The sequence below is a fragment of the Vibrio sp. 10N.247.311.51 genome (assembly GCF_041467855.1).
In the GTDB taxonomy this organism is placed as follows: Bacteria; Pseudomonadota; Gammaproteobacteria; order Enterobacterales; family Vibrionaceae; genus Vibrio; species Vibrio coralliirubri.
This window is the reverse complement of the sequence record NZ_JBFSVK010000002.1, coordinates 334,305-391,975: the sequence shown is the minus strand read 5'-3', so window position 1 is coordinate 391,975 and position 57,671 is coordinate 334,305. Positions and strand designations below refer to the sequence as shown.

At 45.2% G+C, this 57,671-nt stretch carries 57 protein-coding genes (2 of these 57 cut by a window edge); 33 read left to right on the top strand and 24 right to left on the bottom strand.

Features of this window, described 5'->3' with window-relative positions; translation table 11 throughout:
* A protein-coding gene (locus AB6E85_RS03910) for a copper-translocating P-type ATPase (RefSeq protein WP_372141531.1) crosses the window boundary here: on the bottom strand, positions 1-2,043 show its 5' portion. It extends 765 nt beyond the left edge of the window; 2,043 of the gene's 2,808 nt are visible here — the first part of the coding sequence; its start codon is at positions 2,041-2,043; the stop codon falls past the left edge of the window.
* 288 nt (positions 2,044-2,331) lie between these two features.
* Between AB6E85_RS03910 and gltX the strand changes: the two genes are divergently transcribed.
* Positions 2,332-3,759 carry a glutamate--tRNA ligase gene (gltX, locus tag AB6E85_RS03905; protein WP_017069020.1) on the top strand — a complete coding sequence of 476 codons (1,428 nt, stop codon included), beginning with the start codon at positions 2,332-2,334 and terminating at the stop codon, positions 3,757-3,759.
* 89 nt (positions 3,760-3,848) lie between these two features.
* Here gltX and AB6E85_RS03900 read toward each other — a convergent pair whose 3' ends face one another.
* From AB6E85_RS03900 to AB6E85_RS03815, 18 genes are all read right to left on the bottom strand, one after another.
* Complete coding sequence (locus AB6E85_RS03900; RefSeq protein WP_372141530.1) at positions 3,849-4,313, bottom strand: Sbal_3080 family lipoprotein; 465 nt, start codon at positions 4,311-4,313, stop codon at positions 3,849-3,851.
* An 8-nt stretch (positions 4,314-4,321) separates the two neighbouring features.
* The gene (locus AB6E85_RS03895) at positions 4,322-5,545 is read right to left on the bottom strand and encodes a beta-ketoacyl-ACP synthase (RefSeq protein WP_372141529.1); all 1,224 of its coding nucleotides are present in this window, start codon (positions 5,543-5,545) and stop codon (positions 4,322-4,324) included.
* Positions 5,542-6,267 carry a 3-ketoacyl-ACP reductase FabG2 gene (locus AB6E85_RS03890; protein WP_372141527.1) on the bottom strand — a complete coding sequence of 242 codons (726 nt, stop codon included), beginning with the start codon at positions 6,265-6,267 and terminating at the stop codon, positions 5,542-5,544. The genes AB6E85_RS03895 and AB6E85_RS03890 overlap by 4 nt, the downstream gene beginning before the upstream one ends.
* Positions 6,264-6,728 (bottom strand): hotdog family protein, encoded by a 465-nt coding sequence (locus tag AB6E85_RS03885; protein ID WP_050651806.1) that lies wholly within the window; start codon positions 6,726-6,728, stop codon positions 6,264-6,266. Before AB6E85_RS03885 ends, AB6E85_RS03890 begins: the two co-directional genes overlap by 4 nt.
* On the bottom strand, positions 6,721-7,920 hold the full coding sequence (locus AB6E85_RS03880) for a beta-ketoacyl-[acyl-carrier-protein] synthase family protein (protein WP_372141525.1): 1,200 nt from the start codon (positions 7,918-7,920) through the stop codon (positions 6,721-6,723). The genes AB6E85_RS03885 and AB6E85_RS03880 overlap by 8 nt, the downstream gene beginning before the upstream one ends.
* Positions 7,921-7,925: 5 nt before the next feature.
* Entirely contained in the window at positions 7,926-8,549 is a 624-nt protein-coding gene (locus tag AB6E85_RS03875) for a DUF3261 domain-containing protein (protein WP_372141523.1), read from the bottom strand.
* Complete coding sequence (locus AB6E85_RS03870; protein ID WP_372141522.1) at positions 8,546-10,918, bottom strand: MMPL family transporter; 2,373 nt, start codon at positions 10,916-10,918, stop codon at positions 8,546-8,548. Before AB6E85_RS03870 ends, AB6E85_RS03875 begins: the two co-directional genes overlap by 4 nt.
* The gene (locus AB6E85_RS03865) at positions 10,890-11,576 is read right to left on the bottom strand and encodes an outer membrane lipoprotein carrier protein LolA (RefSeq protein WP_372141520.1); all 687 of its coding nucleotides are present in this window, start codon (positions 11,574-11,576) and stop codon (positions 10,890-10,892) included. Before AB6E85_RS03865 ends, AB6E85_RS03870 begins: the two co-directional genes overlap by 29 nt.
* Positions 11,563-12,093 carry an acyl-CoA thioesterase gene (locus tag AB6E85_RS03860; RefSeq protein ID WP_372141518.1) on the bottom strand — a complete coding sequence of 177 codons (531 nt, stop codon included), beginning with the start codon at positions 12,091-12,093 and terminating at the stop codon, positions 11,563-11,565. The genes AB6E85_RS03865 and AB6E85_RS03860 overlap by 14 nt, the downstream gene beginning before the upstream one ends.
* 38 nt (positions 12,094-12,131) lie before the next feature.
* Positions 12,132-13,679: a histidine ammonia-lyase gene (hutH, locus tag AB6E85_RS03855; RefSeq protein WP_248401914.1), complete on the bottom strand. Its 1,548-nt coding sequence runs from the start codon at positions 13,677-13,679 to the stop codon at positions 12,132-12,134.
* Positions 13,657-15,462, bottom strand: coding sequence for a glycosyltransferase (locus AB6E85_RS03850; RefSeq protein ID WP_372141517.1), 1,806 nt, complete (start codon positions 15,460-15,462; stop codon positions 13,657-13,659). The genes hutH and AB6E85_RS03850 overlap by 23 nt, the downstream gene beginning before the upstream one ends.
* Positions 15,455-15,817, bottom strand: a complete 363-nt coding sequence (locus AB6E85_RS03845) for a 3-hydroxyacyl-ACP dehydratase (protein WP_086774096.1) — start codon at positions 15,815-15,817, stop codon at positions 15,455-15,457. The genes AB6E85_RS03850 and AB6E85_RS03845 overlap by 8 nt, the downstream gene beginning before the upstream one ends.
* 89 nt (positions 15,818-15,906) lie before the next feature.
* Positions 15,907-17,295, bottom strand: coding sequence for an AMP-binding protein (locus AB6E85_RS03840; protein WP_372141515.1), 1,389 nt, complete (start codon positions 17,293-17,295; stop codon positions 15,907-15,909).
* A 6-nt stretch (positions 17,296-17,301) separates the two neighbouring features.
* Positions 17,302-17,859: a septation protein IspZ gene (locus AB6E85_RS03835; protein WP_086774094.1), complete on the bottom strand. Its 558-nt coding sequence runs from the start codon at positions 17,857-17,859 to the stop codon at positions 17,302-17,304.
* Positions 17,859-18,116, bottom strand: a complete 258-nt coding sequence (locus AB6E85_RS03830) for an acyl carrier protein (RefSeq protein ID WP_004739745.1) — start codon at positions 18,114-18,116, stop codon at positions 17,859-17,861. Before AB6E85_RS03830 ends, AB6E85_RS03835 begins: the two co-directional genes overlap by 1 nt.
* 10 nt (positions 18,117-18,126) lie before the next feature.
* Positions 18,127-18,387, bottom strand: coding sequence for a phosphopantetheine-binding protein (locus AB6E85_RS03825; RefSeq protein WP_004736154.1), 261 nt, complete (start codon positions 18,385-18,387; stop codon positions 18,127-18,129).
* 104 nt (positions 18,388-18,491) lie between these two features.
* On the bottom strand, positions 18,492-19,262 hold the full coding sequence (locus tag AB6E85_RS03820; RefSeq protein ID WP_372141514.1) for a lysophospholipid acyltransferase family protein: 771 nt from the start codon (positions 19,260-19,262) through the stop codon (positions 18,492-18,494).
* Positions 19,259-20,008, bottom strand: a complete 750-nt coding sequence (locus AB6E85_RS03815) for a beta-ketoacyl synthase chain length factor (protein ID WP_372141513.1) — start codon at positions 20,006-20,008, stop codon at positions 19,259-19,261. Before AB6E85_RS03815 ends, AB6E85_RS03820 begins: the two co-directional genes overlap by 4 nt.
* A gap of 72 nt (positions 20,009-20,080) precedes the next feature.
* Between AB6E85_RS03815 and AB6E85_RS03810 the strand changes: the two genes are divergently transcribed.
* From AB6E85_RS03810 to AB6E85_RS03800, 3 genes are read left to right on the top strand one after another with little or no spacing between them, the layout of a single operon-like run.
* The gene (locus tag AB6E85_RS03810; protein WP_372141512.1) at positions 20,081-20,470 is read left to right on the top strand and encodes a hypothetical protein; all 390 of its coding nucleotides are present in this window, start codon (positions 20,081-20,083) and stop codon (positions 20,468-20,470) included.
* 28 nt (positions 20,471-20,498) lie between these two features.
* Positions 20,499-21,572 carry a methyltransferase gene (locus AB6E85_RS03805; protein WP_372141510.1) on the top strand — a complete coding sequence of 358 codons (1,074 nt, stop codon included), beginning with the start codon at positions 20,499-20,501 and terminating at the stop codon, positions 21,570-21,572.
* A gap of 23 nt (positions 21,573-21,595) precedes the next feature.
* The gene (locus AB6E85_RS03800) at positions 21,596-22,837 is read left to right on the top strand and encodes an NAD(P)/FAD-dependent oxidoreductase (protein ID WP_372141508.1); all 1,242 of its coding nucleotides are present in this window, start codon (positions 21,596-21,598) and stop codon (positions 22,835-22,837) included.
* A 126-nt stretch (positions 22,838-22,963) separates the two neighbouring features.
* Here the strand turns inward: AB6E85_RS03800 and AB6E85_RS03795 are convergent, their stop codons facing one another.
* Positions 22,964-23,470, bottom strand: coding sequence for a hypothetical protein (locus AB6E85_RS03795; RefSeq protein WP_048611319.1), 507 nt, complete (start codon positions 23,468-23,470; stop codon positions 22,964-22,966).
* A gap of 139 nt (positions 23,471-23,609) precedes the next feature.
* Positions 23,610-24,743 (bottom strand): flagellar assembly protein FlgT, encoded by a 1,134-nt coding sequence (locus tag AB6E85_RS03790; protein WP_372141506.1) that lies wholly within the window; start codon positions 24,741-24,743, stop codon positions 23,610-23,612.
* Between the two features lie 192 nt (positions 24,744-24,935).
* Here AB6E85_RS03790 and AB6E85_RS03785 point away from each other — a divergent pair, with 192 nt between their 5' ends.
* Both AB6E85_RS03785 and flgP read left to right on the top strand, forming a co-directional pair.
* Positions 24,936-25,571: a FlgO family outer membrane protein gene (locus tag AB6E85_RS03785; protein ID WP_048611320.1), complete on the top strand. Its 636-nt coding sequence runs from the start codon at positions 24,936-24,938 to the stop codon at positions 25,569-25,571.
* Positions 25,572-25,580: 9 nt separating this feature from the next.
* Positions 25,581-26,012, top strand: a complete 432-nt coding sequence (gene flgP, locus AB6E85_RS03780; RefSeq protein ID WP_086713993.1) for a flagellar assembly lipoprotein FlgP — start codon at positions 25,581-25,583, stop codon at positions 26,010-26,012.
* Positions 26,013-26,270: 258 nt separating this feature from the next.
* Here the strand turns inward: flgP and AB6E85_RS03775 are convergent, their stop codons facing one another.
* The 3 genes from AB6E85_RS03775 to flgA form a co-directional block, all read right to left on the bottom strand.
* Positions 26,271-26,696, bottom strand: a complete 426-nt coding sequence (locus AB6E85_RS03775) for a flagella synthesis protein FlgN (RefSeq protein WP_017064136.1) — start codon at positions 26,694-26,696, stop codon at positions 26,271-26,273.
* Between the two features lie 66 nt (positions 26,697-26,762).
* Complete coding sequence (gene flgM / locus AB6E85_RS03770) at positions 26,763-27,080, bottom strand: flagellar biosynthesis anti-sigma factor FlgM (RefSeq protein ID WP_372141503.1); 318 nt, start codon at positions 27,078-27,080, stop codon at positions 26,763-26,765.
* A gap of 178 nt (positions 27,081-27,258) precedes the next feature.
* Positions 27,259-28,005, bottom strand: coding sequence for a flagellar basal body P-ring formation chaperone FlgA (gene flgA / locus AB6E85_RS03765; RefSeq protein ID WP_048611324.1), 747 nt, complete (start codon positions 28,003-28,005; stop codon positions 27,259-27,261).
* 77 nt (positions 28,006-28,082) lie between these two features.
* Here flgA and AB6E85_RS03760 point away from each other — a divergent pair, with 77 nt between their 5' ends.
* From AB6E85_RS03760 to fliH, 27 genes are all read left to right on the top strand, one after another.
* Positions 28,083-29,009, top strand: a complete 927-nt coding sequence (locus AB6E85_RS03760; RefSeq protein ID WP_019825285.1) for a chemotaxis protein CheV — start codon at positions 28,083-28,085, stop codon at positions 29,007-29,009.
* A gap of 11 nt (positions 29,010-29,020) precedes the next feature.
* Complete coding sequence (locus AB6E85_RS03755; RefSeq protein WP_004736174.1) at positions 29,021-29,848, top strand: protein-glutamate O-methyltransferase; 828 nt, start codon at positions 29,021-29,023, stop codon at positions 29,846-29,848.
* 255 nt (positions 29,849-30,103) lie between these two features.
* Positions 30,104-30,499, top strand: coding sequence for a flagellar basal body rod protein FlgB (gene flgB, locus AB6E85_RS03750; RefSeq protein WP_004736175.1), 396 nt, complete (start codon positions 30,104-30,106; stop codon positions 30,497-30,499).
* 4 nt (positions 30,500-30,503) lie between these two features.
* Positions 30,504-30,917, top strand: a complete 414-nt coding sequence (gene flgC, locus AB6E85_RS03745; protein WP_017631739.1) for a flagellar basal body rod protein FlgC — start codon at positions 30,504-30,506, stop codon at positions 30,915-30,917.
* 17 nt (positions 30,918-30,934) lie between these two features.
* A complete protein-coding gene (gene flgD / locus AB6E85_RS03740) occupies positions 30,935-31,648 on the top strand; it encodes a flagellar hook assembly protein FlgD (RefSeq protein ID WP_372056799.1) in 714 nt (237 codons plus the stop codon).
* Between the two features lie 49 nt (positions 31,649-31,697).
* Positions 31,698-33,002, top strand: a complete 1,305-nt coding sequence (flgE, locus tag AB6E85_RS03735) for a flagellar hook protein FlgE (protein ID WP_248640911.1) — start codon at positions 31,698-31,700, stop codon at positions 33,000-33,002.
* 253 nt (positions 33,003-33,255) lie between these two features.
* Positions 33,256-34,005 (top strand): flagellar basal body rod protein FlgF, encoded by a 750-nt coding sequence (locus AB6E85_RS03730; RefSeq protein ID WP_132743474.1) that lies wholly within the window; start codon positions 33,256-33,258, stop codon positions 34,003-34,005.
* Positions 34,006-34,026: 21 nt separating this feature from the next.
* Positions 34,027-34,815, top strand: a complete 789-nt coding sequence (gene flgG / locus AB6E85_RS03725) for a flagellar basal-body rod protein FlgG (protein ID WP_017062259.1) — start codon at positions 34,027-34,029, stop codon at positions 34,813-34,815.
* A gap of 87 nt (positions 34,816-34,902) precedes the next feature.
* The gene (gene flgH, locus AB6E85_RS03720; protein ID WP_248640909.1) at positions 34,903-35,679 is read left to right on the top strand and encodes a flagellar basal body L-ring protein FlgH; all 777 of its coding nucleotides are present in this window, start codon (positions 34,903-34,905) and stop codon (positions 35,677-35,679) included.
* A gap of 94 nt (positions 35,680-35,773) precedes the next feature.
* Complete coding sequence (locus AB6E85_RS03715; RefSeq protein ID WP_017076828.1) at positions 35,774-36,865, top strand: flagellar basal body P-ring protein FlgI; 1,092 nt, start codon at positions 35,774-35,776, stop codon at positions 36,863-36,865.
* A gap of 10 nt (positions 36,866-36,875) precedes the next feature.
* Positions 36,876-37,817, top strand: coding sequence for a flagellar assembly peptidoglycan hydrolase FlgJ (gene flgJ / locus AB6E85_RS03710; RefSeq protein WP_248640907.1), 942 nt, complete (start codon positions 36,876-36,878; stop codon positions 37,815-37,817).
* A gap of 208 nt (positions 37,818-38,025) precedes the next feature.
* Positions 38,026-39,906, top strand: coding sequence for a flagellar hook-associated protein FlgK (flgK, locus tag AB6E85_RS03705; protein WP_248640905.1), 1,881 nt, complete (start codon positions 38,026-38,028; stop codon positions 39,904-39,906).
* Between the two features lie 10 nt (positions 39,907-39,916).
* Positions 39,917-41,110, top strand: coding sequence for a flagellar hook-associated protein FlgL (gene flgL, locus AB6E85_RS03700; protein WP_372141498.1), 1,194 nt, complete (start codon positions 39,917-39,919; stop codon positions 41,108-41,110).
* A gap of 421 nt (positions 41,111-41,531) precedes the next feature.
* Entirely contained in the window at positions 41,532-42,668 is a 1,137-nt protein-coding gene (locus AB6E85_RS03695) for a flagellin (protein ID WP_017062253.1), read from the top strand.
* A gap of 648 nt (positions 42,669-43,316) precedes the next feature.
* Positions 43,317-44,450 carry a flagellin gene (locus tag AB6E85_RS03690; protein WP_120459687.1) on the top strand — a complete coding sequence of 378 codons (1,134 nt, stop codon included), beginning with the start codon at positions 43,317-43,319 and terminating at the stop codon, positions 44,448-44,450.
* Between the two features lie 756 nt (positions 44,451-45,206).
* On the top strand, positions 45,207-46,337 hold the full coding sequence (locus tag AB6E85_RS03685; RefSeq protein WP_017060691.1) for a flagellin: 1,131 nt from the start codon (positions 45,207-45,209) through the stop codon (positions 46,335-46,337).
* An 81-nt stretch (positions 46,338-46,418) separates the two neighbouring features.
* On the top strand, positions 46,419-46,844 hold the full coding sequence (flaG, locus tag AB6E85_RS03680) for a flagellar protein FlaG (RefSeq protein ID WP_017060690.1): 426 nt from the start codon (positions 46,419-46,421) through the stop codon (positions 46,842-46,844).
* Positions 46,845-46,866: 22 nt separating this feature from the next.
* Positions 46,867-48,894, top strand: a complete 2,028-nt coding sequence (gene fliD / locus AB6E85_RS03675) for a flagellar filament capping protein FliD (protein WP_372141496.1) — start codon at positions 46,867-46,869, stop codon at positions 48,892-48,894.
* A 3-nt stretch (positions 48,895-48,897) separates the two neighbouring features.
* Positions 48,898-49,203 carry a flagellar protein FliT gene (locus AB6E85_RS03670; RefSeq protein WP_372141494.1) on the top strand — a complete coding sequence of 102 codons (306 nt, stop codon included), beginning with the start codon at positions 48,898-48,900 and terminating at the stop codon, positions 49,201-49,203.
* A gap of 12 nt (positions 49,204-49,215) precedes the next feature.
* Entirely contained in the window at positions 49,216-49,626 is a 411-nt protein-coding gene (gene fliS / locus AB6E85_RS03665) for a flagellar export chaperone FliS (protein ID WP_004736194.1), read from the top strand.
* A 228-nt stretch (positions 49,627-49,854) separates the two neighbouring features.
* Positions 49,855-51,321, top strand: a complete 1,467-nt coding sequence (locus AB6E85_RS03660) for a sigma-54 dependent transcriptional regulator (protein ID WP_372141492.1) — start codon at positions 49,855-49,857, stop codon at positions 51,319-51,321.
* A 184-nt stretch (positions 51,322-51,505) separates the two neighbouring features.
* Positions 51,506-52,546 carry a PAS domain-containing sensor histidine kinase gene (locus AB6E85_RS03655; protein ID WP_019820743.1) on the top strand — a complete coding sequence of 347 codons (1,041 nt, stop codon included), beginning with the start codon at positions 51,506-51,508 and terminating at the stop codon, positions 52,544-52,546.
* 33 nt (positions 52,547-52,579) lie between these two features.
* Positions 52,580-53,989, top strand: a complete 1,410-nt coding sequence (locus AB6E85_RS03650) for a sigma-54-dependent transcriptional regulator (RefSeq protein ID WP_372141490.1) — start codon at positions 52,580-52,582, stop codon at positions 53,987-53,989.
* Positions 53,990-54,121: 132 nt separating this feature from the next.
* Complete coding sequence (gene fliE / locus AB6E85_RS03645; protein ID WP_017060684.1) at positions 54,122-54,433, top strand: flagellar hook-basal body complex protein FliE; 312 nt, start codon at positions 54,122-54,124, stop codon at positions 54,431-54,433.
* Positions 54,434-54,449: 16 nt separating this feature from the next.
* Positions 54,450-56,192: a flagellar basal-body MS-ring/collar protein FliF gene (fliF, locus tag AB6E85_RS03640; RefSeq protein WP_017060683.1), complete on the top strand. Its 1,743-nt coding sequence runs from the start codon at positions 54,450-54,452 to the stop codon at positions 56,190-56,192.
* Entirely contained in the window at positions 56,185-57,246 is a 1,062-nt protein-coding gene (gene fliG, locus AB6E85_RS03635) for a flagellar motor switch protein FliG (protein ID WP_017060682.1), read from the top strand. The genes fliF and fliG overlap by 8 nt, the downstream gene beginning before the upstream one ends.
* A 125-nt stretch (positions 57,247-57,371) precedes the next feature.
* Positions 57,372-57,671, top strand: partial view of a flagellar assembly protein FliH gene (gene fliH, locus AB6E85_RS03630; protein ID WP_333011941.1) — the beginning only. It continues 501 nt past the right edge of the window; the window shows 300 of its 801 coding nt (coding positions 1-300); the start codon lies at positions 57,372-57,374; its stop codon lies beyond the right edge, outside the window.

The following is a 57,671-nucleotide window of genomic DNA, read 5'->3' as shown; positions in this document are numbered from 1 at the left end:
AATTGTTGCTTGAACCCCAAGCCCGCGTTGGTTTTCAAATTCGCTGTGTGGGAGTACTAAAACTTCCAAGCTCTCTGCATATTGGCAAACGGCTTTGGCAAGTGGGTGCTCAGAACCTACTTCTACTGAATAAGCATAAGCCAGTAACTCTTGCTCCGTTAGATTAGCGTAAAAGGCCTGTTGAACGGTTGGTTTGCCTTGGGTCAATGTCCCTGTTTTGTCAAACACAACAGCATCGATCTTGCTGGCAGACTGCAATACATCCGCATCTTTAATAAGAACGCCAAACTCAGCCGCTTTACCGACGCCAACAGTAATCGAAAGCGGTGTGGCTAGGCCTAATGCACATGGACAAGCGATGATCAGCACTGTGGTTGATACTACTAACATGTAACTGGCGCTTGGTTGTGGACCTACAAAAAACCAAACTAGGGCAGCAACAGCAGCGATCGCGACCACAACCGGAACAAAAACGGCTGAGATAGAATCGGCAAGCTTGGCGATTGCTGGTTTACTGCTTTGCGCTTGGCGAACCATTTGAATGATTCTAGCCAGCATGGTGCTTGATCCAATCCCAGTCGCTTCAATAATTAAACTACCATCACCATTAATGGTGCCCGCAGAAACGCCATCATTAGTTGATTTAACGTTGGGAAGTGGTTCACCGGTCAGCATCGACTCATCGATATAAGATTCACCTGAGACTACGACACCATCAACCGGCACTTTTTCTCCGGGTTTTACTCGTATCTGCATGCCTACCTGAATGGCTTCTACTGCGATGGTTTGTTCTTTGCCATCGACAATAACTACCGCTTTTTGAGGCTGTAAATTAATCAGTGCTTGCAGCGATTTTGTAGTACGTGCTTTGGCTTTGGCTTCGATGTAATGACCCAAAGAAATTAAGCCAACGATCATTGCACTGGCTTCGAAGTAGACATGGCGCGATGGTTCTGGGAACCATGATGGAATCAGCACAACCAGCATTGAATAGAACCATGCCGCGCCAGTACCTAAAGCGACTAGCGTGTCCATGGTCGCACGTTTGTGCATCAGTGATTGCCAAGCATTCGTGAAGAAGCTACGACCTGAGGTAGCAAGCAGTATCAAACAAATGACACCAACCAAGCCCCAAGCCAGTTGATCGTTAAATGTAGCAATGGTCATGCTGCCACCGAACACGCCCCATGCCATCAGCGGAGCACCGATCACCAATGCACTTACTGAATTTCTAAGGAAGGCTTGTTGAGTACGAAGTTGTTGTTCTTGTTGTTTTTGCTGTTGAGTCGCCGCATCGTCGACAAACTCAGCGCCATAACCAGCAGCTTTCACCGATTCTATTAGAGCGTTTTCAATGATGTCTCTTGTTTGAGAGGTGAAAACCAAGGTTGTCTGCTCAGCGAGGTTGATCTGTGCTTGGTCTACAAACTCATTCTTTTTCAGCGCTTTCTCTACCGAAGAGACACAACTCGCACACGTCATACCTTCAAGAACAAGGTGATAGGTATATTGGCTAGCTGTGGTTTTATCTTCAGTATCTTCAATCTTTTTATCTGCTTGTTCGTTTTTTGAATCTGATAAAAGGTTACCTGTTTCAGAGTAGGGAGCTGCGTGATAACCCACACTCTCGATCAGCTCAATAAGCTCGGATTCTGAAAGTAGGGTCACCAACGACAATTCATCTTTGGTGACTTCCAGATTTGAGGCTTGCTCGGTTTGTTGAAGTGCTTGAGTCAGCTTGTTCACGCACTTACCACAGCTGAGCCCTGATAATGAAAAGTGCAGTGAATTACCCATTGAATAACCAAGGGTTGCTAACTGTTCATTGAGCTCAACATAACTAAAAGGCGTCGAAATATCGATGTACGTCGGCGATATGTCATTGATCGTCGTATTGTCGAGATCATCAAACAGTGTGCGAACTTTCTTCGCACACCCCATGCAATTTAGGCCGTTGAGCGCAGTTGTGTAATGGTTCATATCGAAACTCCAATTCTCATCTAGCCCTAACATAAACCTTCCCGTAAGGGTAAGGTCAAACATAAATTCAAGAATTTAATATTTGTTGGAATATTGAGTGGTGGAATGGATGAGATTTATCGCGAGCGTGGCGAGAATTTATCTTTTTAGAGCGTATGACATGGACTTGAGCTATTGGTTTTCTCCTTCTACGATAGCTTTCGTACAAGATCAGCACATTAATCATTCACTACTGATTGTAGATTTAAGCGGTGGTGATAAAATAGCGCCCAAAATTTAGTGATATTTGTCTGTTACAGGCTTTGTAATGGCGAGCACTAAAAGAATCACCTACATAATCAAGGTATTTAAATGACGGTTAAAACTCGTTTTGCTCCTAGCCCAACTGGCTATCTTCACGTTGGTGGTGCACGTACTGCACTTTACTCTTGGCTATTCGCTAAGAACCAAGGTGGTGAATTCGTTCTACGTATCGAAGACACGGACCTTGAGCGTAACTCTCAAGAAGCGGTTGATGCAATTCTAGAAGGCATGCAATGGATGGGTATGGAATGGGATGAAGGTCCTTACTACCAATCTAAGCGTTTTGACCGTTACAACGAAATGGTTGATAAGCTACTTGCTGAAGACAAAGCATTCAAATGCTACGCGTCTAAAGAACTACTTGATGAAATTCGTGCAGAGCAAGAAGAAAACAAAGAGATGGCTCGTTACGATGCTAACCACCCTAAAATTGTTGCAGCAAACGAAGCAGCAAAAGAAGGTGATGCATGCGTTATCCGTTTCCGTAACCCTAAAGAAGGCAGCGTAGTATTTGATGACCAAATCCGTGGTCGCATTGAAATCGCAAACAGCCAACTTGATGACCTGATCATTCGTCGTACAGACGGTGCACCAACATACAACTTCGTAGTGGTAGTGGATGACTGGGATATGGGTATTACACACGTTGTTCGTGGTGAAGACCACATTAACAACACACCTCGTCAAATCAACATCTATGAAGCACTAGGCGCACCAGTTCCAACTTTCGCTCACTGTGCAATGATTCTTGGTGATGACGGTGCGAAACTTTCTAAGCGTCACGGTGCTGTTTCAGTAATGCAATACCGCGACGAAGGTTACCTACCAAATGCACTAAACAACTACCTAGTTCGTTTAGGTTGGTCTCACGGTGACCAAGAGATCTTCTCTCAAGAAGAGATGATTGAATTCTTCAGCCTGAACGCTATCAGCAAGTCTGCTTCTGCATTCAACACTGATAAGCTACTTTGGTTGAACAACCACTACATCAAGACTTCTGAGCCAGAGTACGTTGCTAAATACCTGCAATGGCACCTAGACGCACAGAAGATCGATACAACAAATGGCCCAGCTATCACTGAAGTGATCAAGCTAGTTGGCGAGCGTTGTAACACGCTTATCGAACTTGCTGAGCAATCTCGTTACTTCTACGAAGATTTCTCTGAGTTTGAAGCTGGCGCAGCGAAGAAGCACCTACGTGGTGTTGCTAAAGGCCCACTAGAGCTTGCTCTTGCTAAGGTTGAAGCGCTTGAAGATTTCACTACTGCAAACATCAAAGACGGTGTGATTGCAGCAGTATGTGAAGAGCTAGAGATCGGCATGGGTAAAATCGGTATGCCACTTCGCGTAGCAGTAACAGGTGGCGGTCAGTCTCCTTCTGTTGATGCAGTGATGGAGCTTGTTGGTAAAGAGCGCGTAATCGCTCGCATCAAGATGGCTCTTGAGTTCATCGCTGAGCGCGAAGCTAACGCTTAATTGAGCGATTGCTAGAATCAAAAAAGGGTCAGTAACTTGGTTACTGACCCTTTTTATTTGTCTCGATTTTTACTATCTGAACGATTTCGTTAGAGCTTGTCGTCGGCAATCATTTGAGTTGCTTGCGCGGCTGTTTTCTTATCGAACAAGATATCCATCATCGCTTTGATGCGTTCCATATCGTCACCAAACTTAGAAAAGTTTCCGCTGTTTGGCGCTTTGAAGTCGACATTGCCAACGCGCTGTTGATCTTGATAAGCCGAGATCTTAGCGTCTGCCACAAAGGTTCTGAAATCCCAACTCCAACGAGAGACATAATCCAGCGTGATGTCCTCTGGATTATGTTCTGAACCGTCGGCAACGACTTTACATTTAACCTGATTATTCAGGCACCAGTCGAGTATGGAATCGAGGAAAACCGCACGAGTTTTCTCGTCTTCAACAATCGTAACCTGTTCGATTGTATTTGCTTCTGGTAGTGCGTTTCCTGAATACTTAGGAGCACTACAACCTGCGAGTAAAACGACAACAGCAGCAACTAGCCAGTTTTTCATTATCTATCCTAGATTTTTTTGAAGATGATTGAAGTGTTGATTCCACCAAAAGCGAAGTTGTTGCTCATCAGATATTCAACGTCCAATTCGCGACCAGAGCCTGTGATGTAATCGAGCTTGCCGCACTGTTCGTCGATATTCTCAAGATTCAATGTTGGGCTGAACCAACCGCTATGCATCATCTCTAGGCTTAACCAAGCTTCAATCGCACCACACGCGCCAAGCGTATGACCAAAGTAGCTTTTCAATGAGCTGATTGGCACTTCACCAAAAATGTTCGCGGTCGCATTACTTTCCGCAATATCGCCTTTTTCAGTCGCCGTTCCGTGTGCAGAAACATAGCCAATTTTTTCAGCCGGAAGTTGCGCATCTTTCAAAGCTTTTTCCATACAAATTTGCATGGTTTCCATCTGAGGTTGTGTCACATGAGCGGCATCGCAGTTGCTGGCAAAGCCGATGATCTCAGCGTAGATCTTTGCGCCACGAGCCACAGCATGTTCATACTCTTCAAGAACAAGCGTGCCAGCGCCTTCACCGATAACAAGGCCATCGCGCCCACTGTCGTAAGGGCTAGGAGATTTTTTTGGTGTGTCGTTTTTTAAACTGGTAGCAAAAAGGGTATCGAAAACGGCAGACTCAGTTGGGCATAGCTCTTCACCACCACCGGCAACCATCACGGTTTGGTAGCCGTGCTTAATCGCTTCATAGGCATAACCAATCGCTTGGCTTCCTGAAGTACACGCACTGCTGGTGGGAATCACGCGGCCGCGCAGACCGAAGAACAGACCCACATTGACCGCAGCGGTGTGTGGCATCATTTGAACATAGGTGGTTGCTGTGATTGCTCGTGTCGATTTCTCGTTAAGCATCACGCCAAACGCACCAACGGCATCGGTACTGCCGGTTGAAGAGCCGTAAGCGATACCGGTTTCACCATTGGTTAAAATATCGTGGCCGATCAGCCCTGCTTGCTCTAATGCGTTTTCTGTCGCAACGGTGGCTAGGCGGGATACTCGTCCCATGCCACGCACTTGTTTACGCTTATAGTGTTTTGGCAGTTGGAAGTCATCAATAGGCGCAGCAAGCTTAGTGTTGAGACCATCGTACTGCTCAAAGCTTGGCATATATTGAGTCGCATTTTCACAGGCTTTTAGTTTCGGCTCGATCTGCTGCCAGTCATTACCAAAGGCAGTAATACCAGACATGCCAGTTACAACAACGCGGCGCGTCATACTAAGCCTCCATTAACTGAAATCACTTGGCGAGTCACATAGCCTGCAATATCAGACATTAGGTAACTGACTAGGCCTGCCACTTCTTCTGGCTCACCCATGCGGCGCAGTGGCACTTGAGGAAGCGCATGCTCTTTTACATGCTCGTCAACCATGCCGGTATCGATTAAGCCAGGAGCGACACAGTTTACCGTGATCTTGCGTTTTGCGAGTTCTAGAGCCAGAGACTTAGTCGCGCCAATCACGCCGGCTTTAGCTGCTGCGTAGTTGGTTTGACCGCGGTTGCCCATGATGCCCGATACCGACGCCAGAGTGACGATACGACCGCCTTTGCGTTTCTGAACCATAGGCATCACACACGGGTGGAGCACATTGTAGAAGCTGTCGAGGTTGGTATGAATCACGCCATCCCACTCTTCTTCTGTCATCGCAGGGAATGCGGTGTCACGAGTAATGCCCGCGTTGTTCACCACACCGTAGTAAGCGCCATGTTCTGCAATATCAGACTCTAGCTTTTCACGACACTCGCTGCGGTTGCTGATATCAAATTGGATAAGACGTCCAGCACCACCCAGTTCGGTGATCGACTGCAGCGTCTCTTCAGCACCTTGCTTGTCACCCATGTAATGAACGGCGATTTCAAATCCGTCTTTCGCGAGTTGAATAGCGATCGCTTTACCAATGCCTTTGCTGGCACCAGTGACTAAAACCTGACGGCTCATGATGGGCTCCTAGTTTTCATTTCTTGTAATTTTTGTTCGGTCGGCACGTAGACATTGAGTTGGCATTGAGCCACTAACTCACCTTGGTCTTCGACTCTTGCGGTAAACACGGCCATGCCGCTGTCTTCCATCAGTTGCTCGGCATAGATATCAAGGGTCTGACCTTGAGTAAATTCATCACACAGTGACTTGTAACGGCGAGAACCGAGTAAGAAACCGATCGGGGGAGTGGTGCCGTTTTTCAGTGCGTGGTATCCAGACCAAGCAGCAACAGACTGCGCCATAAACTCGATACCTACATAAGCGGGTACCGTTTGAGATTGGGCGTCAAAGAACAGATTATGGTCACCAATATCGACCTGGCAGTGGATCGACAACGCCTCTACGTTGATAGCACGATCGATTAATATCATCGGATCATCGTGAGGGAGGAGTTGGTCTACAGAAGGGATATCAGTCATTTACTACACCAAAAATCAGGCTAATGTTGTTACCACCAAAAGCAAACGAGTTGCTTAAGATGTTCTTTACTTTAAGTTTCTGGGTACAGTTTACCAAATCAATCTCAATATCTTCAGCTTTATCCTGACATTTTTGTAAGGGAAGCGGTAAGTCATATTTTAAAATATGCCATGCAATTGCCGCCTCAATCGCACTTGCAGCTCCTAGAGTATGCCCGGTAAGCGGCTTGGTTGAGCTAACGGGAACCTTGTTTGCAAAAATACGATGGATGGCTTTGCTTTCCATTGAATCATTGAGTGGTGTTGCAGTACCGTGAGCATTGATGTAACCGATGTCCTCTGCTTGTAACTGTCCAGAATCTAAAGCTTTTCTCATCGCTTGCTCGGCGCCATTTCCTTCAGGGTGGGGCGCTGAAATATGGTGTGCATCAGAGCTATCACCACAGCCTAATAAGGCAATGTTTGACGTGTCTTGTGCTGCATTAACACCGGCTAGTTTTGTTCTGCTGAGCAACATAAATGCCGCCGCTTCGCCGATATTGATACCATCACGAGAGGCGCTAAACGGCTTACAATGTGTCGTTGATAGTGCTTCTAGGCCATGAAAACCGTTGAGTGTCAGTTTACATAAGGTGTCTACACCACCGACTAACACAGCATCAGCCATGCCTGAATCTAGCAAACGTTGCGCAGTGAGAAACACACGACCACTGGATGAGCAAGCCGTCGAGATCGCGTAGCTTGGCCCGGTTAATGAGCAATATTGACTAACAAACTCAGAGGTGTTCCCTAGCTCTTGTTTTGAGTAGTGATAATGCTCGGGAAAAGAACCTTGATCGAGTTTGTGTTTAAAAGCCGCTTCACCGTCCGAAATTCCCGAAGTACTGGTGCCGATAACCACTGCAATTCTATCTGCGCCAAACTGAGATTTGGCTTGCTCGATAGAGTCTTCAATTTGATTTAGAGCCGACAGCGCCAGTTGATTGTTGCGAGTGGTGTATTGCGTAAGATCTGAAGGAATCGGTGGCAGTTCACCCGCGATTTGACCAACGACAGTATGTTTACCATCGTTCAGCATATCGTTCACTTCGACCATATTTGATTCACGCTCGTCTTTCAGGCAGCCATGAATGTCCGCAATCTCTGAACCTAGCGCTGAGTGGAAACCACAGTCTTGGATGTAAATAGGCATAGTGTTCAACTCTTACTTGGGGTGTCGACAATCGTTGAGTTCAACGTTTGTATGGTGATGGTGTAGCCTTGGATTAGATGCTTGAAAACAATCTCTCCAGATGTCTTTGGTTCGCCGACTTTTGCTTGGTATTCAATACTAATGATGGCTTGTTGGTTGTCGTCAAAAATGGTTCTTGTTTTGTCGGTATCGACCAGATGCCAACCTATGCTTTGTAAAGGTTGCGCCCATGCGTCTGCTGGCCATAAGGTCAGCATTAAATTAAAAAGCACCTGTTCGGGTTGCGGTAAAGTTGCGCCAAGGCCGGATAGAACTTGTGTGTCGATCACTTGATTCTGGTATTGCAGCGATAGAATACGCGTACCCCAAGAGGAGAAACCCGCCAAAACCACTTTATCCGCTGTGACTTCAACTTGAACAGGAAGCTGCTGTGTGTCGGTTTCCCACGTAGCGCTGATGAGCTGACTGGCCGTGAGGGAGTACCCTAGTTCAGCTGGCAATGGCAGTGCGAGCTCGGTGTCATTGTCGATAGACACACTGGCCCCACTCGGCTGCTGAGAAACCATCGAGCAGGCAGTGAGTAGAATACCCACTAGTGTGGCGAAGGTTACCTTTAACGTCTTATTCATCTAAAAGCCTCTCGAGAGGTTGGTCGTTCTACGCTTTTACTACTGTTGATCGCGAGCGGAGAAAGTAGCCACGCGACAAAGATGCCTGTCAGAACCGTTACCCCAAAGCTATGAATGGCATGAGTCTGACTCAACGATAATAAGCCAAATGACAGTAGCGTCGTGAGGCCAGACAAGGTAATCGCTAATAAGGTGCTTAGTGATTTCTTCTGCTCAGCAAAGAACAAGGTGTAGTCGATGCCAATCCCTAAAATCAGAATCAAGCCCAGCAGATTAAACAGGTTCAACGTGGAACCTAAAATACCCGTAACCGCTAATCCCGCCACGCCTGCAATCAATGAAGGCAACAGCATTAATAGGCTTTGCTTCACACCGTAACGCCAACCTAACACCATCCCAATAGCGGCCAAAGCTATCAATAATAGCTCTGTGATTTTGACTCTGTATTCCGCAAAAAGAGCTGATATTTCATCGGCTTTATTCAAGTATTTAACACCTTGTTGCTGAGCAAAGCTTGAATCTAGCCATTGAGAGAACAGTTCTGAGTTTGTGACGTCTTTGATCAAAATGACTGACGCCGCTTGTCCGTCGATCGGCTTTAACCAGAGTGGTCGAACAGGTTCTGACACCGGCGACTCCAAAAACCCAAATACCGTGATTGCTTCGAATTTAGGTAATTCTGGGAAACTAGACCAACCTAGCGTGCTTTGTAATATATGGCTTTGTTGGCCATAGAGTAGTTCAACTAGCTGATAGTTATCATGTTGCTCTTGTTCGCTTAGCAACTGTTGATTTATGCTGCGATACCCTGAGATACCTTGGCTATCGACTAGAGAATCTAAGCTTGTGGTGATTTCTGCCAGTTTATTGAGTAGCTTTTGATCGCTGTTGGCAGTCACCAACAGCATATTTTGCCCACTGCCGAATCCTGAGATTTCAGTAATGGCTTGCTCTTGCTGTTTGAGTTGCTCTGGCATCGCCTGAAGTTGGCGAATATCGTCGTCGTAACGAATTTGACTGAGTAATATCAGGCTCAAGACAATCACAGTTAGCGGTAAGCCAATTCTAAATTTTTGGTTGCTCCAGAGGCTTAACCAAGTCTGCCAAAGTTTCGACAGGGGAAGAGGGCGTTCTTGGCTTGGTTTTGCCGCTAAAACCGGATACCAACACACCACACTGGCGTAAGCCGCGATCAGTCCAATCGACGAAAACAGAGCAAGTTGCTGCAATCCCGGGAAAGGCGCGACCAACAACCCTAAGTAGCCAATCAAGCTGGTGATCAGACCCAAGGTGATCGCAATGATAATGTGCTTCAAGCCTTTGTCACTTTGCCATTTACTTCCAGCTGCCAAGCGGTCAGTCAGGTAGTGAAAGGAGTAATCGATCGACACGCCAATCAAGCTGGCACCAAACACCAAACTAAACAGGTGAACCTTGCCGAAGATAGCGACGGTGCTTGCCAGCGCAACCAATAATCCAGTACTGATTGAGAGCAAAGATAAGGCAAGTGGTAGGGCACTACGAAACGTCAGCCACACTAATAAAATAACACCGGCCAATGAGCCCAAGCCAATGGTACTGATTTCTGATTTCGCACTTTCGGTACCGTAATTGGCGTAGAACACCACACCAGTATGCTGCACTTTGACGCCAAACTGCTTTTTGACTTCGCGCTCAATTGAATCAAGATCGGGAAGTTGTTCTTGAATCGCCAAGCTATAAGGCGAGCCAGCCAGTGTAGCGGTCACCAAAATATGAGTTTGGTCATTAGATTGAGCGGTGAGGTAGCCCTCTTTCAGAACAAAGTTACTTGATTGAACGCCAACGGCACTGATGTAGTCGCGAAATAGTAGAAATGGGTCCATCGACAGTTCGGCTGCAGTGACGCCTGAGAACGGATTGTACAGAGACTGAATCACATATTGAGCTCGTGAATCAGGCGAGTGGGTCAGCGTCTCTTTTTGTTGTTGAGTCAGCAGTTGAGCTCGGTGACGAAAGTAGAAATCGCTCCATTGGCTTTGGGTGCTGGCGCTGATTTTGCCTTGAACTTGCTGAAACAGAGTTGGCTGACTTGAAAAGGCTCTTTGGTTGAGAGCTTTTTCAAAAGCGTCGGTCGCAACCATGGCTTGTTCGATGTCGGGGGCGCTGATGATAAACACCACTTGCTCGCTCATCGAGCTGGATATCTGCTGAAAGGCTTGCTCTACCATTGGGTCTTGCTGGTTTTCTGGCAGTAACTTTAGGATGTTGCTTTCAATCGGTACCGACGAAGAAAAAGCGAATTGTTTTATCAACAATCCGCTAAATAGCATGACGACAACAAGCCAAACAAGGGCCAGACTAGAGTTGGAATTGTTGTGCTTCAGCATCTGATAATACTTCCGGTAGATGGCTTAACTGACTAAATTCGATCACCGTGCTGTCTCCACGAATCTCTCTCAGTTCAATGCGTTCAATATCATTTTGACCTTGCAGAGTAATGGCTTCAAACACCGCGTTCATCGGCGCACTTTTTGGCTTTAGAGTGAGCGTCCATGACTTATTCTCTGTATTTTCATCAGAGCTTGTGACAGTTGCTGGCTCAAAATCGAGTGCGAACTGTTCCTGAAGTTTTTGTGTATCCCCATGAAACACCGATAAGAAGATATGGCTGAAATAAAACGCCATTGGGTTTTCTTTATCGGTAATGATTTTAGCGGGTTGATCGGCAAACCTTTGGCTCAGTTTGTTATCGGTTAGCACCAAGCTAACAGGAAAGGGGGTAGTTTGTGTCCAAAGCAAACCATTCGACTTGTCTAACAGGAAAGTACCTTGTGACGTCAAAGGCTGGGCGAACATTTCCATGTTGCGCGTTTGAGTAAACTCACCACGCACTATGTTGTTTGCGCTTAATACGGTTTGCAGATCTGAAATAGAACCAACCGTAGCTGTACTTTCATTAGCAATAACAAAACTACTCGCCATCATTGAGGCAAGCCCTAGTAGTGCGATGCTGATGTGTTTGCGACTGCGTTTAAACAGACTCATGTTTCACCTGCTGCTGTGTGTTAGATACTTGAGGTTGGCCTGATTGTTGGTCGCTTGGTTGCTGCTCAGTTGATTGGGGTAAGCAGCCAAACTGGTGCCAGTGCTCGACTTTATCGGTAAACACTTTCGGTGAAGCGAAGCACATCTCTTGTTCTTCAATGGTCACCGCAACCTGCATTGTGTGGGCGCGTGTCATGCGAGCACCTGTGTTGGCATCGTGAATTTCGTAGTCAACACGCAGGCGGTTTTCCCATTCAGTCAACTTAGCCGTTACCTTAATCTGATGATTGAACGGTATCGCCTTGATGTATTTCACGCGCGTGTCGATGATTGGCCACATGTAGCCTGAATCTTTCATCTCATGGTAGTTGTACTCAATCTTATCCATCATGATGCGCCTAACTTCTTCAAAAAATCGGAAGTAGTTGCCGTGATAGATCACGCCCATCGGATCGGCATCTTGGAATGAGGTGATAAGTGTCACCTCAGATTGTAATGGATGAAAAATTTCAGACATAAATCGCTCTCAACAATATTGCGTAAAGGGTGGCTACTTTATGAGTAAAGTGACCAGTGCTGACTTTGAATACGAGCAATGAAGTGACGTAGATCGCCTTCAAGTGGTCGATCTTCAACGATAAATTCAAACTCTTTAAGCACTTCGTCGCGAATATGCTTTAGGTTCTCACTCATGTGGTGCTCATCAAGCTCATTGTGGCGTTTACGAAGCTCAAGCGCTTGTGTACCAGCAAGTAGTGACGCAGCCGCAACTTGTTCTGTCAGTTCAAGAACACGTAAGCAGTCGCGAGCCGCAATGGTGCCCATGCTGACTTTGTCTTGGTTGTGACACTCTGTTGAACGAGAGAACACGCTTGCTGGCATAGTGTGTTTCAATGCCTCTGCTGTCCAAGCTGAAACGCCAATCTGTACTGCTTTAAAGCCGTGGTTAATCGGTTTACGTTCGCCTTCAGCGCCCGTTAGGTTAAATGGTAAGCCGTTGTTGAACTTGTAATCCATCAACTGCGCCATTTGGCGATCAAGCAGGTCTGCAAGGTTGGCTACCGCTGTTTTTAGTGTATCCATTGCCATTGCGATATGGCCACCGTAGAAGTGTCCACCGTGTAGTACGCGCTCATTGTCGCCATCGATAATTGGGTTATCGTTAGCACTGTTTAGCTCGTTCTCAATCATTTGGCGTAGCCAAGGTAGTGAGTCTTGAACCACACCAATCACATGTGGAGCACAACGCAGAGAGTAGCGATCTTGTAGGCGATCACTGTTGCGTGGCGGGCGATCCGCTTGTAAGTCATCACGTAGCCATGCAGCAACTTGCTGTTGACCCGGATGAGGCTTCACTGCAAACAGCGCTTCATCGAAGTGAAAATCATTGCCGTGCATACCCACAGATACCATTGCGGTGATCTTAGTTGATAGCTGAGCTAGGTATTCCGCACGCTTGTAGGCGATACAAGCCAAAGCCGTCATTACTGACGTGCCATTCATCAATGCCAAGCCTTCTTTTGGCTTAAGCTTGATAGGGCTAATGCCTAATTCTTTGTAGACGTCACTGGTTGGGCGAACTTCGCCTTTATAAATAACATCGCGCTCGCCGATTAGGGCTGCAGCCAAGTAAGAGAGAGGCGTTAAGTCGCCACTGGCACCGACAGAGCCTTCTTGCGGAATACGCGGTGATATGTCTTGGTTAATCAGAGTAACGATTTGGTTGAGCAAATCATGAGTAACACCAGAAACACCTTGTGACAGCGAGCACAGACGTGTTGCAAGGACTGCGCGAGCTTGTTCGTGAGACAGTATTTCACCTAAGCCACAACCGTGGAAGCGTGTTAGATGCAGTGGTAATTCATCAACAAGGTTTGATGGAATCGCAACGGTACATGAATCACCGTAGCCCGTTGTTACACCATAAATTACGCCTTCTTCTTTTAGTAGGCGTTCTAAGAAAGCGACACCACGGTCGATCTTAGATGTGAATGCTTCACTTGAGTTCATCGAGGCTTTTGCGCCTTGTGAGATAGCGACAACATCCTCAATCGTGAGGCGTTCGGCACCAAAGGTGATGCTATTTGGATTCTTTTTCGTCATGGTGCTTGCTCAATGTCCAAAAATTAAAAAAGTTGTACCACTGAAGCGGTGCTTTCAGTGTGTAGTGCTGAAGTCGGTCTGCGTATTTCTGCACGACTTGCTGTAAAGATTGTTCGCGAGTCTTTCTTGGTAGTTCTATCTTGTCGCTAAAATGCTCGAAATAGACATTAAAATGCGGCTTGGATTGTGAATCGTCACGTAACCCAAATAATAGAAATACTGGCGCTTTGAGAACCGAAGCTAACATAAATGGCCCTTGAGGGAAGGGCGCTTCCTTACCCAAGAACTCAGCCCATACCGAGCGACTCTCTTTGCTGGTGGAGGTTCTATCGCCAACAATCACAATCCACTCGCCTTGCTCCAACTTCTGTTGCAACAAGATAGCGGTATCAGGTCCCATTGATGTCACCTGAATCAAATTTAAATCTGACTGCGGGTTAACCGCTTTCATTACGGAATTAAAACGTTCAGCGTGTTCTGTAAAAACCAGCGCGTTGATTTTGATGTTCGAGTGTCTGCGGCCCAAAGCTCGGCACAGCTCAATATTACCAAGGTGAGATCCAAGGATTAGCACGCCTTGCTTATTTGCTACCATGCTCTCGAATTGGTCTTGGCCATGAATAGTCAGGTTATCTGCTGAGAAATCACCTTTCCATGCCGCCAGTTTATCTAACATCGTATGGCCAAACGAAAGCAGATGGTTATAGCTGGTTAGCTCCGTAGGTAACTCAATGTTTTGTTGCTCTGCGTAAGCCTTTAGTTGAAACAGGTACTGTTCTGAGGCGTTTCGTGCGCGTTTGCCCGTTAGGTGGTAGTAACGCATCACACCACGCAAAATTAGGTTGAATACACCGCGACCTAACAGGGTGTAAATGGCTAGTAACAGCTTGATGCCAAGTACGGTGCCGCGTTCTTGAGTACGGGACCAATGGGGCTGTTCTGAATCGTTGTTGTTTGATCCAGCCCGGGAATCTTGGTTTTGACCATCTTCAGCAGACGTTGATTTGAAATGGCGAGCAATCAGCTTTGGTGCTCTTGGCAACATGCCAAAGAACAATCGCGTGTGCATCCAGCTGATTTTTACGTTGTCCCACAGCGCATCGAAATGAGAGATGCCGTTTTCAGGGTAGATAACGCGAGTTTCAACGAAGTCGATGTCGCAGCCTTCCCAATACAGTCGAACCAGAATCTCGATATCGAAGTCCATTCTCGAACCAACATCGTACTTATTCAACACTGTTTGAGTTTGGTTGATCGGATACGCTCTAAAGCCACACATGCTGTCTTTAATTGATAGAGATAGGGTTTCTATCCATACCCAAATGTGTGTCGCGTAGCGCCCGTAGAGCCTTGCCTTGGGCACGCTCTCGTCATAAACAGGCTGACCTGATATCAAGCGCTGAGGTTTATTTTGCGAAGCTTGGATTAATGCGGGTAGTGCTTCAAGGTCGTGTTGGCCATCAGCATCAATCTGGATGGCATGACTAAAGCCGAGCTCTTGTGCTCGCTTGATACCAGCCTTTACTGCGCCACCTTTGCCTTGGTTCTGTTCAAGCGTCACCAAAGTCACGCTTGGACTATCGGCAAGGGGAGTCAGAAACTGTTTGGTCTCGAGTTCACTGCCATCATCAACAATAATGATCGGAAGTTCGAAATTAAGAAGTGATGAGACCACCGCGGGCATGGTTGCGCCATGGTTAAAGCACGGAATCAGGAAGCAGGCGTTGTAGCTGCTTTCTTTGGTTTGGTGTTGAGAATTAGCCTCGACTGGAGTGCTATTCACTTTTCTCTCCCAGCTTCATTTTGCCTGAAGAGTGAGTTTGTTCGCCGTTGTTCGAGGTGTAGCTGAAGTTTAACTTATCTTTGTCGGCGTCCCACTTGAGTGATAGCTGAATGGTCGAGTCGGGCAGGATAGGCTCTTGGAATTTGATGACCTCCATGCCTTTAAAGCAACCAGGGACATTAAGCTCTTGGACTGCATAGTAAAGCGCCCAATCAATCTGTGTAACACCCGGAAGAATAGGGAAGCTCTTGAAGTGCCCCTTAAAATCGGTGATGTCTCCGGTAACATGGAGTGTCAGGGTCGATTCATTCTCTGCAGTGTCAACAGCAATGATGTTTGGCTTTCTCTTATCCATAGCGTGTGCTTAGAATCCTTGGGCTGAAAATGGGTGTTCTGACAAAAATATAAAAAGATAAACTCAGTGTAAAACACGATAAGCGATTTCTATGATTTTACGAGTTGCTCGATTTGAGAAGTTAATCGCTTACCTTGGCTGTTGAGAGGAATCTCATCAACCACACGATACTTTCTCGGGATGGCGATTGGCTCTAACCATTTTCTGAGTTCTGAACGCAGCATCAACCAGAACTTGCCTCTGCTCATGCTAGCGAGTGTCGCTTGGCCTTCGTCTGATAATACCAAAACCGACGCCAAGATTAAGCGTTCAGGCTCTTCAAATGGAATCACCACGCATTCACTTATCCAAGGCAGTTGCTCTAGTCGTTTTTCGACTTCAACCAGTGATACTCGTTTTTCTTCTATCTTGATCACTCGATCGGTTCGGCCTTTCAATATGAATTGATTATCCGAGACCATTTCGCACTCATCGGCGGTTTGATACCAGTTGTTTTTGTCGATGTACGGCGACAATAACTTAATGCAATTCTCACTGTTGAGACTAGCCTCAATACAGTCAAAAAGTTGCCAAGGTGTTTGAGCGCTCTCTTGCTGACGAAATGCGATGCCACCGGTTTCTGTGCTGCCAAAGACTTCGATAGGTAAATGACCAAGCAGGCTACGTGATTGGTGAGCAGACTCAGTTGGTAATGGGCCACCAGAAGAGAACACACCAGCAAGCTGAGCAGATTTTGTTTCGTGCTTTAATCGTTTGAGCAGAGCTGGGCTACTTATCAGCACACAGTTTTTATTGGCGTGAGACAAGATCTGTTCAGGGTACTCAAGGTTGTTTCGAGCAAATGGAACACCAGAACAGAGCGGCCATAAGATTCGAAACAACAGACCATAGATATGTTGGTGCGAGACCGTGCTGTGAACTTGTTTTCCCTTCAGCATACCTCCCCAGTTCTTATTTAACTGAGCCGTCTCAATGTCTAGGTGTTCTAATGTTTTATTGATTGCCTTGGGTGTGCCGCTTGAACCTGAAGTAAACAGGGTCAATTGGATGGCTGCCAAATCAATGGTCGCAAGATTATCGATTAGAGGTTGTTTTGACGTGGTGTTTGAGTTCAATAAGTTTTGGATATTGCGAACGTCACTAACCTCAACTTCACCAATCGAGTCATCAACTAACAGGCAATCAAAATGTTCTCTCAATTCGGCAAGCGCACAGGGCTGGTAGTTGCCCGGCAAGATGATGTGTTTGTGGCTGACAGCACATGCCAAAAAGGCCACTGAAAATAGGTAGCTGTCTTGGGTACAAATCGCAACTCGTTGAAAAGGGGATGAAGATAAAAGGTGCACGAGTTGAGATAAGTCGGCGCTAAATGTTTGCCACGTAATCTCGCTATTGTCGTCAAAGCAGACAATCGATTCAGGGGATCTTGTTTGACTGAGAAGCTCAGATAACGAGATGTAAGATACGGTTTGTGTCATAACAATTTAACTCTGACGAATGCGCTGTCTTACTATCCACTCTCCTGCAAAGAGTAACCCTGCGAATAAATAGCTGAGTAAGCCATTGTATAGGGTCCATATCTCAAGAGGTTGGAAGCAGGTGTAAAGGGCAATAGAGCCATTGATAACAAAGAACAAGCACCAAACTTTGGTGACTTTTCGTGTGTAATCAACGCCACTTTGCGGAAGTTCAGGCTCTTGGAGTCGAGCAAGACGCTCGATAATCGTTTGCGGTTGCCAAAGGCTTGAAGCGAACACAACCAACATACAAACGTTAACGATGACGGGGTAATAGGTTAACCAGCCATGCTGCTTGAAGGTTAATCCTAATGCCAGCAGAACAATACCGGCACTACCACTGATCCAAGCTAGGTGTTTTAGCTCTTTGATTTTAGCCTGACCGCCAGTAAAAATACGGACAGCAAAGATAACGGCCAAGACGATACCAACGGTTTGTAGGCCAAACTTGTTGAGTCCAAAGTAAACCGCTATTGGATAAGTGAAAAGTATGATTGCCGACAGTAAAGTCAGCAGAGGACGCATTATGCGTCCTTCAATAGTTCAACCACAGACTCTACAACGTCATTAACGGTGCGTACTGCTTTGAACTCTTCAGGTTTGATCTTCTTACCTGTTACGTTCTGTAGGTGAACGACCAAATCAACCGCATCAATGCTGTCTAGGTCTAGATCAAGATAAAGGTGTGCTTCAGGCGTGATATCTTCAGCATCAAGCTCGAACAGCTCAATCAGCGCATCTTTAACCTGGTTGTATACTTCTTGTTGGTTAGCTTGTGTCATAAAGATCTGTCTAGTTGTTCGTTTGAGATGAGATGTAGTTTGCTAGGTTTTCAACGGATGCAAAGTGCTGGCGAGTGTTTGAATCGTCGGCATCGATAACAATGTTGTACTTTTTCTTGATAGCAAGACCAAGCTCTAGCGCGTCAATAGAGTCTAATCCAAGTCCATCACCAAATAGTGGAGCTTCCGTTTCAATCTCATCAATGCTCATGTCTTCAAGATTCAATGCGTCGATGATCAGTTGTTTCAGTTCGTTGTGTAATGTTTCCACTTTGGCCTACTTAATGCTTTATCTGAATGCTGCTTTAAGGGGCGATTCTACATTATGCGATGTATTTTCGAAATGCTGATATCGCCAGTTGCTTTATTGATGAGCTAAATGTTTTCTTCGGAAGGGAAAATAGAGTGTGCAAGATGATGATTAAGGCGCCTTGCTGCCGAAGTTAAGTTATTTGAATTCTCAATAAATGGTGCGACTTCTATTTTACCTTTCACCGCGATATGAAAAAAGGGTTTCGTCGCAGGAACTTGATACCATTTTTTCTCTTTCGTTAAGAATGTCGGAGAAACCGTAATATGAATTACGCGTAAATCGGTTTGTGTTCGAGTGGCGATTTGCGCCGCACCACGTTGTAAGGATGGTTCAATTCCGGGCGTTGTGCGAGTTCCTTCGGGAAAAACCAGCAGCACATTGCCACGTGAGAAACGTTCTTCACAGCGCTCTAAAAGATCGTCAGGGGCTTGGTTAGGGATATAACCTGCGGCTTTGACAATCCTTTTCATAAAAGGGTTTTCCCAAATAGCGGCCTTAACGAGGCAATCACATTGAGGAAGTTGAGAAGCGATCAGCACATAGTCGATTAAGCTAGGGTGATTGGCGACGATGATGCAGTTACGATCTTCACGTAATAGATCCGCGCCATCAATTCGGTAATCAATCGCGCCGGTGAACTTCATGATTTGGCAAAAGGCGTTGAATGAGAAGCGAATCAATCGCTGTGCTTTAAGCTCTCTTTTAATGGTATTGGGAGTGGTTAGCGCGATAGTGGGTAAGATTAAGAAGCTCAATACTAAGCCACCAAAACCAAAGATGGTAAAGCAGAGCCCTGTCGCGAATACTCGCCAATATTGGTCTACTTTGCTCATGACTGTGGACCTGTCTCGGTGTTCTTTACCCACGACCAAGTTTGGTGCTTGCCAGCAATAGCCCACTTATTTGTACCCAATAAGATATGTTGGAGCGTTTGTAGCCCTTGTGGTAACCCGGAAGGTGCTTGGTTGGCTTCTACTGCTCTAGCAATAGAGTATTCACTGCCAGCGGTGAGCACGAAGCCCAGAGCGTAATCCGCATAGTCTTGTGTTTCGTATTCTTGGTAAAGCTCAGGCAAAGGTTGGTCGAAGTCAATGACGAGTACACGATGTGACGGATACTGATGAAGATAAAGATAAGCTTCGATCAGAGCGTTATGGAAAGTATCTTGCCCTGCAGCGATTGAAGTCAGTGGAATTGGCGCTTTGGCGGCAATGGTGGTTAGACCGGCTGCGGTATTATGTACCGACTGTGAGAACGCCATTGGCGAGGCATCATCACCTTCTAATATCGACTGAATCAAAGTGGCGGTTCGGTGTAGCTCACCATGTCGGCTAGCAAAGACAAGATAATCAATCGAGGTGTCTTTTAATAAGGTTAACGCGGTTTGGACGGCAAGTTTGCTTTGCAGACTCATTCGACGGCGCATCATTGGAGGGATAGCTTTAAATTCAGTTGAGCCATCTTGTGGCCAATCTAAATTCGTGCTCCACGCTTGCCATTGGGCAACAGAATTGAGACCAGCCGAATTTGCAGACCATTTCTCAATATTAAACGACATTAATTGGGATTGATTTGACATAGAGTATTGATTTGCTTTGGGTCTAACTAAATACTATGCGCGCTTATAAATAAACACAGATAAGGAATTTAAATGAAATTACTAAAAATAGCGGTTTCAATGTTATTCATATTCGTTCTTGCAGGGTGTGGACGCGTCCAACCTGTAATGAATGTTGAGGATACTCCAGTTGCACTGAATCTTCAAAGTAAACAGGTTAAATCAGCTATTTATGAATCGGCTGCAAATCGAGGCTGGTTGGTTTCAGAAATAAAGCCTGGCTTGATACGTGCTGAGCTGTATGTTCGTTCGCACCACGCTGTGGTTGAAATTCCTTATAGTAATAAGTTTTACTCTATTCTTTACGTTGAGTCAGAGAATTTGAAGTACGACGATGGTGAAATACACCGTAATTACAATCGTTGGGTTAATAACTTAAACGTTGATATTAAACGTAAGCTTGCACAAATGGCAGCTGAGTAACTCTCTATTATTTAAAGTTAGGTTTTTCGTGTCGGAATATAAATTAGATCCATTCAACGCATTAGAAGCAAAAACAGAAGCGCAGAAATTGTCTTTCGCTCCTATTGTTTTTCATACTGCTCGTACACTTCGTGATTTAGGCATCTTGAAAGCGTTAGATAACGCTGGCAACGAGGGTTTGCCAGCAGAGTCAATCTCTGAATCAACCGGAGTTTCTGAGTACGGCGTGAAAGTTCTGCTCGATATGGCGTTAAGTGCGCATATTGTTACTTGGGACAAACCTAACTATAAAATGGCCAATCTTGGCTTCTACCTTCTGCACGATGGCATGACCAACGCAAACATGGATTTTACGGCCGATGTTTGTTACGCCGCGATGATGCATCTAACCGAAGCGATTGAAGAGGGCACACCTGCTGGCTTGAAAGAGCTGGGTGACTGGGAAACCATTTACCAAGGCTTGTCTCAATTGCCAGAAAAAGCCAAAGAGAGTTGGTTCAAGTTCGATCACTTCTATTCTGATCGCTCGTTCCCAGTATTACTTGAAAAAGTCTTCAGCAAGAAACCTAAATCGCTGGTGGATATTGGCGGCAATACAGGCAAGTGGGCTATGCAGTGTTGCAACCACGATTCTGATGTTGAAGTGACGATTGTTGATTTGCCACAGCAGTTAGAAATGGCAATGGCAAACGCTAAGCAACATGGTCATCAAAACAGAGTGACGCCTTTCCCAGCTAACATGCTAGATAAGCAGCAAGCGCTGCCAACGGGCGCGGATGTTTGGTGGATGAGTCAGTTCCTTGATTGCTTCTCGCCAATGGAGATTCTGAGCATATTAAAGCGTGTTCGCTCTCATATGTCAGAAGACGCGACAGTCTATATCCTTGAACTGTTTTGGGATGCACAGAAATACGATGCGGCTTCTTATAGCTTAAACGCGACGTCTCTCTACTTTACCTGCTTGGCAAATGGCAACAGCCGTTTTTACCGCAGTGAAGATTTCTTAGAGATCGTTGAAGAAGCGGGCTTTGAAGTGGTAACTCGTACCGACGACATCGGTCTTGGTCACACGCTTCTTGAATTGAAAGCTGGCGCGCAATAAAAATAACAAACATGGCTTAAATAATGAATAAACTATCAACTCAAGTGGTGATCATCGGAGCTGGGCCGTCAGGTTCAATTGCTGCGTCTTTGCTTCATAAAAAAGGCATCGATGTTCGAGTGATTGAAAAGAGCGTATTCCCGCGCTTTTCTATTGGTGAAAGCCTACTACCCGCTTGTATGGAAGTGATTGAACAGGCTGGGATGACTGACGCAGTTATCAACGCCAACTTCCAATACAAAGATGGCGCAGCCTTTCGCAAAAATGGCGTTTATACGGCGTTCAATTTTGAAGACAAGTTCTCTTCTGGTCCTGGAACCACGTTTCAGGTTCAGCGAGGTGCCTTTGATAAGGTTTTGGCGGATACGGCTGAGGAGCAGGGTGTCTGCATTGATTACCAACATGAGTTGATGGGCATTAATTTCACCGAAGACAGCACCATTTTAGATGTGCAAGTGTTGGGTGGAGAACGCTATCAGCTAGAAGCGCAATACGTTTTAGATGGCAGTGGTTTTGGCCGAGTGCTACCGAAAATGCTTAACTTGGAAGAGCCGTCATCACTTCCTCCACGCAAAGCTATTTTTACTCACATTAACGATCATATTGCAGAGGTTGATACCGATCTGGAATATGACCGCAACAAAATCCTGATCTCGGTGCACCCAACCAACCCTGATGTTTGGTATTGGTTGATCCCGTTTAGTAACGGTGTCTCTTCGTTTGGTGTGGTAGGTGAGCCTAAATTCTTTGAATCCTACCCAGAAGACAAGATTGCAGCCATTAAACAGCTAGCAGCGGAAGAGCCGGGCTTAGCCGAAATTCTGGTAAATGCCGAGTATCCAAACCCTGCGGGTGAAATTGGTGGCTATTCTGCCAATGTAAAACATCTGGCGACGGATAAGTACGCGTTGCTTGGTAATGCTGGTGAGTTCCTTGACCCGGTCTTTTCATCCGGCGTGACGATTGCGATGAAGTCGGCTCAGTTTGCGGTTGAGTGTGTTGAAAAGCAGCTTAACGGTGAACAAGTTGATTGGGAGCGCGATTATGCCGATCCGTTGATGGTGGGCGTAAACACCTTTAGGACATATGTTGAGGGGTGGTACTCAGGTACTTTACAGGACGTGATTTTCTATCAAGATCCAAACCCAAAGATTAAGCAGATGGTGTGCTCAATTCTGGCGGGCTACGCATGGGATCAAACCAACCCTTATGTTAAGGAATCTAAGCGCCGCCTCACAACATTGGCAGAGATATGCCGAAGCTAGGTGGTCTATTTAGTGTGGACAATACGCTAAAGCACCAGATGCTTAGCCTAAAAATAAAAACAGCCGCAATGTGCGGCTGTTTTTGTATGTGAACAATATGGGTAATCAACCTCATTGCGTTCTAAGCTACTTCAGGTCGATGCTGTTTAATCGTCCCATAAAGACAAGTAGATCAATCACGTCTTTGTGGGCATCAAGAAGGGCGCGTTTGGTTTGGCTATAAGCGGCAAGTCTGCCGTGCTTTCTAATGGAGCACACCTTGGTTTTGTATTTGTAGTCGCCGTTTTCTGAGAATACACGCCACTTAGCGATGTAACACTCGTCGCGGTGTTCAGGATCACTCTGAGTTGGATTTGGCTTGAAGACAATTTTGGGTTCTAGACTATGAGGCAGGCGCGTCATCAGGTAGGGCTCTTTGAGGACTTTGGGCCAAAACTTGCCCCAAAGCTGTCTGCCCAGTTCATCTCTTAATTTAATGGTTTTCTTGAGTGCTTTGTCTTCACCCATACGAACAAAACCGACCGACCGATGCAGCACCGTATCTTCGGGAGTATGGATGTGGATCTTAAAAGCGGTTTTACCTTTCGAGATAAAGCGGTAACCGGTAGCACCAATTAGATTATTCTGACTCATAGTTTGCTAAGTGATGATTATATTATTAATAAGATTACGCCAAATACTGCAAAACCGAAACTAATACCCATGAAAAAAATAAAGCCTTAACAAAAGTGCTAAGGCTTTATTAGAAACTATGAGATGAGCGTGTCGCTAACTACATGATTTTCTGCATCACATCACCAATTTGAATGCTTCCTGCAAGACTTGGTTGGTCGATAGTTAGTTCTGCTTCGTTTTCATAAACGCGAGAGACGGTCAGCGTGATATCGCTTTGAGATACCTTATTACGTGGCAAGCCGCGTTGGTCGATAAACGAGCCTGTGTGCCATAGCTGTAGCTTGTCACCTTGTTGAACACCATGCATTCGACCTAAATCAATGGTCACCGTGTTACCAAATACCGCAGCCACCTCTGGAAGCGTGATTTTACATGACACTTCCGATTCCAAGTCCAACATAATATTGCGGCTAACACGCAGCATCATACTGCCGTAGGTTGATGCCCAGAAACGAGCACTGCGGGTGTCCACTTCACTGGTCTTAGCAAATGGCCACTTTGCCACTTCACGATAGCTACGGTTGTAAACCTGATGTCCTGTTTTGCCATCGAAGACTTGCATCTCTAACGCAAACTGACGATTGATGATGTCATCTTTCAAAAGCTTGGATTCGATGGTCGCGGTTAAATCGGTAATGTCGCCACCAATGATGTACTGCGCGCCAGTATCTTGGGCGATCATCTTGATCACCTCTGGTCGACGCTTGTCGATATCGTAATTGGTCGTGCCAACCGAAACAAAGCTGCGAGACTCTTGTGCTAACTGTCGGTCCACGACATGGCCAAAATCATCACCAATGTTATAGATTCTGCCCATCACTGCTTGTTGAGGGGAGGTCACATCAATGTTGCCTACCAAAAATGTCTTCTTGTATTGGCTCTCATGGCAAGCATTTGCCGAAGGATAGATATCGATCCTTGCGGTGATCATTATATTGCCACTGCGTTTTTTCTCTTTTTCTATCAAGATGTAGCGCACTTCATGATTGGTAAATTGAAATTCTTTCTTGTTTGCGTCGAGGTACGGCGTGAGGTTGGAGATACTACCAATATCAGCACCTGAGAACTGGATCGCTTTATATACCGCGTCTTCCAGAGCATGAACCCTTGCCGTTTCCTCTGAGGATACGATGGCTGCGGTACCGGTAACTTCATACCAAGAGGCATGAGCACTGAAGCTTATGGTTATCAGTGAACTTATTGAAAATAAGTAAGAAATTATTTTTTTCATCTATTCGTTACCAGTTGGGTATAAATATTGCTTAACAAATAACTATAAGCTTGAAGCTGACTTAAGTGCGTTTTTCTTAATCTGAACCATTAATGAAAAGCAAAGACTGTTCCAACATTGTAATCCATTGAAAAGAATAATGGTGAGAACATATTGGAACAGGGAGCACTAAAACTATCTGGAGATAAGAGAATGAAAAAATGGCTCGTAGTAATGAGTGTCATGTTGTTGACCTCATGTGCTTATTCACCAATCTATAACGGCAAGTCTGAGTATTCAGGCAGTCAGTTTATGTTGATGGATAGCCCTCGTCATACCATGGATTTCTTCGTGGAAAGCATGACCGAAGATCTGATCATTTCGAATACGAGTATCTCAGCAAGAACTCCGATAGCGATTACTTCGTTTGTTGACCTACAACACATGGACACAACGAACTGGCTAGGAAACTCGGTATCAGAAGGTTTCATTCATCAGTTTCAGCGTCGTGGCTTCAAGGTGGTTGATTTCAAAACAACAGGTTCTATTCAAGTGACTCACCAAGGTGACTTTGCGTTAAGCCGCGATTGGAAAGACTTAGCTCAAGAGCAAGACGTACAGTACGTACTAACAGGCACTATGCTTCGCCAAGAAGGCGGTGTGTTAGTCAATGCTCGTGTTGTTGGCATGCAAACTCGCATTGTCGTGGCGACGGCACAAGGCTTCTTGCCTGCAGACCGTATTGGTCGTGACCTAGATACGCTAAACAGTATTCGAACTCAAGATGGTGTCATTATCCGCTCTGACCCAACGATGACCCAGCCCTATACTGTTATTCTTCGCCCTTAGGAGTTCGAGATGAAGAAGTTAATATTTGTTGTCGCCGCTTTGTTGCTTGTAGGCTGCCAGCCATTGCAAAATATGAGGGCAGACGACTTCTTGGTTGCCGTTGGTTACGCAAGTATCAGTGAGCAGAAGGGACGTAATGACGAAGAAAGACGTATCCGTGCGATGAGAGCTTCCAAGATCGACGCCTATCGTGAACTTGCCGAGCAAGTCTATGGCATGCGAGTGAGTGGCCGAGCAGAGTTGGAAGATCAACGCCTTGGTACTGAACGTACTTCTGGTGCGGTTGATGGTGTAATCCGTGGTGCAGAAGTGGTGCGCAGTTACCCTGTGGGTGATAGCTATGTCACTGAGCTTCAGCTCGATATCCGTAAGATGGAAAAGCTACGTGATTACGGTGAAGTACAACCCGTGCCTGAGAAGAGACAACAAACGCTGTTCTAGTATCGATGCATGAATTAATTATATTGGCTGTCAGTCGCTTTCCAGATGGCGTATCGGCAACCAATAACTGATATGAATAAAAAAGCGGCAAGTATGAAAATACTTGCCGCTTTTTTGTGTCTGTCGATTTGTTCGCGCATTTACCGATCTAGTGGGAGTGTTGACGGATATCATGCTAAGGATAAGCTGAGATACAGATACAGATACAGATACGAGCAGAAATGTGACTAAAGATATTATTGAAGACAGGGGGCTTAATTATGCTTTTACGTTGGTTCCCAGCGTAGAAATCGTATGCGTTTGACCACCGGCATTGTAGGTCATGCCAATTTTTCCGTGACTTTGCTGCATCATATTGCTGAGTTTTTTGAAGCTAAGGTGCGCTCGATTCAAGGCTTCGCCATTCACAAGGTTCGCTTGCTGGCAATCGTGCACTATAGACTGGATCTTTGTGACTAGCTGAGCAAGTTCAGGGTTCTCGGTCAGTTCTGAGATATTGGTATGGGCTGCGATTCGCTGATCGGTTGATCTTAGTTGTTCAACTAGGACCACTTTTTCTTTGGCGATTCGCTCAATATCGTTTGATTGTCGGCTCGTAATAGCGGTTTTCTCTGAACTTAATAATTCAGATAAGGCTTTGGCATTTTGAAGTTGAAAATTAACTAAATCTGCTAGTGCCGCCATAACGTAAACCTATTCATAACCTCGTGTGCTTTAAGACAATCACTTCAATCAAAAGTGAGTGTTGGCTTAAAGGCCTTTTAATTCATCTTCGAACTTGATCATGTTGTCTGCCAGTTTTTCTGGATCGACAGTGTATGAACCGTTCGCAATTGCTTCTTTGATCGCTGCTACTTTTACAGAATCAAAGCTTGGCTGTGCAGCCATATCTTGGTGGAGCTGACCAATCGCTTTGCCTTGTTGGCTAAGTGAAACCGCATCTTTGCTTGCTGGTGATTTAGTTGATACATCAGAGCGTGATGCCTCAGAATTAGAATCAGAGCGTACTGCTGATCGGTTAGTGGTCGTTAGGGTTTGCCCTGAACGAATATTATCAATGCCTGCCATAGTTAAGCCTTTTTCTTCAAAAATGGGAACCTGTACAGTCAATATCGACCAAGGGTTCGAATACTTTAGCAATTTTTAGCTCAATAGTCGAAAAGGGACAAAACACCGCAGCCGTTATATTTGGCGTTAGAGTTGAGGGTGAAATCGCTAACGATACCGTCAATTTAGAAGTAAAGAGTTAAAAGTAAACCGTGACTTCAGACATGCTGGTAACAATCCCTTCAATTATACGCTGTGATTTATCATTTTTCACTCTTACTTGATCACCCATAGAGCCATCGGTAAGTGCAGTACCTTTGGTGGTAATGGTCATGCCACCTTTTACTGCCTGTATGATAACCTTCTCGTTTCGGCACACGACACAGATATCACCTCTTTCTACAACATCGCCCGGTCTTAGGTTCTTTTTTACCTTAGCGCCGATGACCTGATGTGGAGCTGTGAAACCTTGGCGACGAAACTTGTTAAGAGAAATCATAGCTGTGGTGACATCGTATTGACCGACGATTTCGCCTCTCGCGATTGAGCGAGTGGTGGTGACAAGAGGCACCGACATCGAAAGGCGAACGGGTACATAAACTCGCCACTCATCAGGAACGCATTGCACTAAAACCGTAATACTGCTGCGGGTATTGGTGGTCGTTGAAGCGCTGGTCTCTAAAGGCACTGGGCAGTCTGTCGCTTTGATTCTTGAGTCAACATTTGCTGAATTAACAAAGAGTTCGCCACCTTGTGGCTGCTCAACCGTATCAAGGATATGTTGTTCTGCTGCAGACTGAATCATCTCAATTTGTTCTGGGGTCGCAGCTTGTACAAAAAAACTAAACAATATTGATAAAATGCCGATAAACTTAGCGACAGTTTTAAAAGTAGCTCTACACATTGCTATAGAAAGAGGTGGCAAATTTGATTTATAATACGTCATTCCGTTTCTCTGGTGGTTCGTAGCCTGCAGTAGACTAACACTTTTTATACAAAAAAGTTTGATATGGAGATGAGCTCATGACGGGTATTCTTGATTCGGTGAATCAGCGTACGCAACTCGTCGGTCAAAACCGATTAGAATTACTAACCTTTCGCCTAATGGGGCGTCAGCGTTACGGCATTAATGTCTTTAAAGTAAAAGAAGTGCTTCAATGCCCTAAGCTGACAAAGATGCCAAACTTGAACCCACTGGTTAAAGGTGTAGCACACATTCGTGGCCAAACGATCTCTGTGATCGACTTGAGCTTAGCGATTGGTGGCCGTCCTACAACGGATGTTGAAAAGTGTTTTGTGGTTATCTCTGAGTTTAACCGAACCATTCAAGGTTTCTTGGTAAGTTCAGTTGAGCGCATTATTAACATGCACTGGGAATCGATTCTTCCGCCGCCAGATGGCGCAGGTCGAGCTAACTACCTGACAGCGGTAACCAACATTGATAATGAATTGGTAGAAATTCTTGATGTTGAGAAGATTCTTGCAGAAATTTCTCCTGTTGATGAAACAATGGACAGCAAGATTGCTGAAGATATTGCGAAAGTAGAACAAGAGAAAGAACTGGTTCGCCGCATCTTGATTGCTGATGACTCGACCGTTGCTCGTAAGCAGGTTCAGCGTGCTATTGAGTCGATTGGTTTTGAAGTTATCTCGGTGAAGGATGGTAAAGAAGCCTATGAGAAGCTGATGCAGATGTCATCAGAAGGCAGTATTTACGATCAGATTTCATTGGTGATCTCTGATATCGAAATGCCAGAAATGGATGGATACACGCTGACTGCTGAGATTCGTCGTCACGCCGAACTGAAAGATTTATACGTAATTTTACACTCATCGTTGAGTGGTGTATTTAACCAAGCCATGGTTGAGCGTGTGGGAGCTAACTCCTTCATCGCTAAATTCAACCCGGATGAGCTTGGTGCAGCGGTAAAAGCTGCGTTAACTAACTAAAAGAGACATTAATGACTGCTATAACAATAAGTGATCAAGAGTATCGCGATTTCAGCCGTTTCTTAGAATCTCAATGTGGCATTGTATTAGGTGACAGCAAGCAGTATTTAGTGCGCAGTCGTCTGAGCCCATTAGTAACGAAGTTTAAGTTAGCTTCGTTATCTGATTTGTTGAGAGATGTAGTAACAGGTCGAAACCGTGAGCTGCGTGTGGCTGCTGTCGATGCCATGACGACGAACGAGACACTTTGGTTCCGTGATACTTACCCGTTTGCTGTACTTGCGGATAAGCTTCTACCGGAAATAGCGGCAAATAAACGTCCTATTAAGATTTGGTCTGCGGCAAGCTCTTCAGGCCAAGAAGCATACTCAATGGCAATGACGATTCTTGAAACTCAAGCTCGTAAGCCGGGTATGCTGCCAAATGTATCGATTACCGCAACTGACATCTCAGCAAGTATGTTGGATATGTGCCGCACTGGCGCTTACGACAACCTTGCATTGGGACGTGGACTTTCTCCAGAGCGCCGTCGTACTTTCTTTGAAGATGCGGGCGATGGCCGTATGAAAGTGAAAGATAACGTCAAGCGCATGGTGAACTTCCGCCCTCAGAACCTGATGGACAGCTATGCATTGTTAGGCAAGTTCGACATCATTTTCTGTCGTAACGTGCTGATTTACTTCTCGCCTGATATGAAGTCAAAGGTACTTAACCAGATGGCAAATAGCCTGAACCCTGGTGGTTACTTACTATTGGGTGCGTCTGAATCGTTAACAGGCTTAACGGATCGTTTTGAAATGGTTCGCTGTAATCCAGGCATCATCTACAAATTAAAGTAACGAGCGGCACCCATATTAGGTGTAACGTTACCGTATAAATTAAAAACCCAGCCAATTGCTGGGTTTTCTTTTTCCTGCTTAAGCTATATCTTTAAGTCAGAGTGACATTCCAATTTACTCTATTTTTTGGCTTGTATATTGCAAGTTTACCCACGAGTAACCTGTAAAAGTATTGATAGACCGCCTTGTTTTAAAAGTTGGTATATATATTGCTTTGGTTATTTCATAACAGTCAGTTCTTGAGTTGAGGTTTACATGGCTATTTCTTTTGACAATGCTTTGGGCATTCACCAGCACACAGTTGGTGTACGTGAGCGTAACGCTGAGGTGCTTTCCACCAATATCGCGCAAGCAAACACGCCTGGGTATAAAGCAAAGGGATTAGACTTTAAGAAATCACTGCAAGCGGCAAGTTCTGGGGCAAGCATTGGTCTTAGCCGTACAGATGGTCGGCACATTTCTGCCTCAACAACGGTGAACGGGGAAACGAAGTATCGAATTCCTACACAACCTGATACAGGAGATGGCAACACGGTTGATTTGGATTTGGAAAGAAACCTTTTCATGCAAAACCAAATTAGGCATCAAGCCTCTCTCGACTTCCTAGGAAGTAAGTTCAAGAATTTAACTAAAGCGATTAAAGGGGAATAATTAGATGAGCTTATTTAATGTATTCAATGTGACTGGTTCTGCGATGAGTGCTGAATCTGTTCGTCTAAATACGACCTCGAGCAACCTTGCGAACGCGGACAGTGTAAGTAGTTCTGCTGAAGAAACTTACAAGGCTCGCCACGCAGTGTTCGGCGCTGAGTTAAATCGAGCACGTAACAGTGACCACACTGTGCCTGTGAAAGTATTAGGTATTGTAGAAAGCGATAAGCCGCTGAGCGCGGAGTACAACCCGGATCACCCATTAGCGAACAACGAAGGCTACATCTACAAGCCTAACGTGAACGTTATGGAAGAGATGGCAAACATGATTTCGGCATCACGTGCGTACCAAACGAACGTACAGGTTGCTGACTCGAGTAAACAAATGCTGCTGCGTACGCTGCAGATGGGTCAATAAGGATAAGGAGGTAGCACATGGCTGGAATCAACAACAATGTTGGTCAAAGCGGCTTGTCCTATGTTGACCAGCTGAAGAGTCTTCAAGATGGCGCGAAGAAGCCCGACGAAACAACAGGTAAGCAGGATCTTAAACAAGAAGACTTCTTATCTTTGTTGACTAAGCAACTAGCACAACAAGATCCTTTCAAGCCGGTTAGCAATGACCAGATGATTGCGCAAATGGCTTCATTTGCGACCGTAGATGGCATTGGCAAAATGAATACACAGTTTGAAAGCTTGAATTCATCAATGACCTCTAACCAAGCACTTCAGGCCTCTTCATTAGTTGGGCGTGATGTATTGGTTCCTGGTGCGGCAGGTGTAAAACCCGGTGATGGCGGTATGGCGTCCATGGTTAAGCTTCCTCAGGCAATGGACAATGTAATGGTCCGTGTTGAGAACGAAGTTGGCCAATTGGTTCGCACATTTGATATCGGCTCTAAACCATCTGGTGATACACGTGTTGAATGGGACGGAAAAGACGAAGACGGTAACCCATTGCCGGCCGGTAAATACAACGTGAAAGCGTCGGGTTTGCTGGATGGCGAGAACACAGAGTTCCAAGTTTCCAGTTATGCGAACGTGAACAGTGTGCTTCTTGGTAAGGGCGATGGCAACGTACTACTCAATCTGGCTGGTTTCACATCGCCAGTACGACTTGCTGAAGTACTAGAAGTTGGTAAAGCGTAGCTCTTTATTGAGTAACTATGCTAGCTAGATAGATTAGGAGAATAATGGAATGTCATATGTAGCTTTAAGCGGCCTATCCGCTGCACAATTAGACCTGAATACAACCAGTAACAACATTGCGAACGCAAACACATTTGGATTTAAAGAGTCTCGTGCCGAGTTTGGTGATGTGTATTCAAATTCGTTGTTCACTAACTCCAAAACGGCGGCAGGTGGCGGTGCGCAAGCTAACCAAGTGGCACAGCAATTCCATGAAGGTTCAAGTATTTATACCAATAACCCAATGGATTTACGTGTCAGTGGTACTGGTTTCTTTGCGGTAGCGAAAGATCGTATGGCACCGGAGCTCAATGAACTAACTCGTAATGGTGCATTTCACCTAAACAAAGACAACTACATGGTTACCGCTAACGATGAGTTTCTGTTAGGCTACGATGTTGATCCAAATTCGGGTGAAGTTCTTTCTTACGCGCCAAAGCCTCTCGACATTCCTGCTGAATTCGGTAAACCAAAACAGACAGAAAACATTGAAGTAGGGGTTAACCTTCCTGCAAACGGTGATCTTAAAGACCCGGCTGCATTTAACTTTCAAGATGCTGATACTTATAACCGTGCAACGTCTTCGACGGTATACGATTCTATGGGTCAGTCTTACAAGTTAACGACTTACTACCTCAAAGATCAGACTCAACCAAACACTTGGCAGACGTACTACACCATGTCAGATGAGAACGGTGAAAAACCGGTCAACATTACTGGTGGTGATGCGACGAATGCACGAGGTCATGTTGGTCATACAATGAAGTTTAACAATGACGGTACGTTGGCGAGCCTGAATAATGGTCAACCGATTAACTCGGAACCACTAGGTACTGGTGCGAACCCAATTGACTTGAACGGTGCTGATCCAACTCAAGTGCTTAAGTTTGGTTTGGATTCTTCAACTCAGTTTGCTGCTCCGTTTGAATTGACTCGGTTTGATGAAGATGGCGCGACAACAGGTTTCTTAACAAAAATCGATTTCGATGAGTACGGCAGTGTTCTAGGTACTTACTCAAACGGTGAAAATGTGATGCTTGGCCGTGTAGGCTTGGTTCGCGTACCCAATGAGCAAGGTCTGGATAAGAAAGGCGGTACTCAATGGGATTCTACTAACGACTCTGGTGATAAGATCTGGGGTGAATCGAACAAAGGTTCATTTGGTAGTATCAGCAATGGCTCGCTAGAGCAGTCGAATATCGATATGACTCAAGAATTGGTTGATTTGATTTCTGCTCAACGTAACTTCCAAGCGAACTCGCGTTCTCTAGAAGTACATAACCAGCTACAACAGAATATTCTTCAGATTCGTTAATCGTTTCGAGCGTTTGAATCATCTGCGAATACCCAATTCAATGTTATTGAATTGGGTATTGTTGTTTGTCTTCTTATTTGCCGCCCCTATTGCCGCACGGTAATGCCACTGGCAATAATTCTTCCTGAATGATCCTTTAATGATCACCCCTCTTTGTTTATTTTATATTTAAATTATTGATAAATAACAGTTAAAAATATTGGCACAGTGTTTGCTTTATAAGCTCTAGAAGATGATTTTTTGGAGAAAAATTATGGATCGCGCACTGTTTCTTGCCATGAGTGGCGCAAAGCAAAATATGCAGGCTTTGCAGCTACGTGCAAACAACCTTGCCAACGTAAGTACAACGGGTTTCCGTGCTGATTTAGCACAAGCACGTTCAATGCAAGCGTATGGTGAAGGCATGCCTACTCGTGTTTTCAGCATGACAGAGCGTCCTGGTCATAATTTCTCGCAAGGTAGTGTGGTTACCACTGGCCGAGATCTTGATGTTACCGTTCAAGGTGATGGCTGGATTTCAGTGATGGATAACACCGGCCGCGAAGGCTTAACGCGTAACGGTAATCTAAAGGTTGACCAAAACGGTTTGCTAACTAACGCAAGTGGCCATTTGGTGTTAGGTGAAAACGATGCGCCAATCACACTGCCAATTCCAATCAGTAAAGTAGAAATTGGTACTGACGGTACGATTTCGGTGATTCCTCAAGGCGCTCCAGCTGAAGAATTGGCCGTGGTTGATCGTATTAAGCTTGTGCGTCCAGACAACCAAAGTTTGTTTAAAGACACGAATGGTCTATTCCGTTCGAAAAACCCAGATCAGGCATACGAAGCTGATGCAGCGGTAACGTTGCTAAAAGGTGCTATCGAAGGCAGTAACGTAAATGCCGTAGGTGAAATGACCAGCTTAATTGACTTACAACGTCAGTTTGAAATGCAGGTCAAGATGATGAGCACAGCAGAGGAAATGGACAAGTCGTCTGATTCACTGCTTCGTATGAGCTAATAGAATTTAAAGGACATTGCTATGCATCCAGCGTTATGGGTAAGTAAAACGGGTTTAGACGCCCAACAAACCAATATCTCAACGATTTCGAACAACCTTGCCAACGCCTCGACCATTGGTTTTAAAAAGAGCCGCGCGGTATTTGAAGACCTGTTCTACCAGAATATTAATCAACCGGGTGGTCAATCGTCTCAGAATACTGAGCTGCCAAGTGGTTTGATGCTGGGTGCCGGTTCTAAGGTAGTTGCAACTCAAAAAGTGCACACGCACGGTAACGCACAAACGACATCTAACAGCTTAGACATGATGATTGAAGGCGACGGTTTCTTCCAGGTTGAAATGCCAGACGGTGAAACGGGTTACAGCCGCAATGGTCAGTTCACACTGAACGGTGAAGGCGCGATCGTAACGTCGGGCCAAGGTTATCCTCTACAGCCAGAAATTGTGATTCCTGAAGACGCGATCTCGGTAACGGTTGGTAACGACGGTGAAGTGTCGGTTCGTCTACGTGGTGAGCAAAACAACGTCGTGGTTGGTCAAATTACCATTACTGACTTTGTAAACCCTGGTGGTTTAGAGCCAGTTGGTCAAAACCTTTACTTGCCAACAGGCGCGAGTGGCGACCCACAAGAGGGTGTTCCGGGCTTTGATGGTCTAGGTAACATCCGCCAATCGATGTTAGAAACATCGAACGTAAACGTAACCGAAGAGCTGGTAAACATGATTGAAGCTCAGCGTGTATACGAAATGAATTCGAAAGTTATCTCGTCAGTAGACAAGATGATGAGCTTTGTTAACCAACAGCTGTAATTGGTTTATTCGCTGCTTACTTTTTAATTATTAGATCTGTTTCTGCTAATTGATCCATTTACCACTGCCTGCTGAGAGTATATCGCCATGAAACGTATTTTTTGTTTAGCTCTGTTTATGTCTATGACCGGTTGTTCTGTACTGGCTCCGATTGAGACGCCGGCAGAAGAGAACGCAACCACAGTGGTTGATGCCGTGGAAGGCGATAAGTCTGCTGAAGAAAGCTCTGGCATTATTGACACCCTTCGTGGCAGAACCGATCCAATCGCGGGCGATCCTGCATGGGCGCCAATCAACCCAAAAAAGAAACCTGAACACTACGCTGCAGCAACGGGTTCTCTGTTCAATGTGAGCCATATTGGCAGCATGTATGACGATTCAAAGCCTCGCGGTATTGGTGACATCATCACTGTTGCACTAGATGAAAATACTAAAGCGACCAAAAAAGCCAATGCAGACATGTCTAAGTCAAACGATGCGTCAATGGAGCCATTGGCCGTTGGTGGTCAAGAGCTAACTATAGACAAGTACAACTTCTCTTATGACCTGAGCAATACCAACACTTTTGCGGGTGACACCTCAGCTAACCAAAGTAACAGCATCAGCGGCTACATCACTGTAGAAGTGATCGAAGTACTAGCCAATGGCAACCTAGTGGTTCGTGGTGAGAAGTGGATGACACTGAACACCGGCGATGAGTACATCCGCCTAAGCGGCACCATCCGTCCAGACGATATTGACTTCGAAAATACCATCGCTTCAAACCGTGTTTCTAACGCACGAATTCAGTACTCAGGGACTGGCGTACAGAAAGATATGCAAGAGCCTGGATTCTTGGCACGATTCTTTAATGTATCACTGTAGAGCTTGAGAGGGTGTCGACATACTGACAGCCTCTATCACGCAGCCATATTTAGCTAAGCTATTATAAATTAAAGCAATACAGACAGGTTACTCAATGAAAAAACTAACACTCGTACTATTCGGCATGCTATTTCTTGCCACCAGTGCCCATGCTGCGCGTATCAAAGACGTGGCAAAAGTGGCGGGTGTTCGTAGTAACCAACTTGTCGGTTATGGTTTGGTGACTGGTTTGCCGGGGACAGGTGAGACAACTCCCTTTACCGATCAAACGTTTAACGCGATGCTGCAAAATTTTGGCATTCAATTGCCGCCCGGCACTAAGCCAAAAACCAAAAACGTAGCGGCAGTAATTGTTACCGCTGAACTTCCGGCATTCTCTAAGCAAGGTCAGGAAGTTGACGTAACCGTTTCTTCTATCGGTTCAGCCAAAAGCCTTCGTGGTGGTACCTTGCTGCAGACCTTCCTGAAAGGTCTAGACGGTCAGGTGTATGCGGTCGCGCAAGGTAACTTGGTGGTAAGTGGCTTTAGTGCGCAAGGTAACGACGGTTCCAAGATTGTCGGTAACAACCCTAACGTGGGTATCATCTCTAGCGGTGCAACAGTAGAACAAGAGATACCAACCCCATTCGGCCGTGGCGACTACATCACCTTTAACCTAATTCAATCTGATTTCACAACGGCTCAGCGTTTGGCTGATGCGGTTAACAACTTCTTAGGTCCACAAATGGCGTCTGCGGTTGACGCGACTTCTGTAAAAGTTCGCGCACCTCGAGAAATCAGCCAACGCGTGGCTTTCCTGTCGGCCATCGAAAACATTGAATTTGATCCTGCAGAGGGCTCTGCAAAAATCATTGTTAATTCTCGTACCGGGACCATTGTAGTTGGTAAGCACGTTCGCCTAAGAGCGGCGGCGGTCACCCACGGTGGTATGACGGTTGCAATCAAAGAAAATCTCAACGTAAGCCAACCGAATGCATTCTCTGGTGGCCAAACGGTAGTGGTTCCTGATTCAGATATCGAAATCACGGAAGGCGATGGCAAGATGTTCAAATTTGAACCTGGCCTAACGCTGGATGATTTGGTCCGTGCAGTTAACGAAGTCGGTGCTGCTCCTTCTGATTTAATGGCAATCCTTCAAGCACTGAAACAAGCGGGTGCGATTGAAGGCCAGTTGATCATTATCTAAAGGGTAAAGCATGATTAAAAATAACAATGACATCGGCTTTATTCACGACATCGGTAGCCTAGACCGCCTTCGTCAACAAGCGGTAAACGGTGAAGAAGGTAGCGAGAAAGAAGCATTAACCGCTGCGGCAAAACAGTTTGAATCGATTTTTACCTCGATGTTGTTTAAGTCGATGCGCGATGCGAACTCGAGCTTTAAGTCGGATATGCTGAATAGCCAGAACGAGCAGTTCTATCGCCAGATGCAAGATGACCAAATGGCGAGTGAGTTAAGCGCTTCAGGTTCGTTAGGTCTTGCGGATATGATCGTGGCACAGCTAAGCGCTGGCCAAGCAAGCGATACGTCTGAAGAGAAGGTTCGCAGTGAAGGCTTTGATGCTTCATTGCAAAGACCGCAATACTCTGGCCGTTCGGAAGAGCGAGCGTCAGACGTTCAATCTGCGAAAGCTATGTCAGCAACAGATGTGCAAGCAGCAAAACAGCCAGTATCCTTTGATTCTCCAGAATCGTTTGTGACCTCAATGAAGCCTTACGCTGAAAAAGCGGCAAGTGCGCTTGGTGTGGACTCGTCTCTACTATTGGCACAAGCAGCTCTTGAAACGGGTTGGGGTTCTAAAATGGTTAAGAACTCTCTGGGCAACAGTAATAACCTATTCAACATCAAAGCAGACAGAAGTTGGAAGGGCGATAAGGTTGCTACGCAGACACTTGAGTTCCATGGTAAAACTGCGGTTAAAGAGTCGGCTTCTTTCCGTTCTTACTCAAACTTTGAAGATAGCTTTAACGACTATGTGAAGTTCTTGAACGAAAACCCAAGATACGAAACAGCATTGCAGCATCAAGGTAACTCAGAGAATTTCATCAAAGGGATTCACCAAGCAGGTTACGCAACTGACCCTAACTATGCAGACAAGGTCTTGCGAGTGAAAGCCAAGATTGACGAGATGAACTAGCGTTATTCAATGTACTCGGGAGCTTGCCATTGGCAGGCTCTTTTCTTATCTATCCCCTGAAAGTTTGCAGCGAAGTCTGTCGTTATCTCCTTACACTTCAATAAATTATTGTCTTTTATCTCTCAGCGTCTCTATTGGCACATATATTGCTTTTTAAACTGGTAGTTAATCAGTTTATCCTGATTTTGTTAAGTTTTTTGGGGGCATTATGGCGTCGGATCTTCTGAATGTAGGGGCACAAAGTGTTCTTACTGCTCAGAGACAGCTAAACACCACAGGTCATAACATTTCTAACGCCAACACAGAGGGCTATAGCCGCCAATCTGTGATTCAAGGTGTGAATGACCCGCGTCAGTACGGTGGCCAAAGCTACGGTATGGGTGTGCATGTGGAAAATGTTCGCCGCTCTTGGGACCAATTTGCCGTCAACGAACTTAACTTATCGACAACCAATGCCGCTAATAAAGGCGACACCGAAGCTAACCTCGATATGCTGTCGAGTATGCTGTCATCGGTTGCTTCGAAGAAGATTCCAGAAAACCTGAATGAATGGTTTGATTCGGTTAAAACATTAGCCGATACACCGAATGATGTCGGTGCTCGAAAAGTTGTACTAGAAAAGGCTGGACTACTCAGCAAGACGTTAAATGAATTCCATGAAACGGTTCGTCAACAGTCTGATTCTACGAATAAAAAATTAGATATGGGTATCGAGCGAGTTAACCAACTTGCGTACGAGATCCGCGATGTTCAGCGTTTAATGATGCGGACTCCTGGGCCTCATAATGACCTACGAGATCAGCACGAAAAGTTGATTAATGAGCTTTCTGGCTACACCAAAGTCACGGTGACACCACGCTCAAATGCCGAAGGATTTAACGTCCATATTGGTAATGGTCACACCTTGGTTTCTGGTAGTGAAGCGAGCCAACTGAAGATGGTTGATGGCTTGCCCGATGCGCATCAGCGTCGCCTAGCAATTGTTGAAGGTAAGTCTTTAAAACCGATCACCAGCAGTGATATCGACGGAAAAATCGGCGCCATGCTAGACATGCGTGACGAACATATCCCGGCAATCATGGATGAGCTTGGTCGTTTAGCGACCGCGTTTTCATATGAGGTCAATAGTCTTCAAGAACAAGGTTTGGATCTTAACGGCAACGTAGGTAAGGACTTGTTTACCGACGTGAACTCAGAGCTGGTGGCAAAATCTCGTGTCACGGCTAGCGGGCAATCGAAAGCCGATGTTGCGGTATACATTGATGATACTTCTGCCTTAAAAGGCGGTGAGTATGGCCTGAAATACGATGGCAGTGACTATGTCGTGACTAAGCCGAACGGTGAGACCGTTAAGATGGCGACCGACTCTAGCGGTAGTGCTTTTTATCTTGATGGCATGCGAGTGGAAGTACGTAATCCTCCTGAACTAGGAGAGAAACTGTTACTGCGTCCAACGCGCAATTTTGCTGCTCAAATACAGATGGAAACCAAAGACCCGAAAGACATTGCTGCGCAAAGTTATGAGGCATCGACCACGTTTGCCAAGGGTACTGCGGGATTCAAAATTCTAGAAGCAGGTCAACTGCGTGAGTTTGAAGTGATTGTCTCACCAAAAGGTGAGCAGTTTGCTGTGACGGATCCGAAGGGTAACATCTTAATGCAGCCGCAACCGTATCCGCCACAAGGGCCAGTGACCATCAACGGTACAACGTTTGAGCTCACACCCGGCGCGGTGGCAAACGATAAGTTTACGGCAAACCTTGTCCCATCAGAAGGTGACAACGGTAACCTGCGTAAGCTGCAAGATCTTCAAACAGGAAAGCTGTTGAATGAGGGGGAGTCTACGATTTTAGACCTTTACCACAACTTGAATACTAATACGGGCTTGAAGTCTTCAACGGCCAATCGCTTGAGTGATATTGCGACGTTAGAAAAACAGTCGGCTCAAGAACGTATAGCTTCTATCTCGGGAGTAAACCTCGATGAAGAAGCGGCAAATATGATGAAATTTCAGCAAGCGTATATGGCTTCTTCTCGCATCATGCAAGCAGCCAACGATACGTTTAACACTATTTTGGCTCTGAGGTAGGAAGGTATAAATGTTGAATCGTATCTCTAGCTTCCATAATTATCAGTCAGTACAAAATGACTTGCGCCGTCAAGAGAACAAGGTGCATCACAACCAAGCACAACTTGCTTCCGGTAAGAAGTTACAGTCGCCAAGTGATGACCCATTGGCGACGCACTATTTGCAGAACATTGGTCAGCAGTCAGAACAACTAAAGCAATATAGCGACGCAATAGTCTTGGTTCGTAATCGATTAGAACATCAAGAAGTTATGATTTCTAATTCAGAGGATTTTGCTGATGAAGCCAAACGTACCGTGATGGAAATGGTCAACGGTTCATTATCTCCAGAAGACCGCCTTGCAAAGAGACGTGAAATTCAAGAGTTAGCTAGTAATTTTTTGCATATGTCTAACTCCCAAGATGAGTCAGGTAACTATACATTTGCAGGTACAAAACCTAAGAATCAGCCATTTTTCCGAGATAACAAGGGCCATGTCAGTTATGCCGGAGACGATTATCAACGCAAGATGCGTGTGGCAAGCAGTTTTGAAATGGCGATGAATGATCCGGGTAGCAAGTTGTTTATGGAGATCGATAATCCATTCGGTGATTATGAACCTCAATATAATTTGCAGCCAGCCTCCGCATTGCTACTTGAAAGAGCAACAAATGAATCTTTTCAAGACGAATCAACCTACAAAATTACTTTTGTAGATATGCAAAATGGCAAATTTGCTTATCAACTCGAAAAAGATGGCAGTACGGTGTCTGTAGAAGATTTTGAACCATCTAAAGGTATTGAATATGAAGGTTTGAGTATTCAAATCAAAGGTCAAATAACCAAAGGCGACTCGATTACTTTGGAGCCAAGAAGCTCATTTTCAATATTTGACACCTTCAAAGATGCAGCAGAACTTGCAGAATCATCAGTGTCTGATGCATCAGCGACGGCAAAATTGCAACAAGCAACCGAAGAGTTCCATGCTGCGTTTATTCATTTGACCAAAGCGAGAACGGATGTCGGTGCGAGATTGAATACGCTCGATATCCAAGAACAGCAACATGAAGATTTTAAGTTGTCCTTAGCGAAAGCGAAAAGCAACTTTGAAGACTTGGATTACTCGAAAGCCATCATTGAGTTCAATGAAAACTCTCGAGCATTGCAAGCTTCTCAACAAGCGTTTGGTAAAACCAAAGACCTGACCTTGTTTAACTATATTTAATGATCAATCGGTATTTAGTGGTGAACTAACACTCACCATTGAAGTTAGATTCTTTGCCATATGTGCTAAGCCGTATGAGCGAATCACTTCAATCTTTGCCGGTTTTTCATACAAGATGTCATCTGTTTGAAAATAGCGGCAAAAAACGGCAATAAGGAAGGTGAATGTTTTTCATCTTCTGATATTAGAAAATCATAATTGCGCAGTGTTGTTTGTAAGTTTTTGATTTTTAGATAATTAAAAAATTATTTATATGATATTAAACTTGGCATACAACTTGTATCTGTGTTGGTTATAAATGATTAATACAGATCTTAAACCTTGTATAGGGTTTATCGAGTAATACACGGTCAGTGCTTATCCATATGAGAGTAAAGCTGGCCGCTTCGCAGAAACTTTGCGGACTCATAAGGAGAGCAAAATGGCTATCAATGTAAGCACTAACGTTTCTGCTATGACAGCACAACGTTACCTGAATAAAGCATCTAATGACTTGGCGACCTCTATGGAACGTTTGTCATCTGGGCATAAAATCAACAGCGCGAAAGACGATGCAGCCGGTCTGCAAATCTCTAACCGTTTAACGGCACAATCACGTGGTTTAGACGTTGCAATGCGTAATGCCAATGATGGTATTTCAATTGCACAAACCGCTGAAGGCGCGATGAATGAATCAACCAACGTACTACAACGTATGCGTGATCTGGCGATTCAATCATCAAACGGAACGAACACCGCAGCTGAACGTACCGCGCTAAACGAAGAGTCTTCGGCACTTCAAGATGAGCTTAACCGTATCGCAGAGACAACCTCGTTTGGTGGTCGTCGTCTGTTGAATGGATCATTTGGTGAAGCATCATTCCAGATTGGTTCTAGCTCTGGTGAAGCGATGATTATGGGCCTTACTAGTGTTCGTGCTGATGATTTCCGTATGGGTGGCACAACGTTTGATTCTGAAAACGGCAAAGACAAGAGCTGGGAAGTGCCTGCACAAGCTCGCGATCTTAAGTTCGAATTCAGAACCAAAGCGGGTGAAGATATCGTTTTAGATATCAATACCAAAGCGGGTGATGATATCGAAGAGCTTGCGACTTACATTAATGGTCAATCTGATCTTGTGAACGCATCGGTTACCGATGATGGCCGTATTCAACTGTTCGTTGCTGAACCTGACCTTGAAGGGGCTATGTCTATTTCTGGTGGCTTAGCTTCTGAGTTAGGAATCAAGAGTGAAGGTCGTGCAACATCGGTTCAAGATATTAGTTTGATGAGCGTAGCAGGATCACAGAATGCTATTAGCGTGATTGATTCTGCAATGAAATACGTAGATTCACAGCGTGCTGATTTGGGTGCAAAACAGAACCGTCTAAGCCACAGTATTAATAACTTGGCAAACGTACAAGAGAACGTAGACGCTTCAAACAGCCGAATCAAAGATACGGACTTTGCGAAAGAGACGACGCAAATGACCAAATCACAAATTCTGCAACAAGCAGGTACTTCGATACTTGCTCAAGCGAAACAGTTGCCTAACTCTGCGATGTCACTATTGCAATAGTTATTGGTTGAACTCGCTGCTCGTGTTCAGACGTGAGCCATGCAGCAAGGGAAACTGGCAAGCATACTTACTATTGAGTGTTTAGCTCTCTCATCTCTCACCTGCTATCCATTTTTACAGTAAGAATGCAACGGCAAGTCGGAAATGTGTTCATTTCTCGATGATCTCCACACAGGCTCTGACGCGCCAACTAGCCCCGGTTCTCTCAAAGGAAAAGGGGCTTTTTCCTTTCTGTATTTCTTGTTTTTGCTATTTACTTTCCTGCGAATTTTCTCGCTCTACCTTTTTCAAATCTCTATTTGACTGTTCTTCTTCACGATAAATAATTTCATCTATTACACAAGATCTGCCTAACTCGGAGATCTTTGGCGATTGATCATTTCTCCACCTTGAGTAACTTAGACTGAAATTCGTACATTTCTCAAACAGATTAAGATCTTTTCTCAATTGAAAGCTATCGCTGTATTAGAAAGTGATGAAAATTAAGTTGTTGATAAATATTAAATTAATAATTTTTTTGTGGTTTTTTGAAAGTTTTTCTAAAGCTTCTGATTTTCGCGCCGTTATTAAAAGTAACTTTGAGAGAACTACTTGGTTTTCCGAGACGTCGGAAACCGCTATACCGGAAAATCAATTGGAGAAATCACCATGGCAGTGAATGTAAATACCAACGTTTCAGCGATGACAGCGCAACGTTACTTAAACAACGCAAACAGCGCACAACAAACATCAATGGAGCGTCTAGCTTCTGGCTCAAAAATCAACAGCGCAAAAGATGACGCTGCGGGCCTACAAATCTCTAACCGTTTGAACGTTCAGAGCCGCGGTCTTGATGTTGCTGTACGTAACGCGAACGACGGTATCTCAATTGCACAAACTGCTGAAGGTGCAATGAACGAGACAACGAACATCCTGCAACGTATGCGTGATTTGTCTCTACAGTCTTCAAACGGCTCAAACTCAAAATCTGAGCGTGTAGCGATTCAAGAAGAAGTAACTGCGCTTAACAATGAACTTAACCGTATCGCAGAAACCACATCTTTCGGTGGTAACAAACTCATTAATGGCACTTACGGAACTCAGTCATTCCAAATCGGTGCGGACAACGGTGAAGCGGTAATGCTTCAACTGAAAGATATGCGCTCTGATAACGCTCAGATGGGTGGTAAGAGCTACCAAACTGAGAACGCGAAAGATAAAGATTGGAACGTTCAATCAGGCTCTAACGACCTAAAAATGTCGTTCACTGATAACTTCGGTCAAGCACAAGAAATCGACATCAGCGCAAAAGCGGGTGACGACATTGAAGAGCTAGCAACGTACATCAACGGTCAACAAGATTCTGTTAAAGCATCTGTAACTGAAGACGGCAAGCTACAAATGTTCACTGGCAACAACAAAGTGAGCGGCGATGTGTCTTTCTCTGGTGGTCTTGCTGGTGAGTTAGGTATTCAAGCAGGTAAAGACGTAACGGTTGACACTATCGATGTAACATCAGTTGGCGGCGCACAAGAGTCTGTAGCTGTTATCGATGCGGCACTTAAGTATGTAGACAGCCACCGTGCTGAATTGGGTGCTTTCCAAAACCGTTTCGACCACGCTATCAGCAACTTAGACAACATTAACGAGAACGTTAACGCATCTAAGAGCCGTATTAAAGATACCGATTTCGCGAAAGAAACGACTCAGATGACTAAGTCTCAGATCCTTTCTCAAGCTTCAAGCTCGATTCTTGCGCAAGCGAAGCAAGCTCCGAACTCGGCACTTAGCCTACTAGGTTAATCGATTGAAAGGCCACGTTGACCCTAGTGTTAACGTAGGGCCTCCACAAATTAGCTCGTGGTGAGAGATGAGCGCTAAACAAACCCAGCTTCGGCTGGGTTTTTTATTGCCTGCAATTTGGCGAAGGTGTATTTGAAAAAGTGCAATGTTGGTAAGCAGGAGCAAAAGCGAGATTCCCTATCGCGTTCGTTCCTCACTGTAGGGAATGACGGGGTTGGGTTGTGGAGACTGTATAGCTGCTTTGGCAAGGTTAGATCGAGTAAATAATTACTCAGATTCAAACAATAGTTTTCAATCGTCATTCCAGAACCGAGTAGAACGAGGTATCAGGAATCTAGTTTTTTGAGGAAGGAGTTTGTTTCGTTTTTATCTACCACTGTAAGGAATGAAGAGTGAACCATAAGTCGGTGAGGGAATTAACCGTCATTCCAGAACCGAGTAGAACGAGGTATCAGGGATCTGCTTTGGTTTTTATGTGCAAGGCATCACTTATAAATGAGCGAGGATACGAAACTTTAGCGAATGATGACCTATTAATTGAAGCCCGATCACACTTTTCTTTGTTGTTGAAAAGAATACGAAAAAAATCGCATTTTTTATTAAAGCTTCTAATTAAGGGGCCGTTAAAGGGATTGAGAGAAATGATATGTACCAATGTAAGGTGAGAGAGACACTGGTGCATAAACAAATTGACATGTATTTGTGTGAGGTGAGAGTCACATAAGTGCATTAAAAAATGCCTAAAGGAGATCAACTATGGCGATTAATGTAAACACTAATGTGTCTGCAATGACGGCTCAGCGCTACCTGAATAGCGCGGCTGAAGGTACTCAAAAATCAATGGAGCGTTTGTCTTCTGGCTATAAAATCAATAGCGCAAAAGATGATGCTGCAGGCCTACAAATCTCTAACCGCTTAACGTCGCAAAGCCGTGGCCTAGATATGGCTGTGAAAAACGCGAATGACGGTATCTCTATTGCACAGACCGCTGAAGGTGCAATGAATGAGTCAACCAACATTCTGCAACGTATGCGTGACCTTTCTCTTCAATCTTCAAATGGTTCAAACAGCAAATCTGAACGTGTTGCGATCCAAGAAGAAGTCTCTGCTCTGAACAAAGAACTTAACCGTATTGCTGAAACAACTTCTTTTGGTGGTAACAGGCTTCTTAACGGAACTTACGGTAGTCAATCTTTCCAAATCGGTGCAGATTCTGGTGAGGCGGTAATGCTTTCTATGGGGAACATGCGCACCGATACTCAAGAAATGGGCGGTAAGAGCTACGGCGTAGAAGAAGGCAAAGATGCTTCTTGGCGTGTAGGTGCTGGTGCTGATCTAACGATTAAGTACAACGATAAATTTGGTGAAGCTCAAGAGTTGTCCATTTCTGCGAAAGAAGGCAACGATATTGAAGAGCTAGCAACTTACATCAACGGTCAAAGTGAAGACGTTAAAGCGTCTGTGGGTGAAGGCGGTAAACTGCAACTTTTCGCTTCAAGTCAAAAAGTTGAGGGTGACGTGGAGTTTGGTGGCAGCCTTGCGGGCGAGCTAGGTATTGGTGGAGCTAAAGATGTAACTGTTAACGACATCGATGTAACTTCGGTTGCTGGTGCAAACGAAGCGGTATCTATCATTGATGGCGCACTAAAATCTGTTGATAGCCAACGTGCTTCTCTAGGTGCTTTCCAAAACCGTTTTGACCACGCAATCAGCAACTTAGACAACATCAACGAAAACGTTAATGCGTCTAAGAGCCGTATCAAAGATACCGATTACGCGAAAGAAACAACGGCTATGACTAAGTCTCAAATCCTACAACAGGCGAGTACTTCTATCCTAGCTCAAGCAAAACAGTCACCATCAGCAGCTCTAAGCTTATTGGGCTAAACTTACCTCGGTAAGTAGCGGTAAACTCTACTTTAGGTAGAGTTTTACTGTTTGGCTCATAAAGGAGGGAGGGAGAGTGTTATGGAAATACCATCTAACGCATCGAACATCCAGCCTTATGGCTCACCTAATGGCATTAAAATTGCAAGCGATGAAGGTAGTAGTGCGTCGAGTATTTCGCGACTAAAAGAAGCAACATCTTATGGCAAGGTAGAGAAATCGAAAGAGGAAGCTACTGAAGCGGCGATTCAATTAGCTCAACATAGACAAGAATTAAATGATGAAGAGCGAGTCAAAATGGTGGAGAAGGTAAACGAGTTTATCTCCTCTCTCAATAAAGGTGTGGCTTTTAAGGTCGATGAAGAATCTGGGAGAGATGTGGTTACCATTTATGAGACCACAACCGGTGATATTATTCGCCAGATCCCTGATGAAGAAATGCTTGAAATTCTAAGACGCCTAGCAGCCCAAAACTCGAATAGTCGAATATTTGAGGTGAAGGTTTAAGTCGTATTATTGAGGTGATTTAATGAGTTTTGGCCCAATGGGGATTTCGTCTGGCATGGATATCAATTCCATGGTCAGCACAATTGTTGATTCGGAGCGTGTACCTAAACAGCAACGAATCGACAATGAACGAACGCGAATCGATACCAGCATTAGTGCCTACGGAAGACTCAGAGAATCCCTTGATTCGATGAAAAACCTGATGACAAACTTTCGTCAGGAAAAAGCTTTTGCTGTGCGAACAGTCGAAAGTACCGATGAAGGTCTTGTCTCTGCAACCGCGACTACCGAAGCGATCGCTGGCAAATATGCCATCGATGTGTTGCAGCTTGCCCAAAGCCATAAAGTGGCTTCTGATGTACTGTCAGAGGACATGAAATTTGGCCCAGGTAAGCTGCAGATTTCGCTTGGTGATGACAGCTTTGATGTGCAAGTTGGCGACAGATCGAGACTTATCGACGTTGTTCGTGGTATCAACGGTGCAGATAGCAACCCAGGCGTTCGTGCATCTATTATCAACGATGTCGAAGGCCCAAGACTTATTATTGCCTCAAACCAGTCTGGTTCAGATCAGCAAATCAGCATTAATGTTGAGTCAGATGCTGCTAATCCCTTAAAAAAACTCGAATACAAAACGCTTGAAGAACGTGTTAAAGCGCTAGAGAAAGCGCGCGTTGCTGCTCAAGATATTCTAGCTCTAACCCCCGCAGGAAAAGCCGTCGAACTCATCGATGAAGTGATCGCTAGCGATGACCCAAATGTGAATGAAACACTCGATAAAGATGGCAATATCATCCCAGCAGCCCAAACCGATTCTACTTCAGATGTTGACGGAGACTCTCAAAGTCTCAGCTACGGTGAGCAAGCCGCAGCCGACGGTCAAGCTGCCCTAGACGCAGCTCAAGCGGCAAAGTCGGTGATGCCTGAAGACAATATCCCTGGTTGGACTGAAACCGCGTCAGGTACGCTTTTAGATTCTTACTACACACCAGAACTTGAGCTTGATGAAAAAGCGATAGAGAAGGCACCCGATGTGCCGGGGTGGTCAAATGCTGCCTCAGGTACTCTGACCGATTCATACGTGACACCGAAAGAAGCCCAACAAAAGCTTGAGGCTGAGCAAGCGCGTATCGAAGAGAAGATTTCACAAGAAAAAGCGGAGTTGGCTGAGAAAGTTCAAAAAGGCGAACTCACCGCAGAGCAAGCCAAGAAAATTGAGCGTGCTAAATTAGAACCTGAAGAGCGTGAGCTTTTAGAGAAGGTCGATAAAGTGCAAGCAGAGCTCGAACAAGCACAACAATCTTTTGATACCTATAGTGGTATGACCGAAGTTCAGGCTGGCCAAGATTCTATGGTTGTCTTAGATGGTGTTGCTCAGCTCTCTAGTAATAACAATGTGATTGAAGATGCCGTTGAAGGTATTGATATTACGGTGAAAGGAAAAACGCCAAAAGATAAGCCGCCGGCAGAAATTGGTGTGGAGTACGACCGTAACAGTGTTCGCCAAGATATCGAATCCTTTGTGAGCTCTTATAACCAGTTCTATCAAGTGTCGAAAGACCTTGCGGGTGTTGATCCAACGACCGGTCAAAAAGGCCCGCTTTCTGGTGACAGTACAGTACGTAACGCCGACTCTCGATTGAAAGGGGTGTTCTCATCAAGTATCGAAGGTGCGCCAGACAATCTAAAGTCTTTGACTGAATTCGGTATCACCACCACAAGGCAAGGCTCGCTAGAAATCAACTACGACATGCTTGATCGTCAACTCAACAACAATTTCGATAAGTTGGGTGAGTTCTTTGGTGGCAACAATGGTTTCGCCAAAAGAGTGGAAGATGCGATTCAAGGTATCACAGGTATTACGGGTTCAATCCGTACTAGAGAGAAGAGCTTGGTCGAGCAAAACTACCGCTTGGTTGATGACCAAAGCGCGCTTGACCGTCGCATGGACAGCCTAGAGAGCCGCACGCACTCTAAGTTCACGGCCATGCAAGATGCGACCAGTAAGATGCAATCTCAGCTGGGCAGTATGATGAATGCGTTGGGCTAATAGATGAATAGCCAGCTACAAGAGCTTTGTGAACTCGATCAACTAATTATCTCTAAACTGGAATTTAGTGAAATTAATGCTGAAGAAATAACGCAGCTTGTCGATAACAGAGAACAGTTATTGCAAAACGTGCTTCAAATAATCGACTCACATCCCGACGTTAAGCAAAGTTCTGAATGGTTTGAAGCCATTACCAGAACCAGAAAATTAGTCGAATTGATGCAGTCTGAGACGAGTCGAGTAGGTAATACCCTGCACAAATACCGTCACGGCGCTAAATCAGTTCAACAATACAAAAAGTTTTTATAGAAGAGGTTTACTATGCGCGGTTCTTTACAGGCATATAAAAAGGTATCAGTGGATAGTCAGCTAACGGCTGCCTCACCGCATAAGATTGTACAAATGCTAATGGCCGGTGCTATCGAGCGTTTGATTCAAGGCAAAGCGGCAATGCAAGCAGGCAACATCCCAGTGAAAGGTGAGCGACTTGGTAAGGCTCTAGATATCATTATTAGCCTACGTAGTTGCCTATCTATGGACGATGGTGGCGATATTGCGAAAAACCTAGATCAACTTTATGAGTTCATGATCACGCAAATTTCTGCGGCAAATCACAAAAATGACCCACAGCCTATTGATGATGTTATCGATATTATTCGCGAAATTAAGAGCGCTTGGGACCAAATTCCGAACGAATATCACAACTTGACGTCCGCTGACGTAGGTATTTAAAGAAAAATTGCAGTTTTAACCAATCTCATATCCCTTAATTGGTTGGTTGCCTTATTTTTTTAATCAAATAAAATAGAAGCCATTAGATAGCCTAATGGCTTTTTTCGTTGCTGATTTCCTAAATTTGTCCACGTGGACCGTAATCGTTGATAATTTTCACTGTTTTATAGACTACGTTGCTCACCGTTTTTCCGCATCGCACCAAAATAAAGGCAATAATTCCTACTTATGCAAGGTTTGGCAAAACTGCTTGTCGTCGACGATAACGCTCAAGATCGTCACAATTTAAGCACAATATTAGAGTTTGTAGGAGAGAGCTACGAAGTAATCAGCTCTGAACAAGCACGTAAAGTTGATTGGTCACTACAGTGGGCCGGCTGCATTATTGGTACCATTAAAGGCAAAGGCTTCAACGCATTACTGAATGAGAAGCTTGTTCACGCCAATCACATCCCTTTACTGGTGATTGGCAAAAACAATCACCCGGTTGACGAGTTGACTAACTATGTTGGTGAGCTTGAACTTCCTCTTAACTACCCGCAATTAAGTGATGCATTAAGACACTGTAAAGACTTCTTAGGCCGCAAAGGTGTTCAAGTTGTGTCTTCGGCACGCAAGAACACCCTGTTTCGCAGCCTAGTAGGACAAAGTGCTGGTATTCAAGAAGTACGCCACTTAATTGAACAAGTCTCTTCTACGGAAGCGAACGTGCTGATTCTTGGTGAGTCAGGCACGGGCAAAGAAGTCGTAGCGCGTAACATTCATTATCATTCTAAACGTCGTTCAGGGCCTTTTGTTCCTGTAAACTGTGGCGCGATTCCACCTGATTTGCTTGAAAGTGAACTGTTTGGTCATGAGAAGGGCGCATTTACTGGGGCGATTACCGCACGTAAAGGCCGTTTTGAATTGGCTGAAGGTGGCACACTGTTTCTTGATGAAATTGGCGATATGCCGATGGCGATGCAAGTTAAGCTGCTACGAGTACTGCAAGAACGATGCTTTGAGCGTGTAGGTGGCAACAGCACCATACAAGCTGATGTTCGAGTGATTGCGGCAACGCACCGCAACCTTGAAGATATGATCGACGATGATTCGTTCCGTGAAGATCTTTACTACCGCTTGAATGTATTCCCGATTGAAATGCCGGCGCTTCAAGACCGTAAAGAAGATATTCCACTGTTGCTTCAAGAGCTGATGACTCGAATGGAAGCGGAAGGCAGCATGCCTATCTGTTTCACGGCTCGTGCTATCAACTCTTTGATGGAGCATTACTGGCCGGGCAACGTTCGTGAATTAGCGAACCTGGTTGAGCGAATGGTTATCTTGTATCCAAACAGCTTGGTTGATGTGAATCACCTGCCAACTAAATATCGATACAGCGATATCCCTGAGTTCCAGCCAGAGTTTAATAGCTTTGGATCTGAAGAGGAGCAGGAGCGTGATGCACTTGCTGACTTATTCTCAGAAGATTTCAGTTTTGATCAGCAAGATGATATTGCCGACAATGCCAATGCTCCTCAAGAGTTACCGCCAGAAGGGGTTAACTTGAAAGAGCTCCTCGCGGATATGGAAGTGAATATGATCAATCAAGCGTTGGAAGCGCAGGGCGGCATTGTTGCTCGTGCTGCTGACATGCTTGGAATGCGTAGAACCACTCTGGTTGAAAAAATGCGTAAATATAACTTGCAGCGATAGTGTCCAGTTTTCGATGAAAACGAAAAACTAGCACACACTTTTTAGCTATTTGGTAACTCTAGCTAAGTGAACAGATAAACCATAGTCGAGTTGTTGCTTGCTTAACTATGTGATAAATATAGCAAATAGCCTGACTCGTGTTGTACGTCTCAGGCTGTTTTAGTATTTGAGGCAAATTTTTGACATGCACGTATCTAACGAACCAGAAAATCAATCACACCTAGATTCTGTTGAACAGCAGGTTGAGCGCTATAAGCAAGTACTCGACGTGATGCCAGCAGGGGTCATCTTGTTAGATACACACGGCGAAGTGAGAGAAGCGAACCCTGAAGCGCACCGTATTCTTGGTGTTGAGTTGGTTGGCGAGAAGTGGTTTTCAGTGATTCAAAGTGCCTTCGACCCAAAAGACGATGACGGTCATGAGATCTCATTGAAGAATGGGCGAAAAGTACGTTTGGCGATTTCAGCCTCTACCACGGGTCAGCTGATTTTGATTACCGATTTGACCGAGACCCGACTATTGCAGTCTCGCGTGAGTGATCTTCAGCGTTTGTCTTCATTAGGTAGAATGGTGGCCTCGCTTGCCCATCAGGTTCGTACACCACTTTCAAGTGCGATGCTGTATGCATCAAACCTTGCCGCGCCAAATCTGCCGCCGGCAACAAAAACACGTTTTCAATCTAAGCTTATGGATAGATTGCATGACTTAGAGAAACAAGTGAACGACATGCTGTTGTTTGCCAAAGGTGGTGACAACAAAGTGGTTAAGCCATTTACTGTGGCTGAATTGATCACCGAATTTCACCCTATGGTGGAAGCGGCATTAAAAACCAACCAGATTGATTATTGCCAGGAAGTTGAAGGCGAACAGACTCAAATGTTCGGCAACGCCAACGCTATCGCCTCAGCATTAAGCAACTTAGTGTTGAACGCGGTTCAAATTGCGGGCAAGGAATCGCAGATTGATGTTTTTTTTAGGCCCGTAAACGGCGAGCTTAAGATATCAGTGCAAGACAGTGGTCCCGGCGTACCGAAAGAGCTTCAAGGTAAAATTATGGAACCCTTCTTTACCACTCGTTCACAAGGTACAGGTCTAGGCTTAGCGGTTGTACAAATGGTATGTCGAGCACATGAAGGCCGACTGGAATTGATATCAGAAGAAGGCGACGGCGCATGCTTTACCATGTGTCTACCGCTGGAAAGAAGTGCTTCTTCTGAAGACTAATAAGTTTTAACTGAATTTACACTGGAGAATCCTATGGCTCAAAGCAAAGTGTTAATCGTCGAAGATGATGAAGGTCTACGCGAAGCCCTTGTCGACACTCTCGCGCTTGCTGGCTATGAATGGCTGGAAGCGGATTGTGCGGAAGATGCTCTGGTCAAATTAAAATCGAACTCCGTTGATATTGTCGTATCTGACGTGCAGATGGCGGGCATGGGTGGCTTGGCGCTATTGAGAAACATCAAGCAACATTGGCCAAATTTACCTGTATTGCTAATGACAGCGTACGCCAACATCGAAGATGCCGTTGCTGCTATGAAAGAGGGCGCTATCGACTACATGGCAAAACCATTTGCGCCGGAAGTGCTGCTCAACATGGTTAGCCGTTATGCGCCTGTAAAATCGGACGACAATGGTGACGCTATCGTTGCTGATGAAAGAAGTATCAAGCTAATGATGCTGGCTGATAAAGTTGCGAAAACCGATGCCAATGTCATGGTGTTAGGCCCGAGTGGTTCTGGTAAAGAGGTGATGTCTCGCTACATTCACAATGCCTCTAGCCGAAAAGATGGCCCGTTTGTCGCGATTAACTGCGCGGCGATCCCAGACAACATGTTAGAAGCGACCTTGTTTGGTTATGAAAAAGGCGCATTTACTGGCGCTATTCAAGCTTGCCCGGGGAAATTCGAGCAAGCGCAGGGCGGTACGATTCTGCTGGATGAGATCAGTGAAATGGATCTTAGTCTACAAGCCAAACTACTGCGTGTTTTGCAAGAACGCGAAGTTGAGCGGTTAGGTAGCCGTAAGAGCATCAAATTGGATGTTCGTGTATTAGCGACCAGTAACCGTGACCTTAAACAGTATGTTTCTGAAGGGAATTTCCGTGAGGATTTATACTACCGCTTGAATGTATTCCCAATTTCTTGGCCACCACTGTGTGAGCGAAAAGGTGATATTGAGCCTTTAGCCAAGCACTTAGTTGAGCGTCATTGTACCAAACTTGGTATGCCTGTACCTGTTATGTCAGCGCAAGCGATCAGTAAACTCGTCAATTATCCGTGGCCGGGCAATGTTCGCGAATTAGACAATGTGGTACAGCGTGCGTTAATATTGAGCGAACAAGAGAACATCTCTGGTGAGCATATCCTTCTTGAAGGTGTCGATTGGCAAGACGCAAGCAGCCTACAACAAATCGTCGAAGGCAGTGATGTTGCTGCGCCAGAAATTAAACCAATTGCCGAAGCAAACCCTATCAATAAAATCGCGGCTAGCAGCGAAGGGTTAGGTAATGAGCTTAGAGATCAAGAGTATGCGATCATTCTTGAAACCTTGATCGCATGTAATGGCCGACGCAAAGATATGGCAGAAAAACTGGGCATTAGCCCTCGTACACTGCGTTACAAGTTGGCTAAAATGCGCGATGCTGGAATAGATATCCCAAACTGAGGATAGATTAGTAGTGTCAGCTTTCTGACTAGTGTAATACGATATCTAGTCAATTTAATGTGTGGCACGCTAATTGCTCTGTCAATAATATAGCTAAATAGATGGTCATAATTTTGACTCCTGAGGTAGTAGATGAGAATAGATGGTTTACAAGGCGAAATGCAGGCGATGATGGTCGAAGCTGCCAGCGCGCGTCCCGCAGCAACGGGGCAAGCGGTCGGTGCAGATTTTGGCAACATGCTGACTAATGCCATCAATAATGTGAACTCATTACAAAAGACCTCAGGTGATCTTCAAGCTCGTTTTGATAGTGGCGACCAAAGCGTATCCTTATCGGACGTGATGATTGCTCGTAATAAATCTAGTGTGGCTTTTGAGGCGACGATCCAAATTAGAAATAAATTGGTCGAATCGTACAAAGAGCTGATGAATATGCCGGTATAAGTTAGGTAGTTAAATAGTGGCAGATAATAGTCAAACAACAGATTTAACCGTAAGCGATAGCAACGACCATGCACTGATTGCAGGCTCTGAGCTAGACGGAGAAGGGCAAAATCCCGATCTAGGTGAGCGCAGTTCATCGAAGTTCGATATGGCTGTCGGTGATCTCGATTTACTTCGTCAGGTCGTCTTAGTCCTTTCTATCTCTATCTGTGTAGCGCTGATTGTGATGCTGTTTTTCTGGGTGAAAGAACCAGAAATGCGTCCATTAGGGGCTTACGAAACAGAAGAATTGATCCCCGTTCTTGATTACTTAGATCTGCAAAAGATCGATTACACGCTTGAAGGCAATACCATCTCAGTACCGGCGAGTGAGTACAACTCATTAAAGCTTAATATGGTACGAGCGGGTTTGAACCAAGAGCGAAACGCGGGTGATGACATCCTCATGCAAGACATGGGTTTTGGTGTATCACAACGTTTAGAACAAGAACGCCTTAAATTAAGCCGTGAAAGACAACTTGCCAAAGCCATTGAGCAGATGAAACAGGTGCGTAAAGCTCAGGTTTTATTGGCCCTGCCGAAGCAGAGTGTTTTTGTACGTCATAATCAAGAAGCTTCCGCTTCCGTATTCCTGACCCTGAAAACAGGTACTAATCTCAAGCAGCAAGAAGTCGATTCTGTTGTGGATATGGTGGCAAGTGCTGTTCCGGGAATGAAAACCTCACGTATTACGGTGACCGATCAGCATGGTCGATTGTTGAGCTCAGGCTCTCAAGACCCTATGTCAGCGGCGCGTCGTAAAGAACACGAGTTAGAGCGCAATCAAGAACAAGCGCTGCGTGAAAAAATTGACTCTATCTTGATTCCTATTCTTGGGTTTGGTAACTACACCGCTCAGGTTGATATCCAGCTCGATTTCAGTGCTGTGGAGCAAACCAGAAAACGTTTTGATCCGAACACACCAGCGACTCGAAGTGAATACACCTTAGAAGATTACAACAACGGCAATACGGTGGCGGGTATTCCGGGTGCGTTGAGTAACCAGCCTCCCGCTGATGCCTCAATCCCGCAAGATGTGGCTCAGATGAAAGACGGCGCGATGACAGGCCAAGGCTCTGTTCACAAAGAAGCGACTCGAAACTTTGAGCTAGACACCACCATCAGCCATGAACGTAAACAGAGCGGCACGGTTAACCGCCAGACGGTATCTGTTGCGATCAAAGACCGCCAATCCTTGAACCCAGATACGGGGGAAGTGGTTCATACTCCGATTCCGGCGAGCGAGATCAATGCGATTCGCCAAGTACTGATTGGTACGGTGGGCTTTGATGAAACTCGTGGTGATTTGCTAAACGTATTAAGCATGCAGTTTGCACCTCAAGTAACAGATGTTGTTGCTGATGTACCAATCTGGGAGCATCCAAACTTCAATGATTGGGTTCGTTGGTTTGCAAGTGCCTTGGTTATTATTGTGGTGGTGTTGGTACTTGTTCGCCCTGCAATGAAGAAACTGCTTAACCCAGCAGCAGACAACGATGAACAGATGTACGGCCCTGATGGTATGCCAATTGGTGCCGACGGCGAAACCAGCTTAATTGGTGGTGATATTGAAGGTGGTGAGCTGTTTGAATTTGGTTCAAGTATCGACTTACCAAACCTTCATAAAGACGAGGACGTGCTGAAAGCAGTACGTGCACTTGTAGCGAATGAACCAGAGCTAGCAGCTCAAGTAGTTAAGAATTGGATGGTAGATGGCTAACGAAATAGTTCCACAACAAACTGAAGGCGGTGAAGTGCTTGATGTCTCTAGCGTGGATATCGGCTCTATCTCAGGCGATGAGCGTGCTGCGATCTTGTTGCTCAGTTTAAATGAAGAAGATGCTGCTGGTATTATTCGTCACCTAGAGCCAAAGCAGGTTCAGCGTGTGGGTAGTGCGATGGCGCGAGCTACAGACTTATCCCAAGAGAAAGTAGGCGCAGTGCACCGTGCTTTCTTAGATGATATTCAGAAGTACACCAACATTGGTATGGGCAGCGAAGACTTCATGCGTAATGCGTTAGTTGCTGCTCTGGGTGAAGACAAGGCGAATAACCTTGTTGACCAAATCCTTCTCGGCACAGGTTCGAAAGGTTTGGATTCGCTTAAGTGGATGGATCCTCGTCAGGTGGCGAGCATTATCATCAATGAACACCCTCAAATTCAAACTATTGTGTTGTCGTACCTCGATGCTGACCAATCGGCTGAGATCCTGTCTCAGTTCCCAGAGCGAGTTCGTCTGGATCTGATGATGCGTATTGCCAACCTTGAAGAAGTTCAACCTTCGGCGCTTGCTGAACTGAACGAAATCATGGAGAAACAGTTCGCGGGTCAAGCGGGTGCTCAAGCAGCCAAAATTGGTGGCCTGAAAGCCGCGGCTGAGATCATGAACTACATGGACAACAACGTCGAAGGCGTCTTGATGGATCAAATCCGTGATCAAGACGAAGACATGGCAACACAGATTCAAGATCTGATGTTTGTCTTTGAAAACCTTATTGAAGTTGATGACCAAGGTGTTCAACGACTACTACGTGATGTTCCACAAGACATTCTACAAAAAGCACTTAAAGGTGCCGATGAAGGTCTACGTGAGAAGATCTTCAAGAACATGTCTAAACGTGCTGCCGATATGATGAGAGATGATATTGAGGCGATGCCGCCAGTGAAAGTCTCTGACGTTGAGGCGGCTCAGAAAGAGATTTTGGGTATTGCGAGGAAGATGGCAGACAGTGGCGAAATTATGCTGTCTGGTGGCGCCGACGAGTTCCTTTAATACAGAAACCTCAAAAGCCCCACACTGTTGGGGCTTTTCTTTATCCAATCTCGAACCATAGATTAACTCAGTTTAACTGCTTGAATTCACAATACAGTTAAGCTCACTCATAGATAGGTACTGATATGTCAGGTGATAGAAAACGCGGCTTCCTTCGCCCTGAAGAAGATAATACGGTTGCCCAACCTCAGAAATGGGGGCTGCCCGACTACACCTCTGATGTGAGCAAACAAGCCAAAGAAACCGCCTTTAACTACGACCCTGGTTGGATGCCGACGGTTGAAGAAGCCATTGAAGATGAAGAGCTGGTTCTGACTGAAGAGCAAATCGAGCTGATTAAACAAGGCGCTTATCAGGAAGGGCTGCATCAAGGCCAAGAGGCGGGCTTTAAGCAAGGCTATGAAAAAGGCAAAGAAGAAGGCTTT

Coding starts and splice junctions, on each gene's coding strand:
- AB6E85_RS03755 (WP_004736174.1), top strand. CDS start 29,021: ATGACTGCTATAACAATAAGTGATCAAGAGTATCGCGATTTCAGCCGT.
- flgB (WP_004736175.1), top strand. CDS start 30,104: ATGGCTATTTCTTTTGACAATGCTTTGGGCATTCACCAGCACACAGTT.
- gltX (WP_017069020.1), top strand. CDS start 2,332: ATGACGGTTAAAACTCGTTTTGCTCCTAGCCCAACTGGCTATCTTCAC.
- AB6E85_RS03790 (WP_372141506.1), bottom strand. CDS start 24,743: ATGAAAAAAATAATTTCTTACTTATTTTCAATAAGTTCACTGATAACC.
- flgM (WP_372141503.1), bottom strand. CDS start 27,080: ATGGCAGGCATTGATAATATTCGTTCAGGGCAAACCCTAACGACCACT.
- AB6E85_RS03655 (WP_019820743.1), top strand. CDS start 51,506: ATGCACGTATCTAACGAACCAGAAAATCAATCACACCTAGATTCTGTT.
- AB6E85_RS03815 (WP_372141513.1), bottom strand. CDS start 20,008: ATGTCAAATCAATCCCAATTAATGTCGTTTAATATTGAGAAATGGTCT.
- fliS (WP_004736194.1), top strand. CDS start 49,216: ATGCGCGGTTCTTTACAGGCATATAAAAAGGTATCAGTGGATAGTCAG.
- AB6E85_RS03860 (WP_372141518.1), bottom strand. CDS start 12,093: ATGTCTGAAATTTTTCATCCATTACAATCTGAGGTGACACTTATCACC.
- flgC (WP_017631739.1), top strand. CDS start 30,504: ATGAGCTTATTTAATGTATTCAATGTGACTGGTTCTGCGATGAGTGCT.
- AB6E85_RS03795 (WP_048611319.1), bottom strand. CDS start 23,470: ATGAGTCAGAATAATCTAATTGGTGCTACCGGTTACCGCTTTATCTCG.
- AB6E85_RS03800 (WP_372141508.1), top strand. CDS start 21,596: ATGAATAAACTATCAACTCAAGTGGTGATCATCGGAGCTGGGCCGTCA.
- flgL (WP_372141498.1), top strand. CDS start 39,917: ATGTTGAATCGTATCTCTAGCTTCCATAATTATCAGTCAGTACAAAAT.
- flgJ (WP_248640907.1), top strand. CDS start 36,876: ATGATTAAAAATAACAATGACATCGGCTTTATTCACGACATCGGTAGC.
- hutH (WP_248401914.1), bottom strand. CDS start 13,679: ATGACGAAAAAGAATCCAAATAGCATCACCTTTGGTGCCGAACGCCTC.
- fliG (WP_017060682.1), top strand. CDS start 56,185: ATGGCTAACGAAATAGTTCCACAACAAACTGAAGGCGGTGAAGTGCTT.
- flgD (WP_372056799.1), top strand. CDS start 30,935: ATGGCTGGAATCAACAACAATGTTGGTCAAAGCGGCTTGTCCTATGTT.
- flgK (WP_248640905.1), top strand. CDS start 38,026: ATGGCGTCGGATCTTCTGAATGTAGGGGCACAAAGTGTTCTTACTGCT.
- AB6E85_RS03830 (WP_004739745.1), bottom strand. CDS start 18,116: ATGACACAAGCTAACCAACAAGAAGTATACAACCAGGTTAAAGATGCG.
- AB6E85_RS03890 (WP_372141527.1), bottom strand. CDS start 6,267: ATGAGCCGTCAGGTTTTAGTCACTGGTGCCAGCAAAGGCATTGGTAAA.
- AB6E85_RS03685 (WP_017060691.1), top strand. CDS start 45,207: ATGGCGATTAATGTAAACACTAATGTGTCTGCAATGACGGCTCAGCGC.
- AB6E85_RS03885 (WP_050651806.1), bottom strand. CDS start 6,728: ATGACTGATATCCCTTCTGTAGACCAACTCCTCCCTCACGATGATCCG.
- AB6E85_RS03785 (WP_048611320.1), top strand. CDS start 24,936: ATGAAAAAATGGCTCGTAGTAATGAGTGTCATGTTGTTGACCTCATGT.
- flgA (WP_048611324.1), bottom strand. CDS start 28,005: ATGACGTATTATAAATCAAATTTGCCACCTCTTTCTATAGCAATGTGT.
- flgP (WP_086713993.1), top strand. CDS start 25,581: ATGAAGAAGTTAATATTTGTTGTCGCCGCTTTGTTGCTTGTAGGCTGC.
- AB6E85_RS03650 (WP_372141490.1), top strand. CDS start 52,580: ATGGCTCAAAGCAAAGTGTTAATCGTCGAAGATGATGAAGGTCTACGC.
- AB6E85_RS03880 (WP_372141525.1), bottom strand. CDS start 7,920: ATGCCTATTTACATCCAAGACTGTGGTTTCCACTCAGCGCTAGGTTCA.
- AB6E85_RS03660 (WP_372141492.1), top strand. CDS start 49,855: ATGCAAGGTTTGGCAAAACTGCTTGTCGTCGACGATAACGCTCAAGAT.
- AB6E85_RS03820 (WP_372141514.1), bottom strand. CDS start 19,262: ATGAGCAAAGTAGACCAATATTGGCGAGTATTCGCGACAGGGCTCTGC.
- AB6E85_RS03875 (WP_372141523.1), bottom strand. CDS start 8,549: ATGAATAAGACGTTAAAGGTAACCTTCGCCACACTAGTGGGTATTCTA.
- AB6E85_RS03895 (WP_372141529.1), bottom strand. CDS start 5,545: ATGACGCGCCGCGTTGTTGTAACTGGCATGTCTGGTATTACTGCCTTT.
- flaG (WP_017060690.1), top strand. CDS start 46,419: ATGGAAATACCATCTAACGCATCGAACATCCAGCCTTATGGCTCACCT.
- AB6E85_RS03690 (WP_120459687.1), top strand. CDS start 43,317: ATGGCAGTGAATGTAAATACCAACGTTTCAGCGATGACAGCGCAACGT.
- AB6E85_RS03715 (WP_017076828.1), top strand. CDS start 35,774: ATGAAAAAACTAACACTCGTACTATTCGGCATGCTATTTCTTGCCACC.
- flgE (WP_248640911.1), top strand. CDS start 31,698: ATGTCATATGTAGCTTTAAGCGGCCTATCCGCTGCACAATTAGACCTG.
- fliE (WP_017060684.1), top strand. CDS start 54,122: ATGAGAATAGATGGTTTACAAGGCGAAATGCAGGCGATGATGGTCGAA.
- flgH (WP_248640909.1), top strand. CDS start 34,903: ATGAAACGTATTTTTTGTTTAGCTCTGTTTATGTCTATGACCGGTTGT.
- AB6E85_RS03870 (WP_372141522.1), bottom strand. CDS start 10,918: ATGCTGAAGCACAACAATTCCAACTCTAGTCTGGCCCTTGTTTGGCTT.
- flgG (WP_017062259.1), top strand. CDS start 34,027: ATGCATCCAGCGTTATGGGTAAGTAAAACGGGTTTAGACGCCCAACAA.
- AB6E85_RS03760 (WP_019825285.1), top strand. CDS start 28,083: ATGACGGGTATTCTTGATTCGGTGAATCAGCGTACGCAACTCGTCGGT.
- AB6E85_RS03695 (WP_017062253.1), top strand. CDS start 41,532: ATGGCTATCAATGTAAGCACTAACGTTTCTGCTATGACAGCACAACGT.
- AB6E85_RS03835 (WP_086774094.1), bottom strand. CDS start 17,859: ATGCGTCCTCTGCTGACTTTACTGTCGGCAATCATACTTTTCACTTAT.
- AB6E85_RS03775 (WP_017064136.1), bottom strand. CDS start 26,696: ATGGCGGCACTAGCAGATTTAGTTAATTTTCAACTTCAAAATGCCAAA.
- AB6E85_RS03900 (WP_372141530.1), bottom strand. CDS start 4,313: ATGAAAAACTGGCTAGTTGCTGCTGTTGTCGTTTTACTCGCAGGTTGT.
- AB6E85_RS03810 (WP_372141512.1), top strand. CDS start 20,081: ATGAAATTACTAAAAATAGCGGTTTCAATGTTATTCATATTCGTTCTT.
- AB6E85_RS03730 (WP_132743474.1), top strand. CDS start 33,256: ATGGATCGCGCACTGTTTCTTGCCATGAGTGGCGCAAAGCAAAATATG.
- fliD (WP_372141496.1), top strand. CDS start 46,867: ATGAGTTTTGGCCCAATGGGGATTTCGTCTGGCATGGATATCAATTCC.
- AB6E85_RS03840 (WP_372141515.1), bottom strand. CDS start 17,295: ATGACACAAACCGTATCTTACATCTCGTTATCTGAGCTTCTCAGTCAA.
- AB6E85_RS03865 (WP_372141520.1), bottom strand. CDS start 11,576: ATGAGTCTGTTTAAACGCAGTCGCAAACACATCAGCATCGCACTACTA.
- AB6E85_RS03670 (WP_372141494.1), top strand. CDS start 48,898: ATGAATAGCCAGCTACAAGAGCTTTGTGAACTCGATCAACTAATTATC.
- AB6E85_RS03845 (WP_086774096.1), bottom strand. CDS start 15,817: ATGGATAAGAGAAAGCCAAACATCATTGCTGTTGACACTGCAGAGAAT.